Source organism: Pantoea sp. C8B4 (genome assembly GCF_051336905.1).
Classification (GTDB): Bacteria; Pseudomonadota; Gammaproteobacteria; order Enterobacterales; family Enterobacteriaceae; genus Pantoea; species Pantoea rwandensis_B.
Genome location: NZ_JBGMNK010000014.1, coordinates 1 through 56965 on the forward strand (window position 1 = coordinate 1; position 56965 = coordinate 56965).

Annotated in this window: 52 protein-coding genes and 4 pseudogenes (1 of these 56 cut by a window edge); 21 read left to right on the plus strand and 35 right to left on the minus strand. The window is 53.2% G+C overall.

Going from position 1 to position 56965, the window contains the following annotated elements; genetic code table 11:
* The first annotated feature begins 129 nt into the window (after positions 1 to 129).
* On the plus strand, positions 130 to 2352 hold the full coding sequence (locus ACCW76_RS16285; protein WP_436339315.1) for a membrane-bound PQQ-dependent dehydrogenase, glucose/quinate/shikimate family: 2223 nt from the start codon (positions 130 to 132) through the stop codon (positions 2350 to 2352).
* A gap of 65 nt (positions 2353 to 2417) precedes the next feature.
* Here ACCW76_RS16285 and ACCW76_RS16290 read toward each other — a convergent pair whose 3' ends face one another.
* The gene (locus tag ACCW76_RS16290; protein WP_436339201.1) at positions 2418 to 3563 is read right to left on the minus strand and encodes a phytanoyl-CoA dioxygenase family protein; all 1146 of its coding nucleotides are present in this window, start codon (positions 3561 to 3563) and stop codon (positions 2418 to 2420) included.
* 92 nt (positions 3564 to 3655) lie between these two features.
* Between ACCW76_RS16290 and ACCW76_RS16295 the strand changes: the two genes are divergently transcribed.
* Complete coding sequence (locus ACCW76_RS16295; RefSeq protein ID WP_436339203.1) at positions 3656 to 4717, plus strand: LacI family DNA-binding transcriptional regulator; 1062 nt, start codon at positions 3656 to 3658, stop codon at positions 4715 to 4717.
* Positions 4718 to 4926: 209 nt separating this feature from the next.
* Here the strand turns inward: ACCW76_RS16295 and ACCW76_RS16300 are convergent, their stop codons facing one another.
* The 9 genes and pseudogenes from ACCW76_RS16300 to ACCW76_RS16340 form a co-directional block, all read right to left on the minus strand.
* On the minus strand, positions 4927 to 6096 hold the full coding sequence (locus tag ACCW76_RS16300) for a Gfo/Idh/MocA family protein (RefSeq protein ID WP_436339204.1): 1170 nt from the start codon (positions 6094 to 6096) through the stop codon (positions 4927 to 4929).
* Positions 6097 to 6106: 10 nt separating this feature from the next.
* The gene (locus ACCW76_RS16305; RefSeq protein WP_436339205.1) at positions 6107 to 7159 is read right to left on the minus strand and encodes a sugar phosphate isomerase/epimerase family protein; all 1053 of its coding nucleotides are present in this window, start codon (positions 7157 to 7159) and stop codon (positions 6107 to 6109) included.
* Between the two features lie 69 nt (positions 7160 to 7228).
* Complete coding sequence (locus ACCW76_RS16310) at positions 7229 to 8155, minus strand: substrate-binding domain-containing protein (RefSeq protein WP_436339207.1); 927 nt, start codon at positions 8153 to 8155, stop codon at positions 7229 to 7231.
* A 98-nt stretch (positions 8156 to 8253) separates the two neighbouring features.
* Positions 8254 to 8408 (minus strand): annotated as a pseudogene (locus ACCW76_RS16315) (ABC transporter permease); the annotation flags it as partial.
* Positions 8405 to 9580: a Gfo/Idh/MocA family protein gene (locus ACCW76_RS16320; protein ID WP_436339208.1), complete on the minus strand. Its 1176-nt coding sequence runs from the start codon at positions 9578 to 9580 to the stop codon at positions 8405 to 8407. The gene ACCW76_RS16320 and the pseudogene ACCW76_RS16315, both read right to left, overlap by 4 nt.
* A gap of 10 nt (positions 9581 to 9590) precedes the next feature.
* A complete protein-coding gene (iolG, locus tag ACCW76_RS16325) occupies positions 9591 to 10586 on the minus strand; it encodes an inositol 2-dehydrogenase (RefSeq protein ID WP_436339209.1) in 996 nt (331 codons plus the stop codon).
* A gap of 34 nt (positions 10587 to 10620) precedes the next feature.
* Positions 10621 to 11613, minus strand: coding sequence for a hydroxyacid dehydrogenase (locus ACCW76_RS16330; protein WP_436339211.1), 993 nt, complete (start codon positions 11611 to 11613; stop codon positions 10621 to 10623).
* 1 nt (position 11614) lies between these two features.
* On the minus strand, positions 11615 to 12433 hold the full coding sequence (locus ACCW76_RS16335; RefSeq protein ID WP_436339213.1) for an HpcH/HpaI aldolase family protein: 819 nt from the start codon (positions 12431 to 12433) through the stop codon (positions 11615 to 11617).
* A 9-nt stretch (positions 12434 to 12442) separates the two neighbouring features.
* Positions 12443 to 13876 (minus strand): NAD-dependent succinate-semialdehyde dehydrogenase, encoded by a 1434-nt coding sequence (locus tag ACCW76_RS16340; protein WP_436339215.1) that lies wholly within the window; start codon positions 13874 to 13876, stop codon positions 12443 to 12445.
* A gap of 417 nt (positions 13877 to 14293) precedes the next feature.
* Between ACCW76_RS16340 and ACCW76_RS16345 the strand changes: the two genes are divergently transcribed.
* The 5 genes from ACCW76_RS16345 (at position 14294) to ACCW76_RS16365 (ending at position 19391) form a co-directional block, all read left to right on the plus strand.
* Positions 14294 to 15232 (plus strand): MurR/RpiR family transcriptional regulator, encoded by a 939-nt coding sequence (locus ACCW76_RS16345; RefSeq protein WP_436339216.1) that lies wholly within the window; start codon positions 14294 to 14296, stop codon positions 15230 to 15232.
* Between the two features lie 146 nt (positions 15233 to 15378).
* A complete protein-coding gene (iolD, locus tag ACCW76_RS16350) occupies positions 15379 to 17223 on the plus strand; it encodes a 3D-(3,5/4)-trihydroxycyclohexane-1,2-dione acylhydrolase (decyclizing) (protein WP_436339217.1) in 1845 nt (614 codons plus the stop codon).
* 17 nt (positions 17224 to 17240) lie between these two features.
* On the plus strand, positions 17241 to 18149 hold the full coding sequence (iolE, locus tag ACCW76_RS16355; RefSeq protein WP_436339316.1) for a myo-inosose-2 dehydratase: 909 nt from the start codon (positions 17241 to 17243) through the stop codon (positions 18147 to 18149).
* Positions 18149 to 18958 carry an SDR family oxidoreductase gene (locus tag ACCW76_RS16360; RefSeq protein WP_436339219.1) on the plus strand — a complete coding sequence of 270 codons (810 nt, stop codon included), beginning with the start codon at positions 18149 to 18151 and terminating at the stop codon, positions 18956 to 18958. The genes iolE and ACCW76_RS16360 overlap by 1 nt, the downstream gene beginning before the upstream one ends.
* A 76-nt stretch (positions 18959 to 19034) precedes the next feature.
* Positions 19035 to 19391 (plus strand): hypothetical protein, encoded by a 357-nt coding sequence (locus ACCW76_RS16365; RefSeq protein ID WP_436339220.1) that lies wholly within the window; start codon positions 19035 to 19037, stop codon positions 19389 to 19391.
* Positions 19392 to 19860: 469 nt separating this feature from the next.
* On the opposite strand, the gene ACCW76_RS16370 is transcribed toward ACCW76_RS16365, so the two are convergent.
* From ACCW76_RS16370 to gatZ, 8 genes are all read right to left on the minus strand, one after another.
* Complete coding sequence (locus ACCW76_RS16370) at positions 19861 to 20760, minus strand: nucleotidyl transferase AbiEii/AbiGii toxin family protein (protein ID WP_436339221.1); 900 nt, start codon at positions 20758 to 20760, stop codon at positions 19861 to 19863.
* The gene (locus ACCW76_RS16375) at positions 20757 to 21527 is read right to left on the minus strand and encodes a type IV toxin-antitoxin system AbiEi family antitoxin (RefSeq protein WP_436339223.1); all 771 of its coding nucleotides are present in this window, start codon (positions 21525 to 21527) and stop codon (positions 20757 to 20759) included. The genes ACCW76_RS16370 and ACCW76_RS16375 overlap by 4 nt, the downstream gene beginning before the upstream one ends.
* A 169-nt stretch (positions 21528 to 21696) precedes the next feature.
* Positions 21697 to 22554: a tagatose bisphosphate family class II aldolase gene (locus ACCW76_RS16380; RefSeq protein ID WP_436339224.1), complete on the minus strand. Its 858-nt coding sequence runs from the start codon at positions 22552 to 22554 to the stop codon at positions 21697 to 21699.
* A complete protein-coding gene (gene gatD / locus ACCW76_RS16385) occupies positions 22554 to 23618 on the minus strand; it encodes a galactitol-1-phosphate 5-dehydrogenase (RefSeq protein ID WP_436339226.1) in 1065 nt (354 codons plus the stop codon). The genes ACCW76_RS16380 and gatD overlap by 1 nt, the downstream gene beginning before the upstream one ends.
* A gap of 41 nt (positions 23619 to 23659) precedes the next feature.
* The gene (locus tag ACCW76_RS16390) at positions 23660 to 25036 is read right to left on the minus strand and encodes a PTS galactitol transporter subunit IIC (RefSeq protein WP_436339227.1); all 1377 of its coding nucleotides are present in this window, start codon (positions 25034 to 25036) and stop codon (positions 23660 to 23662) included.
* A 4-nt stretch (positions 25037 to 25040) separates the two neighbouring features.
* The gene (gene gatB, locus ACCW76_RS16395) at positions 25041 to 25325 is read right to left on the minus strand and encodes a PTS galactitol transporter subunit IIB (protein WP_167013613.1); all 285 of its coding nucleotides are present in this window, start codon (positions 25323 to 25325) and stop codon (positions 25041 to 25043) included.
* A gap of 34 nt (positions 25326 to 25359) precedes the next feature.
* The gene (gene gatA / locus ACCW76_RS16400; protein ID WP_436339229.1) at positions 25360 to 25818 is read right to left on the minus strand and encodes a PTS galactitol transporter subunit IIA; all 459 of its coding nucleotides are present in this window, start codon (positions 25816 to 25818) and stop codon (positions 25360 to 25362) included.
* Positions 25811 to 27106, minus strand: coding sequence for a tagatose-bisphosphate aldolase subunit GatZ (gene gatZ, locus ACCW76_RS16405; protein ID WP_436339230.1), 1296 nt, complete (start codon positions 27104 to 27106; stop codon positions 25811 to 25813). Before gatZ ends, gatA begins: the two co-directional genes overlap by 8 nt.
* A 296-nt stretch (positions 27107 to 27402) precedes the next feature.
* Between gatZ and ACCW76_RS16410 the strand changes: the two genes are divergently transcribed.
* On the plus strand, positions 27403 to 28182 hold the full coding sequence (locus ACCW76_RS16410; protein WP_436339231.1) for a DeoR/GlpR family DNA-binding transcription regulator: 780 nt from the start codon (positions 27403 to 27405) through the stop codon (positions 28180 to 28182).
* A gap of 19 nt (positions 28183 to 28201) precedes the next feature.
* On the opposite strand, the gene xylB is transcribed toward ACCW76_RS16410, so the two are convergent.
* The 3 genes from xylB to ACCW76_RS16425 form a co-directional block, all read right to left on the minus strand.
* A complete protein-coding gene (xylB, locus tag ACCW76_RS16415) occupies positions 28202 to 29725 on the minus strand; it encodes a xylulokinase (RefSeq protein WP_436339232.1) in 1524 nt (507 codons plus the stop codon).
* Positions 29726 to 29813: 88 nt separating this feature from the next.
* Positions 29814 to 30653 (minus strand): SDR family NAD(P)-dependent oxidoreductase, encoded by an 840-nt coding sequence (locus tag ACCW76_RS16420; RefSeq protein WP_436339234.1) that lies wholly within the window; start codon positions 30651 to 30653, stop codon positions 29814 to 29816.
* Complete coding sequence (locus ACCW76_RS16425; protein WP_436339236.1) at positions 30650 to 31852, minus strand: MFS transporter; 1203 nt, start codon at positions 31850 to 31852, stop codon at positions 30650 to 30652. Before ACCW76_RS16425 ends, ACCW76_RS16420 begins: the two co-directional genes overlap by 4 nt.
* A 130-nt stretch (positions 31853 to 31982) precedes the next feature.
* On the opposite strand from ACCW76_RS16425, the gene ACCW76_RS16430 reads away from it, so the two are divergent.
* The gene (locus ACCW76_RS16430; protein WP_436339237.1) at positions 31983 to 32921 is read left to right on the plus strand and encodes a LysR family transcriptional regulator; all 939 of its coding nucleotides are present in this window, start codon (positions 31983 to 31985) and stop codon (positions 32919 to 32921) included.
* 222 nt (positions 32922 to 33143) lie between these two features.
* Here ACCW76_RS16430 and ACCW76_RS16435 read toward each other — a convergent pair whose 3' ends face one another.
* From ACCW76_RS16435 to ACCW76_RS16450, 4 genes and pseudogenes are all read right to left on the minus strand, one after another.
* The gene (locus ACCW76_RS16435) at positions 33144 to 34418 is read right to left on the minus strand and encodes an OprD family outer membrane porin (protein WP_436339238.1); all 1275 of its coding nucleotides are present in this window, start codon (positions 34416 to 34418) and stop codon (positions 33144 to 33146) included.
* Positions 34419 to 34707: 289 nt separating this feature from the next.
* A pseudogene (locus ACCW76_RS16440) lies at positions 34708 to 35283 on the minus strand (tRNA-dihydrouridine synthase); the annotation flags it as partial.
* A gap of 15 nt (positions 35284 to 35298) precedes the next feature.
* Positions 35299 to 36471: an RNA-guided endonuclease InsQ/TnpB family protein gene (locus ACCW76_RS16445; RefSeq protein WP_436339317.1), complete on the minus strand. Its 1173-nt coding sequence runs from the start codon at positions 36469 to 36471 to the stop codon at positions 35299 to 35301.
* Positions 36440 to 36685, minus strand: a complete 246-nt coding sequence (locus tag ACCW76_RS16450) for a helix-turn-helix domain-containing protein (protein WP_436339240.1) — start codon at positions 36683 to 36685, stop codon at positions 36440 to 36442. The genes ACCW76_RS16445 and ACCW76_RS16450 overlap by 32 nt, the downstream gene beginning before the upstream one ends.
* A 151-nt stretch (positions 36686 to 36836) precedes the next feature.
* On the opposite strand from ACCW76_RS16450, the gene tnpA reads away from it, so the two are divergent.
* A complete protein-coding gene (gene tnpA, locus ACCW76_RS16455) occupies positions 36837 to 37160 on the plus strand; it encodes an IS200/IS605 family transposase (protein WP_436339241.1) in 324 nt (107 codons plus the stop codon).
* A gap of 260 nt (positions 37161 to 37420) precedes the next feature.
* Here tnpA and ACCW76_RS16460 read toward each other — a convergent pair whose 3' ends face one another.
* On the minus strand, positions 37421 to 37684 hold the full coding sequence (locus ACCW76_RS16460) for a DUF2798 domain-containing protein (protein WP_436339243.1): 264 nt from the start codon (positions 37682 to 37684) through the stop codon (positions 37421 to 37423).
* Positions 37685 to 37811: 127 nt separating this feature from the next.
* On the opposite strand from ACCW76_RS16460, the gene ACCW76_RS16465 reads away from it, so the two are divergent.
* The gene (locus ACCW76_RS16465; RefSeq protein WP_436339244.1) at positions 37812 to 38723 is read left to right on the plus strand and encodes a LysR family transcriptional regulator; all 912 of its coding nucleotides are present in this window, start codon (positions 37812 to 37814) and stop codon (positions 38721 to 38723) included.
* Between the two features lies 1 nt (position 38724).
* On the opposite strand, the gene ACCW76_RS16470 is transcribed toward ACCW76_RS16465, so the two are convergent.
* Together ACCW76_RS16470 and ACCW76_RS16475 are read right to left on the minus strand one after the other, a co-directional pair.
* On the minus strand, positions 38725 to 39120 hold the full coding sequence (locus ACCW76_RS16470) for a DUF4440 domain-containing protein (RefSeq protein ID WP_436339245.1): 396 nt from the start codon (positions 39118 to 39120) through the stop codon (positions 38725 to 38727).
* Positions 39117 to 40496 (minus strand): MFS transporter, encoded by a 1380-nt coding sequence (locus tag ACCW76_RS16475; protein WP_436339247.1) that lies wholly within the window; start codon positions 40494 to 40496, stop codon positions 39117 to 39119. The genes ACCW76_RS16470 and ACCW76_RS16475 overlap by 4 nt, the downstream gene beginning before the upstream one ends.
* Positions 40497 to 40623: 127 nt before the next feature.
* On the opposite strand from ACCW76_RS16475, the gene ACCW76_RS16480 reads away from it, so the two are divergent.
* On the plus strand, positions 40624 to 41514 hold the full coding sequence (locus ACCW76_RS16480; RefSeq protein WP_436339318.1) for a LysR family transcriptional regulator: 891 nt from the start codon (positions 40624 to 40626) through the stop codon (positions 41512 to 41514).
* A gap of 90 nt (positions 41515 to 41604) precedes the next feature.
* On the opposite strand, the gene ACCW76_RS16485 is transcribed toward ACCW76_RS16480, so the two are convergent.
* Both ACCW76_RS16485 and ACCW76_RS16490 read right to left on the minus strand, forming a co-directional pair.
* On the minus strand, positions 41605 to 42393 hold the full coding sequence (locus ACCW76_RS16485) for a DeoR/GlpR family DNA-binding transcription regulator (protein ID WP_436339249.1): 789 nt from the start codon (positions 42391 to 42393) through the stop codon (positions 41605 to 41607).
* A 29-nt stretch (positions 42394 to 42422) separates the two neighbouring features.
* Positions 42423 to 43319 (minus strand): sugar kinase, encoded by an 897-nt coding sequence (locus ACCW76_RS16490; RefSeq protein ID WP_436339250.1) that lies wholly within the window; start codon positions 43317 to 43319, stop codon positions 42423 to 42425.
* Between the two features lie 53 nt (positions 43320 to 43372).
* On the opposite strand from ACCW76_RS16490, the gene yihU reads away from it, so the two are divergent.
* From yihU to ACCW76_RS16515, 5 genes are all read left to right on the plus strand, one after another.
* The gene (yihU, locus tag ACCW76_RS16495; RefSeq protein ID WP_436339251.1) at positions 43373 to 44371 is read left to right on the plus strand and encodes a sulfolactaldehyde 3-reductase; all 999 of its coding nucleotides are present in this window, start codon (positions 43373 to 43375) and stop codon (positions 44369 to 44371) included.
* Positions 44372 to 44399: 28 nt separating this feature from the next.
* Positions 44400 to 45284, plus strand: a complete 885-nt coding sequence (locus tag ACCW76_RS16500; RefSeq protein WP_436339253.1) for an aldolase — start codon at positions 44400 to 44402, stop codon at positions 45282 to 45284.
* 27 nt (positions 45285 to 45311) lie between these two features.
* The gene (locus ACCW76_RS16505; protein WP_436339254.1) at positions 45312 to 46319 is read left to right on the plus strand and encodes a zinc-dependent alcohol dehydrogenase; all 1008 of its coding nucleotides are present in this window, start codon (positions 45312 to 45314) and stop codon (positions 46317 to 46319) included.
* Between the two features lie 63 nt (positions 46320 to 46382).
* The gene (locus ACCW76_RS16510; RefSeq protein ID WP_436339255.1) at positions 46383 to 47810 is read left to right on the plus strand and encodes an MFS transporter; all 1428 of its coding nucleotides are present in this window, start codon (positions 46383 to 46385) and stop codon (positions 47808 to 47810) included.
* 95 nt (positions 47811 to 47905) lie between these two features.
* Positions 47906 to 49255: an MFS transporter gene (locus tag ACCW76_RS16515; protein ID WP_436339257.1), complete on the plus strand. Its 1350-nt coding sequence runs from the start codon at positions 47906 to 47908 to the stop codon at positions 49253 to 49255.
* Between the two features lie 50 nt (positions 49256 to 49305).
* Here the strand turns inward: ACCW76_RS16515 and ACCW76_RS16520 are convergent, their stop codons facing one another.
* The 4 genes and pseudogenes from ACCW76_RS16520 to ACCW76_RS16535 form a co-directional block, all read right to left on the minus strand.
* Entirely contained in the window at positions 49306 to 50313 is a 1008-nt protein-coding gene (locus tag ACCW76_RS16520; protein WP_436339259.1) for an alcohol dehydrogenase catalytic domain-containing protein, read from the minus strand.
* A gap of 6 nt (positions 50314 to 50319) precedes the next feature.
* Positions 50320 to 51648: an MFS transporter gene (locus tag ACCW76_RS16525; protein ID WP_436339261.1), complete on the minus strand. Its 1329-nt coding sequence runs from the start codon at positions 51646 to 51648 to the stop codon at positions 50320 to 50322.
* Positions 51649 to 51677: 29 nt separating this feature from the next.
* Positions 51678 to 52013: pseudogene (locus ACCW76_RS16530) on the minus strand (SDR family oxidoreductase); the annotation flags it as partial.
* Between the two features lie 14 nt (positions 52014 to 52027).
* Positions 52028 to 52363: pseudogene (locus ACCW76_RS16535) on the minus strand (histidinol dehydrogenase); the annotation flags it as partial.
* 368 nt (positions 52364 to 52731) lie between these two features.
* Here ACCW76_RS16535 and ACCW76_RS16540 point away from each other — a divergent pair.
* The 4 genes from ACCW76_RS16540 to ACCW76_RS16555 all read left to right on the plus strand — a co-directional run bounded on the left by ACCW76_RS16540 (position 52732) and on the right by ACCW76_RS16555 (position 56604).
* Entirely contained in the window at positions 52732 to 53016 is a 285-nt protein-coding gene (locus tag ACCW76_RS16540; RefSeq protein WP_436339263.1) for a UxaA family hydrolase, read from the plus strand.
* Between the two features lie 2 nt (positions 53017 to 53018).
* The gene (locus ACCW76_RS16545) at positions 53019 to 54188 is read left to right on the plus strand and encodes a UxaA family hydrolase (RefSeq protein ID WP_436339320.1); all 1170 of its coding nucleotides are present in this window, start codon (positions 53019 to 53021) and stop codon (positions 54186 to 54188) included.
* Positions 54189 to 54289: 101 nt separating this feature from the next.
* Positions 54290 to 55612 carry a C4-dicarboxylate transporter DctA gene (gene dctA, locus ACCW76_RS16550; protein WP_436339265.1) on the plus strand — a complete coding sequence of 441 codons (1323 nt, stop codon included), beginning with the start codon at positions 54290 to 54292 and terminating at the stop codon, positions 55610 to 55612.
* Positions 55609 to 56604 carry an Ldh family oxidoreductase gene (locus ACCW76_RS16555; protein WP_436339267.1) on the plus strand — a complete coding sequence of 332 codons (996 nt, stop codon included), beginning with the start codon at positions 55609 to 55611 and terminating at the stop codon, positions 56602 to 56604. Before dctA ends, ACCW76_RS16555 begins: the two co-directional genes overlap by 4 nt.
* On the opposite strand, the gene ACCW76_RS16560 is transcribed toward ACCW76_RS16555, so the two are convergent.
* Positions 56591 to 56965: the 3' portion of a GntR family transcriptional regulator gene (locus tag ACCW76_RS16560; RefSeq protein WP_436339268.1), read on the minus strand. Its footprint extends 372 nt past the window's final position; only the last 375 of its 747 coding nucleotides appear in the window; the start codon falls outside the window, past its right edge; its stop codon occupies positions 56591 to 56593. The two genes, ACCW76_RS16555 and ACCW76_RS16560, sit on opposite strands and share 14 nt — an antisense overlap.

A 56965-nucleotide genomic window follows, 5' to 3' on the forward strand; every position in this document is an offset into this window, starting at 1 on the left:
GGCGAAACGGGAGGCATGAAGAAAAATCAACCGACATTACTAACTGAAGGTTGTATCTAATACTGGGGGCAGGTCAGTGGTGTTGGTTTTTTGCGTACTAAAGCATGGACCCTCTATTTATCATTCATCTTGCTGGCCGTTAGCCTTATCTGGGCTTTCTCTGAGGTTGGTACCGATTTCTGGCAACTAGTTCCGCGTACCGTCGCTTTCCTTGTTGTCTTCATCCTGGCCGCAATCTGTTCGCAAGCTCTCACAAATAACGCTGGCCGCCCTGCTCTGCCTAAAATGGCTTCGGTCATCGTGTCACTGGTGGCCATTGTTTCACTCGTTACCATCTTCGCCAACATGTTCCGCGTGCATCCGGAAGTGGAAGCAGATACTAGCGCTGGCCCTGTGAAAGTCATTGATCAAGCGGCTGAAGATAAGAGTGGTGATGACTGGACGGCGTGGGGCCGCAATACCTTAGGACAGCGCTTCGCTCAATTCCAACAGATCAATACTACCAACGTTAAGGACCTGAAAGTCGCGTGGACCTATCGCACAGGTGACCTTGCCATTGATGGTGCTGAATATCAGACAACGCCGTTAAAAGTGGCTGACACCGTTTATCTGTGTACTCCGCTGAGTAAGGTTATTGCGGTTGACGCCACAACGGGTAAAGAGAAGTGGCGTTTCGATCCACAACCAAAAATCTTTGAAAGCGACAAGACCTGGAAGCGATGCCGTGGGTTGGGCTATGCCGATCTCGACCAGTTGCCGGCTAGCAACCCAACCACGGGCGGCGTTGCCGCCACGACGGTTTCCGCTGCGGCCACCTGTCGCAAACGCATCATTGAAACCACCATTGATGCCCGCATCGTAGCGCTGGATGCCGAAACCGGCAAACTCTGTGAAGACTTTGGCAACGCGGGTTACGTCGATCTGACACTGAACATGCCCGCTGACGCCAAAGGCGGCCAGCAGGGTAGCTATAACGTGACCTCTGCGCCACTGGTAGCCGATGGTGTGATCATGGTGGGTGGACGTCTTAACGATAACCTCACCGTGGGCGAACCTGGCGGCGTGGTCCGTGGATATGATGTGGTCAGCGGTAAGATCCTGTGGGCCTGGGATGCGAAACGCGGTGCCAGCGACAGCAGCCCGCTGCCAGCAGGAGAGACTTACCCGCTTGAAACGCCTAACTTCTGGGGCACAGCCGCTTACGATCCTAAACTGGGTCTGGCTTATTTCCCGACAGGTAACCAGACGCCAGATTTCTGGACCGGCAATCGCCATCCGTACTCGAACGAGTATACCGATGCCATCGTGGCCGTTGATCTGAAAACCGGTAAGGAGCGTTGGCACTTCCGCACCGCCAACATTGACCAGTATGACTATGACGTTTCCTCCCAACCTATTCTCTATGACCTGCCAGGCAAAGAGGGTCAGACAACACCAGTGGTCATTCAGCTGACAAAACGCGGTGAAGTCTTCGTCCTGGATCGCCGCACCGGTAAGCCAGTGATCCCAGTTGAAAATCGTAAAGTGCCGACCGATGTGATGCCAGGTATGCAGGTTTCCGAAACACAACCGTTCTCAGCCATCTCAGTGGGTACAACACCGCTGAAAGAGAGTGACATGTGGGGCGCATCAATTTTCGATCAACTTTACTGTCGTATTCAATTCAAGCAGATGCGCTCGGAAGGTCCATTTACTCCGCTTTCTGACAAACAACGTACGCTGATTTACCCGGGTTACTACGGTGGCTTTAACTGGGGTGGCGGTGCGCTTGATATGTCTACCGGCACATTGATCGTCAACGACATCCGTATGGCGCAATGGGGACAATTCATCAAACGTGAAGATGCTGACCGCAGAGGGCTGAAGGCCACGACTGAAGGTGAATACTCTGAGCAGCTGGGAACCCCTTGGGGCGTAGAACGTGGAATGTTTATGTCGCCATTAGGCGTGCCTTGTTTCAAACCACCATTCGGATCAATGACAGCGATTGACCTTACTACAGGCAAAACTCGCTGGCAGGTCCCGGTTGGTAGCATCAAGGATGCACCGATTCACGGTGTGGCGCCAGGCGTCAACATCCCGCTGGGTATGCCAACGATGGGCGGTCCACTGGTCACCAAAGGTGGACTGACCTTCTTCCATGGTTCACTCGACTACTACGTGCGCGCTTTTGACAACAATACCGGTAAAGAGCTGTGGCGTGGACGTCTGCCAGTCGGTGGTCAGGGTGCGCCAATGACCTATATGGGCAAAGACGGTAAACAATATATCGTTGTGGTGGCTGGCGGTGCGACACGCACCGGTACCAATGACAACCGCGGTGACTACGTTATTGCTTATGCACTCCCTTAACTGCCAGCTGATGCTTAGCAGAAAATAAAAAAACGGGCGCTGTTAACAGCGCCCGTTTTTCATCCTCAAGCTTTTCGCTTTAACGTCTGTGCATCCAGTTCCGAATGAAATCTTTCAACACTCCACTGCTCATCCAATGCCTCCACAACCAGCTGCTGCTGCGTTTTAGGCACCATTCCTCCCACTGGCGGGTCGGTATCTAGATTGGTCGGGAATGAGTAGCCGCGGGCTGCCACCTCGATCAACGCCTTGGTTTGATCGGCTGGTTTACGGCTTTTCAACAAAATCGGGTACACCAGTTTAAGCAAGTTTTCATGATTCACTTCTTCCATCGGAACGCCAAACGCCGATGAGATCTGCAACAGATTGGCCGTCCTGACGTGACTTTCGGTAGTGTTGTTACCGGCAGCATGGAAAAGAGCAGGATTGAAAAATAATCCATCCCCTTTTTTCAGCGGTAACTGCACAAAATTCTCTGCGAAATATTGGGCAAATTCAGGCCGTCTGTAAGCGATATATCCCAACTCATATTGATGTGACCAAGGCAGTAGCTGCGTCGGCCCAGAGGCCAGCGGCATGTCAGAGTGGGCAACTGCACCCTGCAAAGTCAGATACTGCGTCAGGATTTGTACCGGTATGGGAAATTCAGTAGCAAATGAACTTTGCTGAAAACCGAGGTGATAGTCACGGTGGGGTTGCTGCGCTTCACCGCCTGGACGAACCTGATTGACCTGTGAAGTCATTCGCCAAGCGGGACCTAACCAGGCTGTACAAATTAGGTTGAGCATAGGGTTAGCGTAGTACTCGGCAAAGATTTCAGGACTGGTTTCGCCAAGCTTTTGCAGCGCGTTCCAGATCCTTCCATTGTTGCCTGCTTTTGAGAAATGGTCCGCCTGAACTTTCGAAGCGGCCTCTGCACGCATGATTTTCTCAAATGCTTCTGAAGCTCTATCGATGACGGATAAATCAGCAAAAAGATTTTTAACAACAAAAACGCCAGGCCCGTAGGAAAGCGCTTTGTGAAGTTCACTCAGTACTGCCCGTTTGTCCGTGGCGGCTGCATCTTCCAACGTTGAACGATCATAGATAATCACCTCGGATTGCACTGCAGCGGATAAAGGGTAATCAGCAGCATTCATGCGCTGATTGCAGAAGGTTTTGAAATCATCTACAGAAACCTGACCCTCAGTTGCGAAATATTCTGGAGACATAACGACCTCATTTTATTTTAATCATTGCAGGGTTTGCTTAACGCATCTTCAGCCCAACGACTGGCTTGCTACACCACAAGCTAGCAGTTACATTGAGTTTACAAAACATCAAAAACCCCTCAAAAAAACCTCATAATATGAAGCAGTTTACGCTTAAGCAGATATCGGCACAGTCAGGCCTCAGTCTGGCAACGGTTGATCGGGCTCTCCACCAGCGGGGCAATGTCCACCCGCAAACCGAGCACCGGATACGTCAGGCAATAGCCGATCTCGAATTACAGCAGAAAGCCAGCCTGGCAAAAGGGCGAACCATTTATATTGACGTCATTCTCCATACTCCCGAACGATTTAGTGAGTTAGTGCGTGAAGCCTTCGTCAGCCAGATATCCAGCTTCGTTTCATTCCGCATTCAACTCCGTTTTCACTGCTATGAAGACCTGAGCTTCTCCGAGATTAAAACGCTGATAAAGAAGTGTGCCGTGGACAGTCATGGCATTGTGCTCAAGCTTCAGCATTCGCCAGAAATGATCCCGGTCATCGAGGGACTGATACGTCAACGTGTACCTGTTGTGACGATCGTGACCGATATTCCCGGCAGCGCCCGACTGCGCTATATCGGTATGGACAATTACAGCGCGGGAAAAGCGGCCGCGTTGATCATGTCGAAATGGCTATCACCCGAGAATGGCACTATCGCGACGATTGTGGGGAGTGAGGACTTCACCGGAGAGATGGAGAGGTGTGAAGGTTTTACCAAAGCCATTACTCAGTTCAAGCCAGATTGCAGAATCGTACAATTAGCCGGCGGTTATGGCATTGACCACCAGATGTACGATTACGTCAACAAGGCACTGGAAACGGAAAAGGAGATCATAGCGGTCTACACCGTCGGGGGCGGAAATGCCGGGATCCTCAGGGCATTAGATGAACATGGCATCACTATCCGTGCGTTTATTGGACACGATCTCGATCGTGAAAACAGAGCCTTAATGCAAGCTGGTAAAATTGATGTATTAATTGAACATAATTTACAGCTTGATGCCCAGAATGCGCTAAAAACGCTTTTGGAATTTCATAACTTTTTACCTGTGAACGAAGTGCAACCGCTTTATTCAAAAGTAAATATCATCACCCGATATAACATGCACTCATGAATTCGCGAAACGGGTCATCAACCTTCAAACAATCGCGCCCAGCAGATCACCGCCATATACCGGCCTAAACTTAGGCCCCCGGATGATGAGCAAAAAATCCCCTGATGCATTGCCGCCCGCCGGAATCGTTTTTCAATTCTCTTAAGAGAATCAACGTCGATAGGGACCACGGCGGTTCTCTGCACAGGGGAAGACTCTTTTTTAAGGCGTTATCGATATTTAGGTGTGATCCAAACGTTACCCTGCTCGTGGCTGTCCACCACGGCATCGACAAAAGCCACGCCTTTCAGGCCGTCATAAATCTGCGGAACGGCAGCGGCGATACCGTTGATTTCACGCTGCAGATCGCGCGCGCGCAGAGCCGAGGCAAAACCGCTATAGAGGTTGGTGAAGGCTTCGATATACCCTTCCGGGTGACCAGGGGGTGTACGCGTACGCGCTTTAGTCAGATCGTAGAGATCATCCCGGCCGCGCTTGATCGTTTGGGTGTAGCCTTCAAGGGGGGTATAGACCAGTTCATTAGGCTGTTCCTGGAACCAGGACAGACTCCCGGTTTCACCAAACACCCGCAGGCGCAGGGAATTTGAGCAGCCGATGGCGACCTGAGAAGACCACAGCATGCCGCGCGCGCCGCCTTCATAGCGGATCATGACGTGTGCGTTATCATCAAGCGCACGACCTTCGACAAACGTCGCCAGATCGGCAATCACACTTTCCGCTTTTAACCCGGTGACGTAACCCGCCAGATGATAGGCATGCGTCCCGATATCGCCAATCGAACCGCCGCGACCGTTTTTCTTCGGATCTACGCGCCAGGCTGCCTGCTGGTTGTTTAATTCAACCCCTGTCGCCATCCATTCCAGTGGATATTCAACCTGCAGAGTACGCACTTTCCCTATCAACCCTTCAGCGATTCGATTACGTGCCTCCATGATCATGGGGTAACCGGAATAGGTGTACGTCACACCAAGAAAGCGCCCTGTGCTGCGTACCACTTCATTCAGCGCTTCGGCGTCATCCAGTGTCGTGGTGAGCGGCTTTTCACAGATAACATCGATACCTGCTTCCAGAAATGCACGGGCAATCGGGAAGTGAGTGAAGTTTGGGGTACAGATTGCCACCACGTCGACGCCATCTTCGCGTGCCGTTTCTGCCGCAACCATTGCAGTGTAATCGTTATACGATCGGTCTGCTGCAATGTAGTTCTTTGCGGCAAACGCGTGGCCCCTCTCGGCGTTGACATCGAACGCGCCCGCCACCAGCTCATATTCATTATCAAGACGCGCAGCAAAGCGGTGAATGCCGCCAATGTAGGCGCCTTCTCCACCGCCGATCATACCTAAACGAATACGACGCCCCTGCAGGGATGACTTGCTCATAATGCTCTCCTTAAATGCCCAGAATTTTCTTGTTCAGCGACTGATCGGCGTAAGACTTGCAGAAATCATCAAATGATTTTCCGGTTACACGGATGATGTGATCATCGATAAACTGCGCACCTTCACGTGCACCATCTTCAGAGTTTTTGAAGCAGCACTCCCACTCCAGAACGGCCCAGCCGTCAAAGTCATAACCGGTGAGCTTGGAGAAAATGGCGCCGAAATCTGTCTGACCATCGCCTGGTGAACGGAAACGGCCCGCGCGGCTGGCCCAGGGCTGGTAACCCCCATAGGCGCCGGTTTTACCGTTTGGGCGAAACTCTGCATCTTTGACGTGGAAGGCCTTGATGCGCTCGTGGTAGTGATCGATATAGCTGAGATAGTCGATCCCCTGCAGGACCAGATGGCTCGGGTCATACATGATATTGCAGCGCGCGTGGTTGCCTGTTTTCTCGAGGAAACGTTCAAAGGTGAGTCCGTCGTGCAGATCTTCCGTGGGGTGAATCTCATAGCAGAGGTCAACCCCCTGTTCGTCATAGGCGTTCAGGATAGGCGTCCAGCGGCGCGCTAATTCGCTGAATCCCTCTTCAATCAATCCTTCTGGCCATTGCGGATAGGGATAAAGGTATGGCCATAGCAGCGTGCCTGAGAAAGTCACGTGTTTAGTCAGTCCGAAACGTCGCGATGCTTTTGCTGCCAGATAAAGTTGTTCTGTCGCCCACTCCTGACGTGCCTGAGGATTATTTCGCACTTCCGCAGGGGCAAAACTGTCTGCTGGCAAATCGAAGGAGGGGTGTAAGGCAACTAACTGCCCCTGAAGATGACTGGCCAAATCGGTTAAGGTCAGGTCATGCTCATGCAGTATGCCCAGAATCTCATCCACGTAAGTCTGGCTTTCCGCCGCTTTACGCAGATCGATCAAACGCGTATCCCAACTTGGGATCTCCACCCCTTTAAATCCTTTTTCTGCTGCCCAGCCCGCCATACCTGCCAGCGTGTTAAAAGGCGCACTGTCTCCGGCAAACTGTGCCAGAAAAACGCCAGGACCTTTAATCGTCTTCATAACTACTCCCGATTTAAAAAAGTGCACCTGCAACTTCACAGGTGCGAAGGACACAGATAGGAATCGTATTTAGTTGGTCATAAATTTCTGATAGTTCTGCGGCGTGACGAGCTGGAAAGGAATGAAGTTAATATCCTGCAGCTTTTCACCTTTTGCGGCTTTATCTGCCATATCAACGGCACCAAATGCCTGGGATTTCGCATCCTGGAACACGGTCACTGTCAGCATGCCGGTTTTAATCGCCTGCAGACCGTTTGGACCCCCATCTGTACCGCCAACAAGAATGTCTTTACCGATGTTGAGTCCGTTACTCTTAATGGCCATCGCAGCACCAATCGCCATCTCGTCGGCATTTGCAGACAGGATGTCAATTTTCTGCCCGGTGAGGATCCAGTTATTCATCAGGTTCATCCCATCCTCACGCATCCATTTCGCGGTATCTTCCAGCACCACGTGCATATTGGGATGCTTGGCAATCACTTCCTTCGCACCCTGGGTTCTGAAGCGTGTCGCATCATTACTCAGCAGCCCTTTCATAATGGCGACGTTGACACTTTTACGGTCTTTCACCATATCGGCGAGATAACCCATTTGCAGTCGGCCGGCTTCAACTTCATCGCTGCCGATATAACTCACGCCATCACCCATTTTTGAATCAGCGGGCATACGGTTGAGATAAATAATGGGAATGTGTGCTTTACGTGCTGCTTCAGACATATTTTTAGTGCCCTGCGTATCTACAGGGTTAACAATAATGACGTCGACTTTAGCGCTGATAAAACTTTGCACCTGGCTTAATTGCTTATCAACAGCACCCTGTCCATCCTCAAATTGTATTTTCATATCAGGATACTGCTTAGCATGCTCGATAATATATCCTCTCAGACGAGAGAGAAATACATCATCCATTTGTGCGATACTGACACCCACCTGTATAGCAAACACTGACGGGCTGATTGAGAGTAAAGCAAGACAGAGTAAGATGATCTTTTTCATATAATCCTTCCACAATAGTCGTTAACGTCAGCGGGAAGCTGATACGATGATGTTATTATTTACTGCTATTACGTAGGGTTGAGTTCGACTGCTGATTATCAGCGTGTTTTTCTGTTGCGATATATATCAACAGAAACAGCACTAACAATAATGATTCCTTTCATAATATCCACGACGCAGGCATCCATACCTACAAAAGTAAATCCGCTTTTATAAGTCCCAATATACAGGCACCCATTTGTGTGCCTGTTATTTAATAAGTGAGGCTTCCAGCCTCGCCTGAGCATCCTGCCTTCTCACCTCTACGTGATTAAATCGGACCCAGCTACGTTCGCGTGATGACACCAGAGAGGCGTCCACCAGCTTCTGAATCTCATAAGCTTCTTTGAAATCAGGACCGACTACTTTTCCGCTGGCGATAGACTGGATGAACTCCAGCATCTCAATGGTTTTCAGATCGTTGAAGCCAATCTGATGACCTGCCGCAGGGCAGAACAGGTTGTAAGGTGCATGTTCAGGGCCGGCTACGATGGTGCGAAAACCGTTACGTCCGTCGTTCTGCCCGAACTGATAAAACTGCAGTTCGTTAAAGCGCTCCTGATTGAAGATCAGCGAACCGCGCGTGCCCGTGATTTCAAAACCCAGTTGCATCTTATGGCCGGAGGCGACCCAGTTAGCCTCAATGTGCCCGCCACAGCCGCGTGCGAATTTCACGGTAAGGCGGGCGATATCATCAACTTCAACCGCCTTAAGTATCGTGGAGCCGGCACTTTCAGGTCGAGATTTCACTACCGTATCCAGATCGGCAAAAAGTTCGTTGATGGGCCCAAGCAGAAAACGCGCCATACCGAGAATGTGACTTCCCAAATCGGCAACCGCTCCGGCTCCACCGGTTGGGTCCAGACGCCACGACCAGGGAACTTGAGGGCTGGTCATAAAGTCTTCAGCGTGAATCCCGCGAAAACCGGTGATGTCACCGAGTTCTCCTTCTGCAATCATCTGCTTCGCCAGCTTAAGCATCGGGTTCTTGATGTAGTTAAACCCCACCTGGGTCATCACCCCTGCTTTTTCCGCCGCCTGATACATCTGCTCGGCAATCAGGCTGTCCGGTGCCAGCGGCTTTTCGCAGTGCACATTTTTTCCTGCTGCAATAGCCGCCAGGGATTGCTCAGCATGGAATCGGTTGGGCGATGTAATAGAAATCACATCAATCTCAGGGTCATCAATCAGATCCTGCCAGGTTGTGGTCCATCGCTTGAATCCAAACTGGTTCGCCGCATTTTCGGCAGCTTCACCGTTGATATCCGCCACACTGACTAAGATCGGCTGGATGTCACCCGAAAATGATCCCGCAGCACGCCACGCCATCGCGTGGGATTTGCCCATAAAACCTGTGCCAATAAGTCCGATTCCAAGCTTACGCATCCTGCTCTCCTTAATTGAGTTTCACGACAGCATGGGTATCTGCTGACAGTTGCGCCGCATCCGCCAGACGTAAGGCCTGACAGCCATCAAATACCGTGGTCGGCAGTGCCACACCTTCTTTAATGGCAGCGATAAAGGCTTCCATTTCCAGGCGATAGGCGTCGGTATAGCGTTGCATAAAGAAGTTCAGCAGCGGGCCACGGGTTTCCGTTTCCTGCGCGCTGTAGTGACGCACCGTGGTCTCACGCAGGTTGTCGTTCAGCAACATCCCTGCCGATCCGAAGACCTCCATACGTTGGTCATACCCATACACGGCTTGCCGACTGCAGTTGATCTGGCACTGTTTTCCTGATGCCGTGCGCATCTGCACCATAACCGTGTCGTAGTCGCCGAGCTTTTCCAGCGCAGGTTCAAACAGGCGACTGCCCACGGCAAACACCTCCGTCGGCTCTTCACCAAGGATCCAGCGCGCAAGGTCAAAATCGTGGATCACCATGTCGCGGAAGATGCCACCAGAGGTTTCCAGATAGCCCATCGGTGCCAGCCCCGGATCGCGACTGGTGATGATCACCTGATGCAGATCACCGATATCACCACGCTGGATACGCTGTTTGATCTCTGCAAAGCCTGGGTCGAAACGACGATTAAAGCCGAGCATCACTTTTTTGCGCTGATCGCCAAGCGCCTTGTCGGCTTCGATAGCTTTACGAATATCCAAATCTACCGGCTTTTCGCACAGCACTGCTTTACCTGCCTTAGCGGCTGCCAGCATCAGTTCGACGTGGGTATGAGTCGGTGTACCAATCACCACCGCGTCCACATCCGGATTGTTAATCGCCTCCAGCGGGTCGGCGATGGCCGCGCCGCCCCAGGTGGCTGCTAAAGCCTGCGCGTTGCTGATAAAGGGATCCGCGATGGCAACAAGCGTGGCATCTTTGTGACGCGCAACGTTTGCGGCGTGCACGTGACCGATACGACCGGCACCAAGAATGGCGACTCTGATCATGACTCTCTCCAGGTAACAGGGGTTTTAATTGTTTTTAGGGCAGTTGGCTCATCAGGTTCTGGAGTGCCAGCACCTGCTTATTCACCACCAGCTTGTCGTCAAGCTGGCCATTGAAGTAATCGACAATATTTGTCGCCGCCGAGACGGACATGCGCATTGCCGCCTCTTCGGTTAATCCCGCCGTGTGCGGGCTGAGAATTAACCGGTCACTCTGCTGCAACAGTGCATCACTGAGGCTGGCGGGCTCTGCCTTGAGCACGTCAAGGCCTGCGCCGCCGAGATGGTTGTCAGCCAGGGCTTGCGCTAACGCATCTTCATCAACAATGCCGCCACGCGCGGTGTTGATAAGGAACGCGCCGGGTTTCATTAAAGCTAACTCTGCCTGTCCAATCAGCGGCTTATCACCGCTCAGCGGCAGATGAACGCTGACCGCATCAGCGTGCTTCAGCCCCTCATTGATGTCGGTGATACGCTCGACTTTCTGCTGTTGAAATACCTCGTCCGGCAAATAAGGGTCATAGGCCGCAACCTGCATACGAAAACTTTGCGCCAGTCGCGCCACTTCGCGTCCGATCCGGCCAAAGCCGAGAATAAACAGCTGACGATGAGCGATCTCAACGGCGGAAAAGGTGTTGCGACGGTTCCATTCGTTGGCCCGGATGCCACGGTCAAACCAGGTAATGCGTTTTGCCAGCGTAAGCAGCAGGGTCAGCGTGTGTTCTGCCACTGAGAGTGAATTGACATCACCCACAATGGTCAGGGGAATATGGCGTTCACTCAGCGCCTCGACGTCCACGGAGTCGTAGCCCACGCCATGTCGTGACACCATTTTGAGCTGGGTGGCGCTGGCAATCTCTTTTGCCGTCATTGGCTGCGTGCGGATGAGTAAGGCGTCCGCCTGCGGCAAGTGAGGTGCATAGCTTTCAACACTCACTTCCGGCACCAGCGTGACAGTGAAGCCCGGCGCGTTGCGGAGGATTTCCATCCCCGCTTCATGAATCTTTCCGGCGACCAATACGTTTGGCATCTCAGTATCCTCCCGCCTGTGCAGAACCTTTATCCTGGGATTTCCCCTCATTCAGCTCGCGGAATTGCTGCACGCTGGCCGCCGCTGAGGAGCGCAGCAATTGAACGTCATTGGATACGGTGACCAAATCAAACCCCCACTCCGCCGCCTTAGCTGCATAGGTCGCCGTGCCGTTATGTAGCCCGGCTTTTTTACCAGCGCGGTGTGCTACCTCCACGATGTGTTTAATGGCATCGACAATCTCGGGTTCGTCACGATCAAAGCCCGTGCGGTATTTGCGTCCCGTCAGGCCCAGTGTCAGATCGGCTGGGCCGATATACACACCGTCCAGGCCCGGCGTGGCGACAATCGCCTCCAGATTGTTGAAGGCTTCGGCGGTTTCAATCATGGCGAAGCACACCACATGATCATCGGCGTGCTGGCCATAATCGGCCCCTTCCGAAATCGATACGCGCGTTGGGCCAAAACTGCGGCTGCCATTTGGCGGATAGCGGACAAAAGAGACCAGCTGCTGCGCCTGTTCGGCCGTGTTGACCATTGGACAGATAACGCCCCATGCGCCGGCATCGAGCGCCTTCATAATGATGCCGGGTTCAAGCCAGGGAACGCGCACCATTGGCGCCACACCGCTGGCACGCATCGCCTGCAACATGACTTTTGCTTCGTCATAGCCCACAAATCCGTGTTGTAAATCGATGGTCAGCGAGTCGTAACCCTGCTGCGCCATGATTTCGGCGCTGAAGGAATTCGCAATACTGAGCCAGCCATTCAGGACCGTTTTGCCGTCATTCCAGCGTGTTTTGATGTTATTAAGTTTCATCCCTGCTCCTTACACCACAATTTGGGCCAGTTTGACGTTCATATAATCGTGAATACCTTCGCTACCGCCTTCACGTCCCATGCCACTGGCTTTGATGCCACCGAAGGGCACTTCCGCCGCCGCCAGCGCGTAGCTGTTGATGCCGACCATGCCGGCTTCGAGTTTCTTCACGGTTTCACGGATACGAGCCGGATCGCGCGTAAAGGCATAGGCCGACAGCGCAAACGCGGAGCTATTGACGCGTGACCAGAGATCTTCACTGTTGGAAAATGAGGTGATCGCCGCAATCGGGCCAAAGTTCTCCTCGGCAATGGCCAGCGCGTCGTCCGGCACATCGGCTAACACGGTCGGTGCAAAGAAATACCCGCCATTGAGGTCGATACGGTGACCACCGCTTACCACTTTCGCGCCCTTTTCGCGTGCATCGGCGACGATGGCTTCAATGGCTTTCAGTCGACGAGGATTAATCAGTGGGCCCATCGCCGTGCCCTCGTCCTGACCGTAACCCACTTTTAGCTGGCTGGCGCGACGCGCAAATCCTTCCACAAACGCGTCATATAACGACTCATGAACATAGAAGCGATCGCAGGTCACACAGACCTGCCCACAGTTGGCAAATTTAGTCGCAACCGAGAGATCGAGCGCTTTTTCCAGATCCGCGTCATCAAACACGATCACCGGTGCGTTACCCCCCAATTCCATACTGAGACGTTTAATGGTGTCAGCGGAATCGCGGATCATCTGCTGCCCCAGTTGGGTGGAGCCTGTCAGGGAGACTTTTTTCACCACCGGTGATGCAATCAGCGGCTCGTAAGTATCTGCAGTAGGACCGACTACCAGATTAGCCACCCCTGCCGGAATACCAGCTTTGCGCAGGCATTCAAACACCATCATTGCTGAGCCGGGCACTTCGCTGGAAGGACGCAGCACAACGGTGCAGCCCGCTGCCAGTGCCGGTGCCAGCTTACGCGCCACCAGCACCACCGGGAAATTCCAGGCGGTAAAAGCAGCCACCACACCCACCGCCTCATGCGATACCTCACAACGTCCACCTGGCACGCGGCTTTCAACCACGCGGCCATAAATACGGCGGGCCTCTTCGGCGTACCAGACGAACTGATCAACAGAGAGTTCCCATTCACGTTTGGCCTGAGCCAGCGGTTTACCACTCTCTTTTGAAATCACCATTGCAGCTTCAGCGGTGGTGGCTGCCATCTCACGCGCCACGGCCTGTAATAAATCAGCGCGTGTCCAGGCTTGCGTATTCTTCCAGCCGTCAAATGCCTTCTCCGCTGCAGACAGTGCAGCAAGCGTGTCTTCAGCGGAAGCTGATGGGATAGATCCCAGCAATGTGCCATTTCCCGGATCGCTGACGCCAATTGGCTCCTTACCCTTACCGCGGCACCACTTGCCATCAATAAACTGCCCAAAATTGTCGTACATGATTCATCACTCCTTCGCTATCAGGTCTGGCTGTTATGCCCTGCGACCTGAATGACATGGCAACTGCTCAGGAACCCCCTCAACGTGAGTGAAGAGTCCTCGTGCAGCACTGATATTTGCAATAATAGGATCACAGCAATTAAAATTGCAATGCGGGTGACAATCTCTCAAATCCAACAAAGATGAGAATTTAATTAATTATTTATCAATGTATTAAATCGAAACCTTGATTTCTGGCTTCGACAGGAAGGAAAAATTAAAATGATTTTTTCCGAGTGAAATCACAAAATTCATGAAGAAATTTTCCACTGCTGTGCTGAATGCGTTAGAACTAATTGCATTACAGTGTTCACTGCAATTTTTATTGCGAAAGAAAATGAAATTTGATGAAGGCGATGCTTTAGAGGTAAGTCAAGAATGACGAAAGTGAGCAAAATCAAAACAACCGAGAAACCATTGCCGCATGAGACGTATGAGCAGGTTGTTAACGACATCACTAAGCACTACCCAAAATTGTCTGAGCGTCACAAACAAGCTGCAAGGTACATGACCCAAAACCCCAACACCGTGGCGCTGGAGTCAATCAACGCCGTGGCGGCAAAATGTGGTTTGCATCCCTCTGTGCTGGTGCGCTTTGCGCAAGTGTTTGGGTACAGCGGTTTTAAGCAGATGCAGAGCGTATTCCAGTCTCGCCTGGCAACTGCCGCGCCGGGCTATAACGAACGTATCAATGCGCTTGAAGCCGACTTGCAGAAAAACGAAGAGAAAGGCAGCGCAGGCTTTTTACAAAGCCTGGTGATTCGCGATATCGCCACGCTGCAGGAGTTACTGCAAAACGTCAGCGGCGCCGAACTGGACGCCGCAGCCAGCATTCTGAAAGAGGCTGATACCATCTATATCATTGGTCAGCTGCGTTCAGAGCCGATTGCCATGCTGCTGCGTTACCTCTTTACCATGTTGAATCGCCGGGTTGTGCTGCTTGACTCGGCGGGTGGCCTGGCACCGCAGATGGCTAAAAATATGCGCGATAACGATGTGCTGTTCGCCATCGCGTTCCGGCACTACGCCAAAGAAGTGATTGCCATTTCCGATGAGGTTCATGCCAGAGGGCTGCCGATCGTTGCCATCACTGACAGCAACTTGTCGCCGTTAGCCAAAAATGCGCGCGTGCTGTTTACCGTGCCAGAAGAAGAGTACAGCTTCTCACGTTCGCTTGCGGCACCGGTGTGTCTGGCACAAAGTATTGCAATGGCCTTAGCCGCTGCGCTGCAGCCGGAAAAAGAGCAACCGCGTATTGAAACGATTACGGAGCGGGAACAGCGCGCGGATACCACGCGCAAACGCACTCGCGCCTGATTGAAGGTGGTTATTTTTCCCCTAACGGGGAGGGATAACTACACGCAAAATTTGCAAATTTTATTGCCATTGTATTCAACAGGCAAATAACGTTGTTGAGTGAAACCCAGATGCTGTTTAAGCGTCCCATAACAGTGAGTGACATTATGGCTACGATTCGTTGCACAACAGCTCAGGCAATTGTTCGCTACCTGAGCAATCAGTTTACGGAAATTGACGGGAAGCGTGTTCCGCTGTTTCCCGGGGTCTATGGAATTTTTGGCCACGGCAACGTGACCTGTCTGGGTGAGGCGCTGGAAGCCGCACAGGATACCTTACCCACCTGGCGCGGTCAGAATGAGCAATCGATGGCGTTTGCTGCGGTGGGTTTCGCTAAAGCCATGGTCAGGCGTCAAATCATGGTGGTTACAGCCTCAATTGGTCCGGGCACCACCAATCTGCTGACCGCAGCGGGTGTCGCACACACCAGTCGCCTGCCGGTACTCATGATTTGTGGCGATAGCTTTGCCCGTCGCGTGCCAGACCCGGTGATGCAGCAGGTGGAACACTTCAACGACCCCACGCAAACCGTGAATGACGCCTTTAAATCGGTGACCCGCTACTGGGATCGCATCACCTGGCCTGAACAGATCCTCTCTTCATTGCCGCAGGCGGTGGCGACCATGCTGGATCCGGGCGACTGCGGACCCGCCTTTATAGGCGTCTGTCAGGACGTGCAGGAGATGGCTTACGACTACCCGGAAGCCTTTTTCCAGCCGCGTGTGCATTCCATGCCTCGCCCTCGCCCTGATACGCAACTTTTAGATCGTGCAAAAGTGTGCCTGCTTCGCGCGAAACGTCCACTGATTATTTCAGGTGGTGGCGTTCGCTATTCCCAGGCAGAAGCCGCGCTTGAACAATTCGCCCAGGCGCACGGCATACCGGTGGTGGAAACCATTGCCGGGAAAGGCGCTTTAACGCATGACCATCCTCTGCACATGGGGCCGATTGGTATTTTGGGATCCACCTCCGCGAATGAACTGGCGGGCAACGCCGACGTCATTATCGCAGTGGGTACCCGCCTGATGGATTTCGTCACGGGTTCCTGGACCGTTTTCAGTGATAAAGCACAGTTTATTGCGCTGAATGCTGCGCGCTTCGATGCGCACAAACACCGTGCTTTTCCACTGGTGTGCGATGCGCGGGAAGGCCTGAGCGAACTGAGTACTGCCCTCGGCAGTTGGAAGGCAGACAGTGCCTGGCTGGAGCGTGGCCGAAAAGCGTTTGCGGGTTGGAACGAGCTGATTGCCGCGCGTCAGGAAAGAACCCAGACCAGCGACGACCCGACTTACGCACAAGTGATTGGCGTAGTGAATGCCCAAGCTGCACCAGAAGACTACATCATCAGCGCAGCCGGTGGTTTACCGGGTGAACTGGTCAAAGGCTGGAAGGTTAAAAATCCTGGCACCTTTGACTGCGAATTTGGCTTCTCCTGCATGGGTTATGAGCTGTCGGCGGGCTGGGGGGTGGCGATGGCGGAACAGGATCGTGATGTGTTCGTGATGATCGGTGACGGCACCTACATGATGATGAACTCTGACATCTACTCCAGCGTCCTTTCCGGACACAAGTTTATCCTGCTGGTGTGCGATAACGGCGGCTATGCGGTCATCAACCGACTGCAGAATGCCAAAGGCGGTGCATCCTTTAACAACCTGCTAAAAGACTGTCGCGTTAAGGAACCCTTCCACGTCGATTTCGTGGCAAATGCGCAATCAATGGGTGCACTGGCACGGAAAGTCGCCTCACTCGATGAACTTCAGGAAGCGATTGTCTGGGCCAAGGGTAACGACCGTACCACGGTGATTTGCATTGATACCCATCCCTTTGACTGGACGCCGGGTGATGCCTGGTGGGATGTCGGCGTACCCGAAATCAGTGCCCGCGATAGCGTTAATCAGGCTCGCGCGGAACATGTCGCCGGACGTCAAAACCAGCGTGTGGGTATTTAACAGGAGTCATAACGATGCTGAAAGCAAAACTGGGTATTGCACCTATCGCCTGGTCTAACGACGACCTGCCTCAACTGGGTGGAGAAACACCGCTGGCGACCTGCCTGGCTGAGAGCCGTCTGGCGGGATTCCAGGGCGTAGAGACCGGCGGGAAATTTCCCAGGACCAGCGATGTGCTAAAACCGCTGTTGCGGGAGTTCCAGCTGGATTTGGTTTCCGGCTGGTATTCGGGCACCTTGCTTGATAACTCCGTCGAGGACGAGATTAAGAAATCGTTGCCGCAAATGCAGTTATTCCGGGAGTGTGGTGCCGTCTGTCTTGTTTATGGCGAGACCGCTGGCACGATCCAGAACAGGCAAGACGTACCGCTGGCTCAACGCCGCCGTTTAACCGATGAACAAATCAGTGAGTACGGTGAAAAGCTGTCGCGCTTTGCCGAATTCTGTACCGACTATGGCGTCCCTCTCGCCTTCCATCATCATATGGGGACGGCAATTGAAGACGAGCATGATATTGACCGTTTAATGGCCGCAACCACTAAGGATGTTGGCTTACTCTTTGATTCTGGTCATTTAGTGTTTGCAGGCGTAGACCCGTTACAGATCCTGAAAAAACACGGTGCACGAATTAATCACGTGCACACGAAAGATGTGCGGAAAGAGGTGCTCTCCTCACTCGACTGGAATAAAGACAGCTTCCTGAATGCGGTACTCAAGGGGGTTTATACCGTACCCGGTGACGGCATGATCGATTTTGATGAACTGACCCGAACACTGGCCAACTTAGGTTATCAGGGCTGGTTTGTGGTGGAAGCTGAGCAGGACCCGGCTAAAGCCCCTCCGCTTGAATATGCACGTATTGGTCATGGCACGCTGCAAAAAGCACTTCACGCAGCGGGATATACACTTGTCGAAGGAAAAATGTAATGAACCAGTTAGCAGGTAAAGTTGCCGTTGTCACCGGAGGTACACAAGGACTGGGCGCCGCTATTGCGCACCACTTTGCGCAGAATGGCGCAGCGGGCGTTGTCATCTGCGGCCGAAATGAGACGAAAGGTAAAGCGGTTGCCGCAAAACTTAACGCCTCAGGAAAAGCGCGTGTTGAATTTGTTCAGGCCGATCTTTCTTCTGTCGAAGACTGCCGTAAAGTCATTGCCACGACTGATGAGATCTTCAATCGCGTCGATATCCTGGTGAATGCTGGTGGGATGACCGATCGTGGTTCCATTCTCGATACCGATCCCGAACTGTTCGACAAAATGTTTGCCACCAATGTGCGCGGCCCCTTCTTCCTGATGCAGGAAACCATCAAGGTGATGCGTCGCGAGAAGATTGAGGGCAGCATTGTGAATATCTGCTCAATGTCCGCTCTGGCAGGGCAGCCATTTATTGCCGCTTATTGCTCATCCAAAGGTGCACTTGCCACGCTGACGCGTAACACCGCCTATGCCTTATTACGCAACCGCATCCGTGTAAATGGCCTGAATATTGGCTGGATGGCTTCAGAAGGTGAAGACCGCATCATGCGTACCTATCACGGCGCGGAAGAAAACTGGCTTGAAAAAGCCGCTGCGGAGCAGCCATTTGGCCGGTTGATTTCGCCAGAAGAAGTGGCGCGCGCCGTGGCGTTTCTCGCCAGCGAAGAGTCAGGTTTGATGACCGGCTCCATGGTCAATTATGACCAGACCATTTGGGGCGCATACGACCAGGCGGACACGCCAGATGCACCACTTTAATTTAATCTAAAAATTATCAGCCTGCGCTGCAGGCTGATAGCCGTATTTTTTAATAAATTGAATTGATGAGGCGGTCATGAATATCAAACAACTCAGTGACATTCATAATTTCTATACGCACTTCCTGGCTAAAATCACCTTTATTCAAACCACCAGGCGTGCCCTGAGCGATAATGAACAGGACAAAAAGTCAGAGTTGGCAGAATGGTTAAATCAACACAAAGCCGATAAAACATTTGGCGAAAATGTACGCCATGAAATATTTCATATGCTGGAGCTTATTGAAGATACGCCAGTCAATTTACTGGAAAACAAAGTCGCCACATTAGAGCGAAACTGCGAGATCATTTGCAATAAAATGAAAGAAGAAAACTTTATCAACAAAATCTCAATCAGATCGCAAACGAGACCTAATGTGATGTTGCAACTTTAAAAATACTAAAACGATGCCTGTAATACTGTACACCTTAATTAAAAGACGTTACACAACGTGTAGATAGTTAATGCTGTATAAGCAGCAAACAATTTGGGGGCAACATAACACCTTTTCAGTGCTTTTTTACTAAGAATCCCATGCGAAAATGTCACCTTTCAGATGCAGTTAGTATGTTCGACTAATGACGTGCCGATACCCTAATGCTGCCGGTTATTTACCAGACTCACTGAACATGTTGAGATTTAGATATTTCTCTCATGAGGAGGCAATGCTGACCGACCGCTTCGAGCAACCTGATATGACGACTTCTGGTGTGGAGTTTTTCACGATATAGGTTAAATCTCTAGGAGGGTCTGATAACTGGCGTTATTAATCGGCCATCTCAGGTTTGCCTTCTCAAACCCATTTTGATTTTTACTCGGGCCGTTGTGTACCGGGACATCGTTTGCGTCCATAGGCAAGCCGGCTATCGAATGAGCAGAGCTTCTAATTTGTCGAGCTGATAGGACCACTTCTCCGGTTGTTCTTTCTGTAATTTTTCGAGGTTGAGCAGTTTCCATTTCACAGAGGGATGATCGCGAAATTCATATTGGGACCAGTCGGGATCGAGGCGATTTAAGCTCAAAAGAAACGCTTTGTCTTCGGCTGTCAGACTTTCCCGTATTATACCAATAAGCTGTTGCCTCGTTTTCTCATAATCCTCATAGCTGAACGCGACATCACTCATGCCCAAGAACTGATTTTCATAGGCGCTGCGCTGATCTTGCAAATTGGGAGCAAGCATTTCATGTATCGGCCTCGTGCTGCTGGCCAGCCCATACATGAGCCCCCGCTTGATATCGTCCGTGAACCCTTCTTCCTCAAGCATTAATTTAACGTCGAACAGATCACGGGGATGCTGTCGGTCCAGTGCTGCGCACAACTTACCGCCGTAAAGCTGAGACAAAGGGACTACAGGTATAGAGCAGAACGCGTCAAACATCTCCTGTGCTGTGTCACAAAGCGGCATCCTTACCGGTTCAGCGATCAGACCTCTGCCAACGGGATTCACTTCAAGTTTGATCAGCACATCGTTTTCCGTCACCTGAAGTTTGCATACGGCTGCACGGTGCTCGACCTGTATGCTGCCCCTCAGGGCCTGGATATTTTTCTGCACACGCTGTAAAGCCTGGTTGATCCCCTCCAGACTCTCATTGCGTTCAGCAATAGGAACATATGTAAGATCGATGTCTACTGACAGCCGAGGCATATCACGGTAGAACAGATTGATTGCTGTGCCGCCGTGCATAGCAAAACATTCTTCTTTTGCCACTTCGGGGAGCACATCCAGTAGCAGTTGAACCTGCTTTTTATAACTTACATTCATTTTGTCGACTCCAGTTCCCTTGGGATCATTATCTGATATTTTGCGTTTAAACTCCCACCAGAGGTGATGACTCTTTTACCGCTGCCCAGATCGATTTTTTCGAGTTTAAGAAAATTGAACCAGTCGTGTCCGGCTTTCTCTGCCATATACAGGAAGAGTCGCTTTACCTTTACCGAGGTGCAGCTCTCAAGCAATTTCTGAACGGCTAGCGGTCGCAGGTTATTCAGCCCTTCCATCAGTTCGTACACTTCCAGCAGAGGCTGATGCTGAGGAGCAAGGTACAGGCACTCCATAATGGCACGTGCCGGACTGGATACACTGATTTTGAAAGACTTATGCTCAAGTTCGACCAGACCCAAGTCTCGCGGTAGAAAATCTGAAGACTTCGCGTTGATCTCAACACCCCAGTCATAACACTCATACCATTTGGGCAGCTTCTCACCCAGCGGGCCAAACAGCGTCGCGCGCTGTTCATTAAAACCAAGGTAATGCGCGCGGCCCTGAAGGGCGAGTGCCGTTTTGGCTCCTGGATGTATGGCCATGCCAAGCTGCGCCTGCAGGGCATAGATCCCCCCCAGATAGTCAATTTTATCGCCTTCACGTATCAGTGCACCTGTTCCAATCGTTCTGTACCACTGGCTTTTACGGTATTGCTTCTGCAAAGACTGGCTGTAGCCTTGCTTATTTAGCCATGACGACGTCAGCACCACCCCGGCAGGGGAGGTACTCAGCAGATGGTTTAATTTTGATATCTTTTCGGCATTCATACTAACTTTATATCTTTTTTTTTAAACCAACACAATCAAGGAGGTTTAATTAATTATGCATAAGGTTATTATAAATACCCTTAAAAGGAAAAATATAAACCTAAGGAAATAGCCCTTTACAGCAAAGGCGCTGTGGCTTCAGACACTGCGCCCCCCTTATTACATACAGCTACCTGAGCTTGCCTTCACTGCCGCACATACGAATCTTCTCCTGCACGATGCGCTTCATTGCCCGCTTACCCGGCTCCATATACTCACGTGGATCATTGGCGTGCGGGTGCTCTCCAAAGAAGGCTTTCACTGCATCGGAGAAGGCGATTTTCAGTTCGGTCGCCACATTCACTTTACAGATACCCAGCTCAATGGACTGCCGCAGCATCGTTTCTGGGATGCCCGATGCGCCATGCAGCACCAGCGGAATATCCACACGCTCGCGAATTTGTGCCAGGCGTGCAAAATCCAGTTTCGGTTCGCCCTGATACATGCCGTGCGCCGAGCCGATGGCGACGGCGAGAGAATCAATGCCGGTGCGCTGCACGTATTCTGCTGCTTTGAGGGGGTCGGTAAAGAAGCTGTCCTTTTCATCCACCACGATGTCGTCTTCCTGACCGCCGAGACGTCCCAGCTCAGCTTCAACGCTGGCATCATAGCGATGGCAGAGGCGCACGGCCTGCACGACTTTCTCAACATTCTGCTCAAAGGCGAAGTGCGAGGCATCAATCATCACCGAGCGAACGCCCGCCTTCACTTTAGCCTCGATATCCGACAGATCTTCATGATGATCGAGATGCAGCGCGATGGGTAAATCGTACTTCTGTGCGGCCTGTTCACAGATCGCCACCAGATAGCCCAGCCCGGCATATTTATAGGTGCCCGTGGTGCCCGCCATAATCACCGGCGATCCCAGTTCCGCTGCGGTTTCCGCAATCACCTGCACGGTTTCGAGGTTATGTACGTTAAACGCAGGCACGGCATAACCGCCCTGCTGCGCCTTGATTAACATGGCGCGATTAGAGACGAGGTACATTAGACTTGTCCTCCCAGATGGCTTGAGAAGTCGAGCATGATTTTGCCGCTCATGGGTTTACCGTTCAGATCGGTGACGGCACGGGCATAAACATCGGCATCACCCTGTACGGCGATGAGTGCGGAAAGATCGATCTTTCCTGCTTCAAACAGCTGAGTCGCCTGTGCCCACTCCACACCAGGCCACGCCCCGGAGTAGTTCATCCAGCTGCCCAGCACCTTCAGCTCTTTACGCAGGATCTGACCAAAGGTGGCGCTGCTCAGGTTGAGGTCTCTGTGCAGGGTGCCAATCAGTCCCACCTGCGCCTGCGGCCCGGCAATCTGGATACTGACCTCAACGGTTTGAGGCGATCCGGCGGTTTCCAGGATCAGCTGATCAAAGCGGCGATTGCTCATTTCACTCTGGATGTCGCTTGCGCTCATTTCGGCGCTGTTAAAGACGTAATCCGCGCCCAGACGCTGAGACAGCGCCAGTCGTTCAGGGTTGATATCAATGGCGGTCACCGAGCGGGCGCCCAGCGCTTTGGCACACTGCATCGCCAGCAGGCCAATGGTGCCCGCACCAACAATAATCACCTCTTTATCGCGGCAGCCCCCTGCCAGCTCAATGGTGTGCAGGCTGACCGTCATCGGCTCAAAGAAGGCGCCTTCAACGGGCGAGGTGTTGGCCGGTAGAAGAAATAAGTTCTGACGCGGCACCACGATGTACTCCCGGTTACCGCCATCGCTGCGTGATCCAATAAAGCGGTAATTCCGGCACTGTGACCAGAGCTGGCGGCGGCACTCTTCGCAGTCAAAGCAGGGTTGCAGTGGCACGCAGGAAACCAGGTCTCCTGCCTTTAAGTCACTCACGCCAGCGCCGGTTTCAGTCACGCGGCCACAGAACTCGTGTCCAAGCGTAATCGGGTAGAAATGGGCTCCTGCGTGAAAGATGCGCGGAATATCTGAACCGCAGAGTCCGGAGCAGAGGACCTGCACCAGCACGTCATCTCTGCTTTCAATCTGAGGCAACGGCTGTTGTTCAACCGTAACGCTGCCTCCGGCGTGTATCACGACAGATTTCATGGGGTAAACTCCGGGAAGTACGGGGGACTCGCCCCCGTCGGTTATTTCGCTAAAGAATTACTCTGAGAAAGGGTGTTATCCGGTTCTGGCTGCATTGCCTGGCGCGCTCTGCGCCATGTCAGCACGACGCCCAGCAGATAAACCGTACCAATCACCACCAGCGCGGTGACGTTCTGCCAGGTCAGGAACTGGATCAGGAGATAGGTCACCGGTGAACCGCCCTGGTCCAGCGATGCCACCTGGCTTCCGGCCTTAAGTGCGCCAGCGTTGGCAGCAAGCTGGGTATGCAGCCCGATAGTCTGGGTGGCAATCCACAGCGTCATGCCCATGATGATGATGCCGGAGATCAGGGTGCGGAACAGGTTGCCCTGGTGAACGGCAACGGCCATGGCCACGAAGAAGCCGATGGTAGCTAGGTCGCCGAACGGCAGCACACGGTTGCCCGGCACGAACACGGCAATCAGGATGGTCAGTGGAATAAAGATGAGGCTGGCAGAGACCACCGAGGTGTGCCCCAGCAGCAGCGCCGGATCGAGGCCAATCAGGAATTCCTGACCACCGAATTTTGCCTGCAGGCGTTTACGGGCCTGTTTAGCAATAGGGTTGAGGCCATCCATAATGGGTTTGATCACGCGCGGCATCAGCAACATCACTGCACCGGTTTTCACCGCCAGCTGCAGCACGCCTTTGGCGTCGTAGCCTGCAAGCAGACCGATCACGATACCCATGATGAAGCCGACAGTCACCGGCTCACCAAAGGCACCGAAGCGCTTCTGTACGTCATCGGCACTGAAGTGAATACGCTTCAGGCCCGGAATTTTATCAATGATAACGTCCACCAGCACCGCCACCGGCCCCATATAGGCGGAAGAACCGTGCGGCACGGCGATGCCGTCGAGATCGAAGTAGTTTTTGGTATCGCGCGCAAACCAGTCGCCCAGTTTGTAGGCAAAGGCCGCATGCAGCACCACGCCCAGAATGCCCAGCCAGTATGAACCTGTCGCCAGATGCAGCATCGCGCCGGTGAATGTCATGTGCCAGATGTTCCAGATATCCACGTTCACCACGCGCGTCATGCGGGTGACCAGCATCAGGATGTTCACTACAATCGCAATCGGAATGGCGACCAGCGCAATCTGTGACGCCCAGGTCATTGGCGACGATCCCGGCCAGCCGACATCGACCACATCGAGGCCAATCTCAAAATTGGCCGCCATGGCTTTGGCGGCAGGTCCGATAGAGTCGAGCATCAGACCAATCACCAGCCCAATGCCGACAAAGCCGATGCCGATAAACAGGCCGGACTTAAAGGCATCGCCCACTTTCATCCCGAGGCAGACGGAGAAAATGATGATCACGATCGGCAGCATCACTGTCGGACCGAGATCGAGGATGTAACGCATGATTTCAGTAAACATAAGCTTACCCCTGAAGAACGGTCAGGATTTTGTTGCGCAACGCATCAATACCCACGCCTGAGATGAACGGCATGCCGTGCACCACCGGGATATCACCAAACTGACGGTCAACGCGGGCCGTGGTACAGATCAGGTCCACGCCGTCCATGTAGGTTTCGATCTCGTTAACGCGGCACTGCACGATTTCGACGGTAATGCTGTTCTCTTCACAGAGATCTTTGATTTCCTCTGCCGCCATGGTTGAGGTGGCAACGGCGCCGCCACAGGCGACAATCACTTTACGTTTCATTGTTTTTCTCCGGGTGCAGGGTCAGGTGTTGTTATCAGGCCGCCGGTGCGAGCAGGCGGTGGGTAAAACAGTCGGCCAGTTCGCTCTCAGGCGCGCTTAGCAGACTTTCAATAAATTCAGGCTGCTGCAGCTGGCCGAACAGCGCCTTGAGCAGGTTCAGCTGCTGTTCAGGGTGCGTGACGACCAGCGCAATAATCAGCTCGGCGCCGATCGTGCCGTCATCGTCCGCCTGCTGAAACTGCACGGGCGAGGCGGGACGGATCAGATAAATCGCCGGCTCCACAGCGTGTGACGCATCGCAGTGCGGGATGGCAACGGCGTGACCGTCCAGCGCGATGCCGGTTGGGTACGCGGCTTCACGTTCAAGCAGCGCGGCCGGGTAGCTGTCGCGACAGATGCCGTCGCGCACCATTTTCTGGCCAATGTGATTCAGCGCCTCTTCGGCATCCACAAAGCTCAGGCCGGAAGAGACGAGAAGGCGGTAGTTATGCATGGCTTACCTCTTTTTGCAGGTTCAGTTCAGGTTCACATCCGAACGCGTAGTCACGCAGGACGTCCTGAATCTTGTCGATGATGAGGGTGTGGGGATCCGCGCTGATGCTGCCGTTCAGCACGCGGTCGAACTGTTTAGGCAGGTACTGGCTCAGCAGACCGAGCGGCAGTTCAACGCCGTTAAGGTTGGCAATCAGCGTATCAAAGGCACTGACAATGCGCGCATTCGGCCAGTAGTAGCGGATGCGGTCTGAGAGGCTGTAGTGAATGTCCACCAGCGAGTCGGAGAACGCCGGGCGATAATACTTTTTCCAGTAGCCCGGTTCGTTCAGCATCACCTGATCGATGACCGCGAGGATCTGGCTCTGCTTTTCGGGCGCAATCAGGGTTTTCTCGATTTCGGCTAACGCAAAGATGGCTTCGCGCAGCGCAAAGGTCAGCGCCGGACCGACTTTCAGAATGGCGAAGTGATCTTTTACCAGCGCGCGATAGGCCGTGCGGGTCTGATAGTCGGTCGAGTGGGCTTCATACACCACCGGCGTTGACTCAATAAATGTGCTGAGTTCGCGCGCTTCGGCCGGGGCGTAGTGGATCACGCTGCTGTGATCGAACTCCACACCCGGCTGCACCACCAGCCCGATAATGCGGCCAATCGCGTCATCTAAGCCGGCGGCACGGAACGCTTTATGATGTACATCCAGCGTGTATGCCGCATCTTCTGGACGCGTAACCTTTACCTCGTTAATGGCGTGCGCTTCGCCGCCCGGTACCGGCACTTCGGTGCCGATGATGTAGGTCAGCGCGGCCTTCTGTTCTGCTGTCGCCGTTTCTTCCGCCACGCGGCACAGTTCCGCGGCGCGCTGTGCGACCACGTCCGGCGACAGTGGAACCGGGTCATCCGCACAGGACATCGAAGCATCGAGATGGATCTTACTGAATCCCGCTTTCACATACGCCGCGATCAATACGCGGGACTTCTCCATCGCCTGCTCTGCATTCTCGCCCTGCCAGACGTTAGGACCGAGGTGATCGCCGCCGAGAATCAGGCGTTCAGCCGGGAAGCCAACCCGCGCAGCGATATCCAGCACGTAATCACGAAAATCCTCCGGCTTCATACCGGTGTAGCCACCAAACTGATTGACCTGGTTTGATGTGGCTTCGATCAGGACCTGTCGCTGAGTGTGCAGATCGAGACGCAGTGCCGCTTCAATAACAAGTGGATGTGCGGAACAGACTGAGCAGATACCGCAATCAAGACCGTCTTTGTGCTGCTGGATGATTTTCTTCATTTTGTCCTCCGAAAGTATGCCTATAACCATCACAATCTTTCGTTTTTAGCACAATTGCTTTCTTTTATTTGTGTGACGGAGATCTTAATATTTTCGAATTTACACTTTATCTTTCGATATCTTTCTAAAGCAAGTCAATACCACCAAACCACCAGATTTAAATAATTCCATTTATTAACAGTGAGTTATATAACGAAATCATTTTCTTAATCATAAAAACCTCAAAGTTTGTGCTTTGTCGTTTTACTTTCTTATCCTTTCGTTTTAGGATTGGTTTTCATCTAAGGGGATCGTTTATGAACGCGTTTGAACGCAGAAACAGGATTGTTGATATGGTCAACAGCACCGGCAGCCGGCTGGTGACTGACATCTCTGCCGAATTAGGCGTGACGGAAGTCACGGTGCGGGCCGATATTCGTCTGCTGGAAGAGCGGGGACTGGTCACCCGATTTCACGGCGGTGCGGCCAGTATTGAGGCTTCGGCTAACGACGCCAACGCATCTCATACTGAAGTAAGTCTCAATGAACGTTACCAGCTGGCCGCTGATCCCAAACAGCGTATCGCCATCGAGGCCGCCAGGCTGGTGAAAGAAGGGGATACCGTGATTCTCGACAGCGGCAGCACCACTAAGCTGTTAGCCGAAGCTCTGGCCGAGCGGCAAAATATCACGGTGATCACCAACAGCCTGCCCGCCGCCACCATCCTGTCTGACAACAAAGACATCATCCTGGTGGTGTGCGGTGGCACCGTGCGCCATAAAACCGCCTCATTGCACGGCAGTATTGCCGAATTGGCATTACGCGACGTGTCGGCCAATCTGATGTTCGTGGGGGCGGATGGATTAGACGTCGAAAACGGGATCACGACCTTCAATGAAGGGTTTGCCATCAGCGCGGTGATGGCGGCCGCCTCCAGACAGGTGATTGTCCTGACAGACTCCTCCAAGTTCGGCCATAAAGGATTTAATCAGGTTCTTGCGCTCGACAAAATTCATACGGTGATCACCGATGAAGATGCGCCTGCTGAGGCGCTGGCAGAACTGAGGAAAAAAGGTAAAACGGTGATTGTGGCATGAGTGTGCCGCTAACCCCGGCCTACTCTGAGGGGCTTTCATCCAGATAGCGGGCTTTGCGTTTATCCACCTCAGCGTGATAATGCTGATAGATCTGCCGGTATTGCTTGCTGATAACTGGATCAGGCGCGATCGTCTCACTCTGTTCAGCGGTCAGCCATTCTGGGAGTAACTGTGACAGGGGAATCGTTTCGGCATGAGACGTACTATTGCGATAACACCAGTGCGCCTGAATGGCGGCACCCAATGCCGCCGCGTCAGGTACGGCTGGTCGGGTTACGGTGAGCCCGGTAATATCGGCAATCATCCCACACCAGGCTCTGCTGTTTGCGCCGCCGCCAATAATACTGACGCCGTCGAACACCAGCCCTCTGGCTTTGAAAATCTCAATGCCCTTGCAGAGATTGAAGGTCACCCCTTCGACCACCGAGCGTAACAGGTGCGGTTTGGTAAAGTTCGCCATCGTCATCCCCGAGATTTCTCCACGCGCACCCGGCAGATTGGGCAATCGCGCACCGTTCAGCCACGGAAACGAAAACAGCCCTTCTGAGCCGGGTTTACTCGCACTCAGGTAATTGTCGAAATCTTTAATGTCGATATCCATCAGCTGTCTGTAGCTATTGATGGCGTTGGTCACGTTCATCGTGCTGATAAGCGGCAGCCAGGCTCCGGTCGAGGAACAGAAGGTATTGATGTCCTCAAAGCCGCTGCAATCGATCTGTTCGGGCTGGCAGGTGGATAGGGTTCCTGATGTGCCCAGGCTCATCGTCACCTGCCCGGCAGCGATATTGCCTGTGCCTATAGCAGACATCATGTTATCGCCGCCGCCACTGGACACCACAATGCCGGTTGAAAGCCCCAGATACGCAGCAGCCTCAGCGCGGAGAAAACCGTGGGCCTGATGGGAAGCCATGATTTCGGGTAGCTTATTACTTAGGCCGGGGTCTATCAGTTTGAGGACCGTGGTACACCAGGTTTTTTGTCGGGTATCGAAATAGCCGGTTCCGGAGGCATCACCCGGCTCGGTACGAAAATGGCCGGTGAGGAAATAATTGAGGTAGTCATGTGGCAGCATCACTTTGTCGATGCGGTCGAAATGGGCGGATTCATGCTGCTTAACCCACAACAACTTACCCAGCGTAAACGCCACCGGGACCGGGATACCAATGTCAGCACTCAGGCTTTGGCCATAAACGGACTGATATGCCTGCAGAAAATGCGTCAGCTCGGAAGCACTTTCCGTATCGCACCAGAGTTTCGCCGGACGGATCACGGCGTCATGCTGGTCGAGAATCACCAGTCCATGTTGCTGCCCTGAAACACCCATCCCGATAATTTTATCGTGACCAATGCCCGTTTTTTTTATCACATCCCGCACCCCTGCTCGCATGGCATTGAGCCAGTCAGCGGGATGCTGCTCTTTCTGTCCGGGTCTTTCGTTCAGCAGAGAGTGGGCATGAAAACTGGTTGCCAGCACGTGCTGATTTTCTGCATCCCACAACAGCACCTTGGTGCCCTGCGTCCCACAATCAATTCCCAGAAACATGGCTACTCCGGCCGCGATTATTTCAATCAGGTTGAGGATCAGACTCAGGACCGGGTAGCACGTGCGGGTTAAAGCTTTTCAGTTTGAATCAACAGTTAACCCACTGATTAAAAGCGTCCTGATAATCCGGATGCCAGCGTGACAGCGCTGGGCGATTCTCAATGATATCCTGCAATGCCCAGGTGATGCGCTTTTTATCTAACTCAGCAGATACGGCGTTATCCGGACAAATGATATAGAAGTCCCCCGCCCTGAAATGCGCCACGAAATAATCAATGACCTGGCTGGCGGTCCAGGCTTCATCGGGCTTAGCATCCATTTTCTCATCGAGGCCGGGCGAGTTCATGTCTGTCCAGGTATATCCGGGCACCAGCAGATGTGCCGTTACACGCCCTGATGTAGCCTTCATTAGCTCGTGAGCTAATTGTTCGGTCAAAACCTTCATGGCCGCTTTGCCTGCACTGTATGCCGCATTGCCCGGTGGCGTCGTGATCCCTTCTTTGGACCCCAGATTAACAATCGCCCCCTTTACTGCTGCTTCCAGCATCACGGGGACAAAAAGGTGCTGAACCGACACTGCGGACAGCAAATTGATCTCAAGATTTTGCCGCCATTTTTCCGGGGCATCCCAGGGGCCCGCGCCGGCTTTTACGCCAGCATTATTGACGACCAGGGCAACCTCACCAAAGTGCTCAAGCGTCTTATCACGGAGTTGAGTCAGGTCCTCAATACAGGAGACATCTCCGGTCACGACACAGCATTCAGTCTTGAGGCTGGCAGCAAGTGCAGACAGGGAAGCTTCATCACGATCAAACAGGCTCAGTAACATCCCTTCATTGCTGAGGTGGCGTGCTAAAGCTGCACCAATCCCCTTTGCAGTGCCAGTGATAACCGCGACACGTCCGGGGACAATAATTGAATCTGTCATTGCTGACTCCATTTGTTGATGTGAACGGAAAAATACATCAGTGATAGCGCTATTACGGAGAACACCACACCTACCCAACCGGTAGAAATCCACGAGCCACCGGCAGAAATTGCCCACCCGCCAAAAGCGGCCCCCAGTGCATTAGAAATATTGAATGCACTGTGCGTGAGTGATGAGGCTAGCGTCTGAGCATCACCCGCAATATTCATCATGTGGGCCTGGAGTGCCGGGACCAGCGCGAAACCATTGCCAAGCAGAAAAACAGCAAACAGTACCGGAAGTTTCCATGAGCCAACCAGCGAGAACAAAGCCAGCATGACCAGGTTCCAGACGATTAAGCCAAAGATGGAGGGGATGAGCGCTTTGTCAGCCAGCCGGCCGCCGATGATGTTCCCTGTGACCATGCCAATCCCCCACAGCACCAGAATCCAGGGTACCGAATGCAGTTTGAAACCGCTGATCTCGGTCAGGGCGGGCGTAATGAAACTGTAGACGGCAAACATGCCAGCGAAGCTGACGGATGCCACACCAAAGGTCATGATAATTTGCGGGCTGCGGAGCGCACTCAGCTCTTTAACGGGTGAGGCATTCGCATCCGGTTTCTTTGCAGGCACAAAGAGCATAACCATGAGCGCTGTCATCGCCATGCCTGCCGCAACCATAGCGAATGACACTCGCCATCCCAGTGCTTGCCCACCCCAGGTCACGAGCGGTACACCCGCGACATTGGCCACCGCGAGACCCAGCATCACATAAGCAATATAGCGAGCTTTCTGATTGGCCGGGACCATCGACGCCGCAACCAGCGCGGAAACGCCATACCATGCGCCATGTGGAAGGCCTGAGATGAATCGTGCTGTGAGCAATGAGCCGTAACTCCAGGCTGTCGCGCTTAAGCCGTATCCCACAAGTGCGATGGACAATAACAGCAGCAATAACATTTTTCGGGGCCATCGCGCGCCAATGATGGCAAATGCCGGCGCCCCTATGACCACACCCGCAGCGTAGGCACTGATATAACTCCCCGCAGTGGGGATAGACACCCCAGTCCCTTTCGCCAGGTCAGGTAACAGACTCATTGGAGAAAATTCGCCTGTGCCAATAAATAATCCCCCTGCCCCTAGTGCCAGCATGGCCAAAAAGAGGCTAGAGGGAGGATGAACAATTTCTCTTTGTGAACCGCAAGTCTGTTCAGACATAACGCTTGAATCTCTCTGTTGAAAAGTTGCTATAGTTGAGATGTATTGCACCTTAATCGACAAAGGTGTGATTACCGTTGAGTTTTTCCGCATTGTTTATTGAATTAAAATCAACCTTGAGTGGGTAGTCATGCCTGTAAGACCCCTGTCCAGACTTTCACGCAGTGATTTAGCCGATCTCAACGCCTTTAAGGCTGTAGAGAGAACACGCAGTTTTACTAAAGCGGCCATAGAGCTGGGCATTACCACCTCGGCCTTGAGCCATTCGGTGCGCAACCTTGAAGAACGATTGGGGGTCCGCCTGCTTAACCGAACCAGCAGGACGGTTGCCCCGACTGAGGCAGGGGCTAATCTGGCATTGCGTCTTGAGGTGGGATTTAAAGAAATCAGTGAAGCGCTGGACGATATCAATCGCCTGCGCGATCGCCCAGTGGGCCGACTACGGCTCAATGTTCTCAGCGACGGTGCCCGACTGATCATTGCCAAACATCTCCCCAAATTTGTCAGCTTGTATCCCGATGTTGAAGTTGAGATAACCGTAGATGACAGAATGGTAGACATCGTCTCGGAGGGCTTCGATGCGGGTTTACGCTTTGGTAATACCGTTCCGGAGGATTTTGTCGCAATCCGACTTGGTAGCGAACTCAAATGGGTCGCCGTCGCCTCACCGCGCTATCTATATCTGCGAACCCCGCCACAAATGCCTGAAGATCTACGCTCTCATTCCTGTCTTCAGATGCGCACAGGACAGGGGACCATCTATAAGTGGGAGTTTAGGCGTGGGGAGGATTACCGCGTAATCGATGCGCCGGGTCAGATTTGCGTCAGTGAAACAGCATTAGCAATAGAATTAGCCCTCGCCGGCGCGGGTATCGCTTATTGTCTGGAACAACGCGTCAATACCTACCTTCGTGATGGCAGTTTGCGGGTCGTTTTATCCGATTGGTCCCCTACCGAGCCCGCGATTTATCTCTATTATCCTGGGCATCGTCGTGTTCCCCAGGGGTTAAGGGAATTGATTGACGTATTGAGAGAGGGCATTGAGCTGGAACAACGGATCAATCCTTGAGCAATCCACATGTCGGTTGCTATGCCTCAGAGAACCCAACTTTAGGTTCTCTGAGACCCGGTTTATTTATTCGGCTTTAAACGAAATAGATCCCGCCATCGACAACAATCGACTGCCCCGTTACTGCATAATTTTAAATCCCCTTATTTACTGACGACAGTGGGGAAACGACAGATTAAATGGGCAAACCAGGTCTGGTTAAAAATCCTATCGCTTGCTGTTTCACAACAGCCCAAACTTCCAGTTTACGACCAGCATATTCTGATCCTGGCTACGCGTGCCGGTAATATTGGTACGGTAGGTCACGTTCTTCCAGGCCAGCGTAACACCTTTAGCCACGCTCTCGGGCAGTTGATAATTCAAGCCCAGTGTGCGGACCCATTCATTCTGATTGCCACTGGTGTTGGAGGCGCGTGCATGGCTGCCGGAAACATAGCTGCTATTAAAGCTGAGCCCCGGCAGACCCAGCGCATCCAGTTTTGCACTGTAACGCAGGACCAGCGCACGCTCATGTGCCGTCTTAAATTTAGACAACGGCGACTCGCTCACCAGCCCAGTTGAGCCGCCGGATGTATCAGTGGATACGCCATCAACCGTCTGACCCGGATCAAGGTAGGGGAAACCACTCGACCCCGTTAGCTGCTGATAACCCAGACCAAAAGTGCTGCCCCACGCTGACCAGGATACAATCCCGCCGTAAGCGTTGTTATCGACACTTCCACCATACTCGTTGCCATTGCCCCGGCTGTTGAAATAGCGCAAATCCGCTTTCAGTTTTCCCGGTCCTAACGACAACGTCTTGGTCAAACCGACATAGTTTTGCTGGTAGAAATCATTGAGCTGCGCAAAGTAATAGCTGAGTTCCAGTTGTTTTACTGGCGTGTAGCGGCCACCGGCATAACTGAAGCCGGAGCTGAATCCGCTCGCTTTGCCCGTGGCTTTCAATGGCTGATAATGACTTTGATTGCGTCCCTGAACACGATCGATAAAACCAGCATCCAGTACCAGATTATCTACGTCGCGAGAATTAAGCGTATACCCGCGATAGAGCGAAGGAACTAGCCTGCCATCATTGGTTTTAATCACGGGCAAGTTTAACGATTGAAAACCGGCTTTCGCCTCGGTTTCGCTCAGCTTCGCCTTAAAGGCAAAGCGGGCGGATGCGAAACTGCGTGGGGCGCTGTTGTCATCATGCTGCGGAAACAGCCCTGTTGCGGTGTTGTATCCCTCTCGGCCTGACAGCTTTAGACCCAGCATACCCATCATATCGGCGCCAAAACCAATGGGCCCATCGGTATAACCCGAACGGCCATTAAGAATGAATCCCTGCCCCAGCTGTTCGCCGGTAGGCTGATTTTTTACCGCGCCACGGGTGTCGTTGTTGTAGTACAGCGTGCGAGCAGTGAGATCGAGATGGCTGTCATCAACCAGATTAGCTGACGCTAAAGAGGGCACAAGTGCGCTACTAAGCAGCGCACATCGAATGAACTTGTCCATGTTTTTGAAATCCAGATAACCAGCAATTAAACACTAAAAAGAATGATAATTATTAGCATTACTGTTAAACCATTACTCAATGGTGACCGATAAACAGGTTTTTTCGACAACATGTGTTCGTTTAATGGGCTACAACCATTATCAATAGGGATGCCTGCGCCGATGCAGGAGATTAACGGAAGAGAATGTGAGGTAGAAATAGAACCGGACATTTGGATGCAGACCGGAAGTTCTCTTTTGCAACCTTCCCCAGTGCCTGGACCGAGGAAGGTTTACCTTTAGAACGACATCAAACCAGCGTACCCTTCACGCCATGCGGTTCAGAACGCAAATACTGTGATGGCGCCTTGACCTGTGCATTGAGCGCAGCGGCCGCTTGCCACGGCCAGTGTGGGTTATAGAGCACCGCGCGGCCCAATGCCACCAGATCGGCATCGCCTTGCTCCAGTACCGCTTCCGCTTGCTGTGGGTCAGTGATTAAACCGACGCCCATCACTGGAATATTCACCTGCTGGCGAATGGCGCGCGCAAAAGGCAACTGATAACCAGGTCCTACAGCGATGTTTTGCAAGGGTGACAACCCACCGCTCGAAACATGCACATAATCACAGCCCAGCGCTTCCAGCTGCTGGCTAAACACAATGGATTGCGCTTCATCCCAACCGCCATCGACCCAGTCGGTGGCAGAAAAACGCACGCCAACCGGAATTGAAGCCGGCACGGCGGCGCGCACAGCGGAAAATACCTCCAGTGGGAAACGTAAACGGTTATCCAGCGAGCCACCATATTGGTCCTGACGCTGATTGCTCAGCGGCGAGAGGAACTGGTGCAGCAGATAACCGTGTGCCGCATGGATCTCAATCAGGTGAACTACCCGCCCTTAAAGGGACAGGGCTTCCAAAGGTAGCGTAGTGCTGCCTTTTTCTTTTTTGACGTTTCGCTGACCATTGCGGGCAGGGCTTTTGGCCTTGCTCGTCTTACGTTGATCTCCACGTCCAGTAACCAATTCGTTATCGTTGATTAACCCCGTTCCAGGGTGAAGTATTAACTCTATTGCCCGTTTTTTGATGATATGCGCCGCGTTGCGGTCTGCGTTGTCAGAATGTCCACACGACACACACACGAACGCATCTTGCGTCCTGCGGTTGTCGGGGTGAGTGTAGCCGCACGCGGCACACTCCTGGCTTGTATACGGGGCAGGAACGCGAAAACAGGCTTTACCCTCTGCTTTCGCTTTGTATTTCGTGAATAACTCTATGCGATGCCAGCCAATGTTGAGAATCGCCGCATTGAGGCCGCTTTTGGCCTTGCGCTGGTTCGGCAGGTAACGCCCGGATTCGTCCTGTACTGGCTTCGCCCTGCGCGTCATGCGCTGGGATTTCAGGGCTTCGAATACGATGACTCGCGCACCGTTTACCAGCGTCCGGCTGGTCTGGTGTGCAAAATCAGTGCGGATATTGGCTCGCCGGGCGTGGTAGCCGGATAACCGCTGTCTGGTACGATTGCGGCGATTGCTGCCCTTCTGCTGGCGTGCCAGGCGGCGCTGTAGGCGCTTTATATAGCGCCCGGCACGGGCGGTATGGTTTTTCTGGGATGACAGGTAGTCCAGCGCCAGATCACCCGCCTGGACAGGCACGGCAACACCACGGTCTACGCCGACGGTATTTTCTTCCAGCCAGGCGCGCTCAGCACCCGCCAGCATTGCCAGATCATCGGCATAGCTCGCCGCTTCTGGCTTACCATCTTCATAGCTAAAAGACACAAAATACTGGCCTCGCTCTTTCCTGATATACAGGGAGTCAGGCAGGTTATAGGCCGCGTGATTCTTGATCGACAGATAGCCAATATTGTTCGTCTTCGTACCGATAAACAGCCGTGTAACGCCATCGGCGCAACGGTCAAACCGAAAAAGCTCGCGCGTCAGATAGATGCTGGCGCGGTCTGTTTTGGGGTGGCGCTTCGGTCTGCCGCAAACACCTTTGAGGAATTTCCGGTACGTGTTGTACCAGTTAACGGCGGTGTTACGGATGATTTGGCTGGGGCATTCCGACAGCCACGGGGGTTAACTCCGCGTCCTTAAAATGCGCTGCCGTCTGGTCTACCGGCGCATACGTACCGACAGGGTAATACTTGCGGGCAAACGTCCGGTAATACCGTTCCTCGTCTACTTTTGCATTCCAGATAACGCGGGCGCAGCCCATCCAGCGCGATAGTTTCTCACGCTGGGAGGCCGTTGGATTCGCTCGCAGTTTTATTCCGGTCAGCATCGCTGATTACCCTTATTTATGTGTGGTTATATTATTACCATCGGGCTTTGTTATTGTCTAATGCGAGGCTTTATGTATGAGTGGAGAATCGGTAAAAGCTGCGTTTATAAGAATCATCTAGATCTAGTGTTTTCTATGAAATACTGCCGAAATGCTGGAGTGCGTAAAAGGCGTTATGGACGAAACCTGTAAACAGATGGATTGTGAGTTGCTGGAGTTTGGTGGGGAGGACGACCATGTACATTTGATGGTCGCCGTTCACTCCAACGTGGTGGTGAGTAACCTGGTCAGTAAGCTGAAAGGGAAATCATCCTGTGTGCTGCGCCGTGAATTCCGGGAAAGCGTGCGCCATAAGCTATGGGGAAACCATTTCTGGAGTCCGTCTTATTACGTGGTCAGTTGCGACGGGGCATCGCTTGATGTAGTGAAATCATATATCGAACAGCAGCAAGCCCCACCGCCGAAAAGCCTGTAAAGCAGTAGCTGGCCTTGCGTAAGGTCAACTAAAACATGTTACGCAGCTAGCACCCGCTTGACCCCCGCCTAAAGACGGGGGATTGCAGGGGCATTATGTTCAACTGCCCCTGCGCCGCAAGATTCACAAGTGGTAGCAGGGTAGGCATGACCTGAATAAAATGGTAATAAGAAATTCGCTTAACGATTGCTGCATAGAGCATTACGCTTGACCAAGATGCTGCCCTAATCCGCAGTGACTATAACTTCCGCCCTCTCCTCTCAATGCCCATGCACCGTCAGACCCACCAGCCTGACCACTATCGGGCGCACCACCAGTATGCAGACAAAGGCGGCAGGCATGGCGACCTGGTAGGCATTCATCACATTTGTCATGTAATACGGTCCCACACCAAATTCGGCAAAGGTAATGACCACACTCATCAGAAAGGCCATGATGGTCGCCATATATAGCGCGAAAATGTAAGGTGAAGTGTGCTTCGGAAAGCGAACTCTGGCGATTTTCTTGGTGGTTGCATCCGTCATAGCGTTATCCTGTTCAATATGGGTTAGCAAGGCAGCCGCTAAGCTACCAAGCTGACTAAAGCAGCGGTAGAACGGTTCTGCTTTAAACATTATTAAGCAAACATGACGAATTGAGCGCTGAGGTCTTATGGATTTGCTAGGGTTGATCGGTAGCTTTATCCGGGTAGTGGAAAACGGCAGCATCGCAGCGGCAGCGCGCGCGAAAGGGATGAGCCCTGCGGCGGTCAGTCAGAGCCTTGCCCGGCTGGAATCTCATCTAGGGGTGCGCCTTCTGTCACGCACAACCCGGAGTATGACCCTGACCGAAAGCGGTAAACGCTATTTCGAGAAAGTGCGTCATATTCCTTATGACGTGGATATCGCTTCGCAGGCTGCGGCATTGGAAATCAAGCCGCAGGGGGCACTTTGCATTGCCACGACCGCAGCATTTGGCCGCTACGTGCTCGCCCCACTGATGCCGGCATTCAAAGAGGTGTACCCCGACATTGATATTGAGCTGATTAGCACCGATCGCAATGTTGATCACCGGCGGGAGGGTGTCGACGTCAGTATTCGCATCGAAGCACAGCTGAACGATCAACTGATTGCCCGCAAAATTGCATCGTTACCTTTTATTTTCTGCGCAGCACCTGCTTATCTGCAGCGTGCGGGCATGCCGGAAAGTCCCGACGACCTTAGCCAGCACGCCTGCCTGGTTTTCCGCTATCCCACCGATGGACGCTTTTTGCCCTGGACGTTTCGGGTTGATGGCCAGGAGATGGCGGCGAAAATCAACCCGGAATTTATCAGTGACGATATTGATATCATTGCCAATATCGCGGTCAATGGCGGTGGTATTGCCCGGCTGGCGAGTTTTATTGCACAACCCTTAATCGACAGTGGGCAACTCATCGCTTTATTCCCTTCCGACCAGAACAATGAAAGTCGTGTTGCCTCTTCACCCATGAACATTTTCGCCTGCGTCAACGAACGTTCAGCGCTCAACGCAAAGGTCAGAGCCTTTATTACTTTTATAGAGCAGGCGATGCAGTCAACTTGACTCACTCCAGCGGCAGCGCTGTCTCCTGCAGGTGACGCCAGAGCACATTTCCCTGCGGGTCTAACGTGAAAACAACTGTCGAGAAACGCAACGTCTTATTTTGTCCGGGAACATGCTGCTGTTCTTTGTAGCATACCGTTGCCCCCTCCTCGCTTTCAGCCACCATCTGCATATCCAGGATGTCCAGGGTAAGCCCTTTACGCGCACCACGCTGTGTGCGGAAGAAAAGGCTCAAAGCCTCAAAATTCAGTACGACACCCGTCGTACTCACCATCGTGAATTCTGGACTGAAACGGGCTAGCAAGTTATCGCAGACACCCTCTTGCGCTTCTGCCTCACCCAACCAGCAACGAATGAATTCGTGTGCATCTAAAACTTCCTGAAAATAGCGGTTCATGACTTCTCCTGATTTAGGGTAAATAGTACGTTTCGGTTCGCGATGCGCAGGCAACATAAAATCGGCACGACACTGCTACAGGCCGCAATGACAAAGCAAAGTTGATAGGCACGATCATCAGATATGCCGCTGTTAGCCAAGAGGTTAAACAGCAGGCTAACAAGCGTGACACCCAGACAGAAACTGAGCTGACGATTGATATTCCAAATCGCACTGGCATCCGCCAAGTGCCCATCAGGTATGTACAGGAAGGCCGAACTTTGCGCCGTACTGCTGCACAAACTGCCACCCAATCCCATCAGGCAGAATGCGATCACACAGACCGTCGCTGAAGCGGAATGGCCGGTTGTGGCCAGTAGCCCGATCCCCAACGCCTGCACGGCGCACCCGAGAATAAACAGTGGACGCGGTCCCCACGAATTGAATCGCTTACCCGTAAAGCTAATCGCGATAAAAGAAGCGATCGACCAGGGCAGCATCAAAGCACCGACAAAGGCGGCATGCATGCCAAGTTCATTCTGCAGGTACAGCATGGTGATCATACTGACCCCGGTAAAAACACCCGGAACAAACTGGTAAATAAGCATGGCCGTCTTGAACAGAGGATCTTTTATCAGATGCAGATTAATCAGAGGCTGACTTTTGCCCAATGCATTCCATACGTATCCGCTAAAGACAATGATCCCACTGATGAGCATCAACACGCCCTGGTGAACAGACTGGGATTCGCCCAGTGACGTCAGTCCTAATAGGATCAAGGTCAAGGCCGCACAACCACTGACTAATCCCACCAGATCTAAACGGCCTGCTGCCTTAGTAGGTTTATCCGCGTTCAGCCAGAACCCCGCCAATACCAGTGTCACGACAGCCAGCGGTAGGCTTGCCAGAAACACCCAACGCCAGTTAAGGCTCTCAATCAATAGCCCCCCGGCGGCTGGCGACAGCGCCGGAGCCAGCAAAGCCACCAGCATCACGACAGAGGAGAGCTTTGCGCGTTCATGACTGCGATACAGCGCGTAAGTCATGGTTTGCCCGATGGGAATGAGTAATCCACCGCCTACGCCCTGCAAAAAACGCCAGCCGATAAGCTGTAAAATCGAAAGGGAAGCGGCTACGCCAACGCTACCGAGCATGAAAATGATCAGGGAGAGGATAAAAAGACGTTTTACACCAATGCGCTTCGCCAACCAGCCACTAAGCGGTATCACCAGAGTCAGGCCTAAAATATAGGCATTACTCACCCATGCCAGTTGACTGACAGGAGCATGAAAATGCCGTCCGATCTCCGGATAGGCAACATTGGCGATAAACATGTTCACCAGATCGATAAAGAATCCCAGCAAATACACAGTGGCAACGCGCACGCGATAACTCATGATTTTCTCAGTCAAAACAGTGGTCTTGCGCGCAGTATAAGGATCGGGATAAATGCGATAAATCCACGCTCAATGGTTATACTGTCAAAATAATTTTGACAATAATCCTTCATCAGCGGAGTCGATGATGATCAATATGCAGCGACTGGAAATGTTTGTTGCAGTGGTTGAGGCAGGAAGTTTTACCGGTGCCGCTCAGACGCTGGGGCTCACAAAAGCGGTGGTGAGCTTTAATATAAAACAGCTGGAACAGGAACTTGGCGTCTCTTTGCTGACAAGAAGCACACGTCGCGTTGCCGCGACGGACACCGGCGAGACGTTTTATCATCGCTGTCAGCACCTTCTGCAGGATGCAGAACGTGTGTTAGATGATGTTCGCAGCGATCACCTCGGACTCAGCGGATTGCTGCGTATCACCACCACGCCCGAATATGGCGCGCGCGTCGTCGTCCCCGCGCTGGCGGCATTTGCGGGTAAGCACCCGCAGTTGCGCATTCAGCATGTTTCCTCATCAAAAAATGATGATCTGATTGCCGGCCGTTTTGATGTGGCAATCCGCCTCGGTCAGTTGGCGGATTCTAATCACCACGCCCGCCTCATCGATCGGTTCGCGATTCTGCCCGTCGTGGCTCCCGAGTATCTCAACACTCAATCGATTGAGAATCTGGATCAACTCGCCGAAGCGAAATGGATTGGACACAGCCGCTTATCCACCCCCCTGAGCTGGCAGGTCACCACACCCGCGGGAGAATCGGTGCTTTTTAGCGCGCGCCACCCCGCAATGATCATGGCCGACAGTGCAGCATCGTTGCTGGCGTTTACACTAGCGGGAGCAGGCGTCGCGATATTACCCGCCTGGCTGGTGCAGGATGAATTGGCTCGGGGAGAGTTAATACAATTGCTGCCAGATCATCATTTTCCTCAACAGGGGATCTACGCGCTGTATCCGCATACCCGCCATCTGCCGGAGAAAGTGCGCGCATTTATTGATTTCCTGCACGCGTTTTCGAATAGCTGAGCCTCTGAAATTGCTGGAGCGGACGGCGAGAACGGCGCCTTAGCGCCGATTTCATACATCGGAAATGAGGCAGATCGCGCTGAAAAGTATTCAGTTTTGCGCTGAGTCTACCCTGAAGGTTTCAATTCGCTCTTCACGCAACAGCTGTTCGAAAGCCTCAGGCGGTGCAGCATCGGTGAAGAAGGCGTTTACAGAGCGGGCATGATTTACTGCAACAGCAGCCGACGCGGCAAACTTCGTGTGATCGGCAATCAATAAGGTCTGGCGGGCGTGTGACATCATAGTGCGCGCCACCGTCGCTTCATTGACATCAAACTCCAGTAGCGTGCCATCGCTATCAATAGCACCAATACTGGTGATCAGGTAATCGGCGCGAAAACCCTCGATAAAACTCACCGTATTAGGGCCGACAATGCCGCCGTTGTGCGGTCGCAGCGTCCCTCCCGGCACCATCACCTCAAGATCGGGATTCTTATACAGGATGTCGGCAACACGCAGGCTGTTAGTAATAATGCGCAGATCGCTCCGATAAACTAACGCTCTCGCCACCGCCTCAACGGTGGTACCAATGGTGATAAACACCGTACAGCGCTCGGGCAGGAAATCGGCGACGGCCTCAGCCATCAGTTGTTTTTCTCGAGTGAACGACTGCTCGCGCTGCTCAAACGCCACATTCATCACGCTGGAAACGCGACCAGCACCGCCGTGATGGCGCGTAATTAAGCCCTGCTCGCTCAGTTTACGAATATCCCGGCGTACCGTTTGAGTGGAGACATCCAGCAACTGCGCCAGCTCTTCAATATTCATATAGCCGCGTTCAGCAATCAGGCCGATTAGCTGGTCGTGGCGAGGATTACCCGTCATCTCTACTGCGCTCATTGTCCCTCCGATCGCCTTAATGGACAGTATTACTCATAGCGTGACAAAAACGCTGCGGTTTGCGCGCGGTCTGGAATGCCGTCGCGTCCGCCGGGTTGTGTGCACTTCAGTGCAGCTACGGCGCTGGCAAAACGGATGGCTTCACGCGTAGCCTGCCCTTCCGCTATAGCTAAAGCCAGCGCACCGTGGAACACGTCACCTGCACCTGTCGTGTCCACTACGTCAGTCTTAAAGGCAGAAATATGACATAAATGATCATCCTCACGCCACTTTATCCCATCACTACCCTGTGTCACATAAACCTGACCATCAGTGATGCGGGCAGCCATCGCTAACCCGGCATCAGCGTCGTGTGTTGCGGAGAAACGCGCCAGACCTGGCGAAGAAAATACGGCATGATCGCTCAACGCCACCAGCGAGGTAATATCCTGCGGCGTCACATCGCCATCCAGCAGTGTCGTGACACCTGCACGCTTCGCCAGCTCAAAAGCATAACGAGCCCCCTGCTGCCAACGCACATCTGCCAGCACCAAATCGTACTGCGAGAAGTCCACGGCCGTGAGCCAATCTGCATCGACGGGCAGGTCTTTGCTGGGATAATTGACGATCAGCCGCTCGCCATGAGCGTCGACCAGGATGGTGGAGTGGGTTGACTGTGCGTGTTCCACTTTGCGACATAGTGCGGTATTCACTCCCCAATGCGCGAGTTCCGCCAGCAGTGTTTCTCCAGCAGCATCATCACCAACACGTCCGATGAAGTCTACCTGTGCACCAAGTCGCGCAATGGTGACTGCCGCCGTTGCCGCGGGTCCACCACCACACTCCTGATAGCGTTGCGCTTCATATTTACCGCCTTCTTTTGGCAGATCCGGCAAGAAATAAAGACGATCCAGAACTGCAATGCCAACACAGGCTATTTTGAGCATTTATGTCACTCCATGGTTGATGTTGTCGCTTTATGGACATTCTAATCTCATAAATGATCAAAAAAGTGATCGCAGTCCCGTTTTGTCGCCTAAATTACAAATATGATCAAAAACAGACAGAAGATGTCATTTTATCATTCATGCCACACCAGGAGAATGTTATGTCCACCATCGGTTTCATTGGTCTGGGTCAGATGGGATATCCCATGGCCAGTAATCTGGTTAAGCACGGTCATACAGTGCGCGTTTTTGATCACTCTGAGAAGTCTATCCAGCAGTTGGCTGCGCTGGGTGCTGTAGCAGCAAGTAGCCCTGCTGATGCCGCCCGGGATGCAGAATTCGTGATTACCATGTTGCCCAATGGGGATGTGGTTCGCGAGGTCCTGCTGGGACAAAACGGCGTATGTGAACAACTATCCCGTGATGCGCTGGCGATCGATATGTCCACGATTCATCCGCTGCAATGTGATGCACTGATTGCCGAACTGGCACAACGCGGCTTCAGCATGATGGATGCGCCGGTTGGCCGCACCTCCGACAACGCAAAAGATGGCACCTTGCTGATTCTGGCCGGAGGCAGTAGCGACCAGGTGGCCAAAGCACGGGCAGTGCTGATGTGTATGGGCAATGAGTTGATTGAAGCAGGCGGTCCAGGCATGGGCATTCGCGTAAAACTGATCAACAACTATATGAGCATTGCACTCAACGCGCTTTCTGCAGAAGCGGCAGTGCTGTGTGAGTCGCTCGGTCTGAATCTTGATGTCGCCATAAAAGTGATGAGCGGAACCGCTGCCGGTAAAGGCCATTTCACGACGACCTGGCCTAACAAGGTACTGAAGGGCGATCTCTCGCCTGCCTTCATGGTGGATTTGGCGCTCAAAGATTTGCGCATTGCATTAGATGTCGCCCAGCAAACTCAGGTGCCACTTGAAATGGGTGCCAAAGCTGAAACCTATTACCGTGCAGCCAGTGAACAAGGCCGTGGTCGTCAGGACTGGAGTGCCCTGCTTTCACAACTTCGTCAGCTCGCTCATCGTCCCGATTCCCTTTAATCACTGACTATTTTGACAGGAGAGATCTATGTCCACCCCCACTGCGTTTACTTTAAAAGATATTGCTCGTCCTGGCGGCGGCTTCGCCATGCTGGCTGTTGATCAGCGTGAAGCCATGCGCCTGATGTTTGCTGCTGCAGGTCAGCCTGCTCCCATCGCCGATAGCGTGCTGACTGAATTCAAAGTCGCGGCGGCGCGTACCCTAACGCCCTATGCGTCTGCGGTATTAGTCGATAAGCAATTTTGCCTTGATGAAATCGTTAAACAACAGGCAGTGGCCAGCAACTGTGGTTTGATTGTCGCTGCTGATAACTTCCTGCCGGGTAATGGCATCCCGGTAGACAGCGTGGAGATCGATCGCAACATTGATCCACACCAGGTCCGTGCTTTGGGCGGACGTGCGCTGAAACTGCTGGTGCTATGGCGCGAAGATGAACCCGCAGAACAGCGGCTGGAAATGGTTTCAGAATTCAATCAGATCTGCCGAAGCGCCGGATTAGTCAGCATCATCGAACCCGTGGTTCGTCCACCACGCCGTGGCTGGCACTTTGACCGTGAAGCCGCCATTGTTCAGGCTGCTGCTGAGCTGGGCGACAGTGGCTCAGACCTGTACAAAGTCGAAATGCCGCTCGGCGGAAAAGGTGACAAGCAAGCGCTGCTGAGCGCCTGTCAGCGCCTTAACGATCAGATGAACATGCCTTGGGTCATCCTCTCCTCGGGCGTAGACGCCAACATCTTTGGACGCGCAGTGAGCGTGGCAATGCAAGCGGGTGCCTCCGGTTTTCTTGCCGGGCGCGCAGTGTGGGCTTCAGTGATCGGAGCGCAGGACGCCAACACCATGCTGCGTGATGTCTCCGTTCCGCGCCTGCAGCGCCTGGCTGAAATTGTTGATGAAGGTATCGCCCAACGCTGAAATACGCCCAGAAAAATGGAGAACAAGATGCAGATTACTCAGGTTCTTTTTTCCGACATCAACCAGGTGAAGACCGAAACGGTTGATCAAGCCTGGCGTGCGTTAGACCCAACCGAAGTGCGCATCGCCCCCGCATTCTTTGGTATTTGTGGTTCTGACCTGCACGTTTTACACGGCCATCATCCGTTTGCCAGACCGCCGTTGGTGCCGGGCCATGAAATTGCCGCACGCGTGCTGGAAGTGGGCAGCGCGGTCACCGGTATCCGTGCTGGTGACCATGTGGTAGTGGATCCGATTATGGCCTGCATGGCCTGCCGCGCCTGCAAAGCGGGTCAGTTTAACCATTGCGAACCGCCGCAGGTTGCTGGTTTTCGTGCACCAGGTTTTGCCCGTTCCCAGCATATTGTTCCCGCTCGCAACTGCCACGTCGCCCCAGCGTCAATACCACTGAAAGTGCTGGCCTTCGCTGAACCTGCTGCCTGCGCACGTCACTGTGTCAGCCGCATGCCCGCACGTTCACTTGAAGACGTGCTGGTTATTGGGGCAGGTACCATCGGGCTCTCAATCGTGCAGGCTTTACGCATCATGGGTGCGGGTGACGTCACCGTCGTCGAGCCCGATGCCGCCAAGCGTGCGTTAGCGGTAAGGCTAGGTGCAGCACGCGCTTTTGCGCCCGGCGAATTGCCGGAAAGCCTGCGTTTTAGTGGCGTCATTGATGTGGTTGCCGCTCAGCCCACGCTGAACGAAGCCTTCCAGCGCGTCTATGCCGGTGGCACCGTGATGTGCATGGGTGTTCCCGGTGGAGCACGTGAGATCCCGCTGCCCATGATGCAACGGTTCGAACGCGATCTGCTCAGCTCAGGAATGTATATTCCGGAAGATTTTGACGAAGTTATCGCCTGGTTGGCGGATGGTCGCTTCGATACTCGTGAGTTGATTAGCGACCTTTTCACGGTGAGCGAAGCGGATAAAGCTTTTGTCAGGGCGCAACAAAACGACTCCATCAAAGTCCTGCTGCAGTTTGCAGATGCCTGAATAAATGAATATCCACGGGGCACATGTGCCCCTTATTGATAACAATGAAAAAAGGATAGCGTGATGGCGCAGATAATTTCTCCTACCCCCTACACAATTAGTCGGCCTCAGGATGTCATCGACATCGTAAATGAAAATTCGGCCGTTCGTGCCAGCACCGGGATCATCTTTATTGCTCTGGGCGGTATCCTGATTGATGCCTATCAGGCTGCAATGGTGGGCTTTGGCAACAAATACATTGCGATGCAGTTTGGTATCTCCCCTGGACTGGCCGCGACCGTCAACGCTTCGGTGCTGCTTGCTGCGCTCATTGGCGGATTACTGGCGAATCGAGTCATTAACCGCTTTGGTCAGCGTAAAGCCTTTCTTATCGGGATGGCACTCTGCACACTGGGCGCCGCCTGCGTGGCCATCGCCCCTAACATCTGGTGGGTTCTGGTGTGTCGTATTGTCATGGGCTTTGGCCTTGGCATTGATTTTCCCCTCGCCACCAATGCGGTGGCAGAACTGCGCGGGTCGAAATCGAAGAAAACTGGCTCATCGGTAAACCTGTGGCAAATGGCATGGTATGTCTCGACGACGGTGGTCTATCTGGTGTTGCTGCCACTCCTGTTCTCGGGCGTGGACGAGGCGCAGCTTTGGCGCTATGGCATCTTTATTGGCGCGCTGTTTGCTGTGCTGATCATGGTGCTGCGTTATGTTTACATCGGTGAGTCAGCGATGTGGGCGGCTCGCGCCGGACGATACGACCAGGCCTGCAACATTCTCCTCAGTCGCTACAATGTGCACGCAAGCGTAGCGCCAACAACGCCTGTCCGCCCGGACGATGCACCTGACGTGAAAGTACAGGCCGGATATGGCGTGTTGTTCAATGCCCGTTATCGTCGCCGCACCCTTTTAGGTTGCATCGTTGCCACGATGCAGGCGTGGCAATATAACGCCGTAGGCGTTTACCTGCCGCTGACGCTGGCGGGGATTCTCAGCGGTGGCCTGAGTGGGGCATTAACCGGATCCGCGATTGTGAACGCAGCCTGCGGTGTAACCGGTGGATTAATTGGATCGCTGCTGCTGCAACGCTTTGGCACACGTCGACAGTCGATGTATGGCTTTGCCGCCGTTGCGCTGGCATTGCTGGCCCTCGGCGCACTGGCGACCACCAATCCATGGCTGTCACTCGGCCTGCTCGGCACTATTATTTTCTTCCACTCCGCCGGTCCTGGTGGGCTCGGGATGACTATCGCCACCCTCTCTTATCCTCCCAGCATTCGTCCGTCCGGTGTTGGCTTCGCCCGCGCCATTATGCGCACCGGCGCGATTGCTGGCCTGATATTCTGGCCAATGCTGTGGGGTGCATTGAAAACAGATGCGTTTTACTGGATGGCGCTGGTGCCCTTTATCGGCTTCCTCACCTGCCTGCTGATTAAATGGGAACCTCTGGGCGCCAACGTTGATGCCGAAGATGCTGATGTGTTGAACAGCGTCAAAAAATAATAATGACAGTGAGCGCCGGCTATACCGGCGCCTCGTTCTTGTACCCTGCTGTGGGTTTATCCCGCAGCTTGCTCACCATCTGGAGAGGAAGCGAAATGTCTGACTCTGCATCTCAAATCCAGCAAGGCCTGCACGGCAAGTCCATGCGCCGCGTGGTACTCGGCAGTTTCGCCGGCGCACTGCTTGAATGGTATGACTTCTTTATTTTTGGTACGGCTGCCGGGCTTATCTTTGCCCCTTTATTTTTCCCGGAAAGCTCACCCAGCGCAGGCATCATTGCGGCGTTCGCGACCTTCGGTGTGGGATTTTTCGCCCGCCCCTTAGGAGGACTGGTGTTTGGTCATTTCGGTGACAAAATTGGCCGTAAGGTGACGTTGATTTGGACGTTGGCGATTGTCGGTACCTCAACGTTCCTGATTGGATGTGTACCCGACTGGCACAGTATCGGCATTTGGGCCCCTATCCTGTTGATGGCACTGCGTCTGATTCAGGGCTTTGGGCTGGGCGGCGAATATGGCGGCGCGGCATTGATGACGATTGAGTCTGCCCCAAAGGCCAGACGGGGATTCTTTGGGTCACTGCCACAGGCAGCCGCCTCGGTCGGTCTGATGCTGGCGACCGGTGTGTTTGCACTTTGCACCCATTTGCTGACTCAGGAACAGTTCATGACCTGGGGCTGGCGTATCCCTTTCTGGCTGTCAGCTGTAATGTTAATCGTGGGTCTGTTTATACGCCTGCATACCGATGAGACCCTCGACTTCCAACGCCAGCAGTCAACTTCTCGCACAGAAAAAACACCCCTGCCGATCGTGACGCTGTTTCGGGAGCACCCACGAACTATTTGGCTGGCGTTCGGCGCTCGTCTGGCGGAAAGTGTCTCATCCAATGTCATAAACGCGTTCGGCATCGTGTATGTCTCAACACAGTTGCTGCTGTCGCGGGATGTGCCACTCACTGGCATGCTGTTCGCTTCCGCGCTCGGCATCCTGTTTTGTCCTCTTATGGGCTGGTTGTCGGATCGTATTGGGCAGCGGCGGGTGTACTTATTGGGTGCAGGTTTTTGCGTGCTTTACGCTTTCCCCTTCTTCATGCTTTTAAATACTCAGCATGCACTTATCATCACCATCAGCATGGTTCTGGGTTACAACCTTGGACCAACGACGATGTTTGCGGTTCAGCCAACGTTGTTTGCCAGCCTGTTCGGCACGCGCGTGCGCTACACCGGCTTATCCTTCGCCTATCAATTTTCATCAATTTTGGGGGGTATGAGCCCTTTTATAGCCGCAACCCTACTTTTAATGGGCGGGGGCAAACCCTGGCTGGTGGGGATCTTTATGATGGCGATTTCGCTGATTTCGTTCATTTGCGTCTGGAAGATTAAAGAAGCGGTGGCTTCTCAGGTAAGGCAGACAATCTGCGATCAAACCACCTCCGCGTTAAGGTAGCTGTCGATTGCGGCTGTGCATGCTTCGCGCAGCCGCAACCATAACCGCCGTCAAGGGATCAACAAAATCTTCGCCGCCGAAACCTGCTGCGACTCAAGGTCGGAGAAAGCCTGGGCGCCTTCACTGAGCGGTCGGACATCCACCCAATCCAGTTCCCCCAACGCGCCCTGCTCCAGCATTGTCAGAGTGAGACAAAAATCATCCATGGTGTAGGTATAGGTACCCAGCAACGTGATTTCACCCAGCGTAATTTTGCGCATATCGATCTCGCTGTCCCACGCTTGCAGGCCAATGTGCATCACTACTCCGCCAGGTTTCACCGCCTGAATCGCCATCTGGCGTGTTGCCGCCGCCCCTACAGCATCCACCACCAGCTGATAGCTCGATTCAACGATGCGGGTTTCCTTCGGATTGATACTGACGCAGCCGGTGTAGCGCTCAGCCGCCTCGGCGCGCAGCGCATTGGTTTCAGCCAAGGTGATGTGACGACAACCCCATGCTCGCAGCACTAATGCCGTCAACATACCTATCGCACCACCACCCATCACCAGCGCTCGCGTTTCTGCCAGCGGTTGCGTTAACGCCCGCTGGGTTAAACGCATGGCATGAACCACCGTGGCCGCCGGCTCAGTCAGCGCTGCATGCTGGATTGAAATACCGGCCGGTAACGGCACCACTGAACGGGCCGGGATCACCATATACTCAGCAAACGCGCCGGGCCAGTCCATGCCGACCATATGGCGGTCGCTGCACAAGTTGTCACGTCCCTGGCGGCAATATTCACATTCACCACAGGTAATCAGCGGATTAGCCGTCACGCGATCGCCCGGCTGAAAGCGCGGTGACTGGCTCTCGACAATTTCTCCCGCCAGCTCATGACCAAGCACCAATCCCGGTTGGCGGCGCGGGTCCTGGCCGTGAAAGGCATGCATATCGGAACCACAAATGCCCGCCGCGCCAATGCGGATCACCACCTGCTCTTGCCCTGCTGCCAGTTGCGGATAGGGGCGCTCTTCAATGGCCATCTGATAAGGACGGCTGTAGATCAACGTTTTCATAAGCCCTCACTTAATCAATACAGAATTTGTCACCGTCACCCGACCGGCACCGTGGGTTTGTCGCCACAGATAGAGCGCACAGGCCGCACTGGTCAGGCCGATAACCAAAACATACGCGCAGATGAGCCACGGACGACCACCGAGCATGTTAGAGAAGATCGTAGCCAGCACAGGTGTCAGACCACCGGCAAACACGCCGGAAATTTGATAGGCAAATGAGATACCGGTATAGCGCACCGAAGCATCAAAGCACTCTGAATAAACCGATGACAGTGTGCCAAACACGGCGGCATGGAAAATGCCAAACGGGATGACGATGGCGGCCCATACCAGCCAGATGTTATCGGGATGGTTATGCATCAACGCGAACGAAGGAAACGCCGACAGCGCGGAAAGCGTTGCCCCCATCGCAAAGATGCGCGCTCGTCCCCAGCGATCGGCCATGTAGCCCCAGAACGGAATAAAGAAGCTCATGACAAAGGCGCTGGCAAGTATCGCGACAATGGCCTGATCGCGCGGGATATTCAGGTTTTGCGTTAGATACGTCAGGGAAAACACGCCAAAAATGTTAAAGAACACCCCATCAATCAGTCGCATCCCCATACAGGTAAACACCAGTTTGGTGTTGTTGCGAAACAGCTCCACCAGCGGAAATCGTTTCGGTGCATGCTTACGTGCTTCCTGGGCTTTAAGGAAATCCTGGGTTTCTGCAACGTTTTTACGGATGTAGGTACCGATAATGACAAAGACGCCGCTCAGTAAAAACGGCACGCGCCAGCCCCAGGACATAAAGGCCTCATCGGGCAGCAAAAACGACGCCAGACCAATCGCACCGGACGCCAGCAGCAATCCCAGTGACATCCCAATCTGGGGAATGCTGGCAAAGAAAGCGCGATGTTTTTCCGGTGCCGATTCAAATGTCATCAGCACCGCGCCACCCCACTCGCCGCCTAATCCAATACCCTGAATTAATCGACAGAGAATGAGTAAGCACGGCGCCCACAGACCAATCTGGTGATAGCTGGGAATCAGCCCAATCACCACCGTCGCGCCCCCCATGATCACCAACGTCAGGATCAGCATCTTTTTTCGTCCCAGCGTATCGCCGAAATGTCCAAAAATGATGGCGCCCAATGGCCGGGTTAAAAAGCCAATGGCAAAGACACCATATGAGAGCAGCGTGGTAATAAAGGGATCGCCTTCGGGGAAGTAGAGTTTATTGAACACCATTCCCGCGACGGTGCCGTAAAGGAAAAAGTCATACCATTCAATCGTCGAACCAAACAGGCTCGACAGCGTGACGCGTCGGAGATTACCAGCAGCAGGTGTTTGCATGATGTATTCCTCTGCACATAAGTGTTGATTCAGATAGCGCTATAACCGCCATCCACCATCAATGTTTGCCCGGTGATATAGGCGCTGGCGTCACTGGCAAGCAGCAGCGTCGCGCCCTGTAAATCCTTCAAGTCGCCGTTACGCCCCAGACAGGTGCGCGCGGCATGCCGTTCACGAAGGGCGGGATCGGCAAAAACGGGACCCGTCAGTGCGGTGGGAAAGAAACCCGGACCGATGGCGTTACACGTGATGCCGTCACGGCCCCACCGCTGTGCGATCGCGCGGGTAAGCTGAACAATGCCCCCTTTGCCTGCGCCGTAGGGTGCGCTGTTATCGAAAGCGCGATGTGATTGCAGTGACGCGAGGTAGTGACTGGCAGCACCTTTTGTCCGGCCACAAGGCCTGATGGCAATGTCACCTCAAAATCCTGGAGGGATTCACGCTGTGCGCAGGCAAAGGTGTAAACCTGTTCAATGGCGTAATCGATATCCTTTCTGACTTCTGTCGGCACTTCGCGGATCTGCACGGCTATCTGCTCCGGTGTCAGGATGATGTCGCCTGTCCAGTTATCCAGTTTCTGAGCATATTTCCGCACGGCATCTTCGCCTTGAGCCTTAATGGTGGCGAGCATCTCCTCTACCACCTGTCGCGCTTCAGCCGTGTTCGATTCCGGCGATTTAGTGGCTTTCTTTAACCAGGTCACTGACATATGCATCTCCAGAGATAAATGATGAGGTAAATTCCTGTGTCATATACATGACTACGTTTATCTATAGTGAGCAGGTAAAAATAGTGCAAAAACGAAATGAACAAAAAGTGATCGCGATCGGCATCAATACACAGAACTCATAAGGCGATCACATTTTAACCACCCTCTTTTAAGCCTTATAAATTAAACCATTATCAATCATCACTTTAACTAATTAAGCCCTGAATGCCTTCCTACTCTTCTGCTTCCATCCCTGCATTCGTGAAGCTGCTCGCAAAAAATGTGTCAAAACAGAAATAAATTTTGCCATCTCAATTCATCTATCATATGTCATATATATGAGTTCATTTGTTGTGCAATAACCGGAGGCTGTGATGAGTATTGATTTCGTGGTTCACGATGATGGCGACTCGGTAGGAGTCGTAGTGGTGGAAGGGGTCGAAGCCGGTCAAACCTTGACTGGCTGGATAATGGACCAAAACAAAACCATTGAGTTTGCAGTAAAAGACGCCATTCCAATCGGCCATAAGCTGGCGATTCGCGATCTGGCGGTGAATGACACGGTGATCAAATACGGTGAAGACATTGGCCGTGTCGTGGCGGCAATCCAGCAGGGTGAACATCTGCACGTACACAACGTTAAAACCAAAAGGTGGTAATGATGGAAATCAAAGGACGTCAGTTTGCAGGCTATCGTCGTGAGAATGGCCGAGTGGGTATTCGTAATCACGTGATTGTGCTGCCGGTAGATGATATCTCCAACGCAGCAGCAGAAGCGGTGGCAAACAACATTAAAGGGACCATCGCGCTGCCCCATCCTTATGGTCGCTTGCAGTTTGGTGAAGATCTTGAACTGCACTTCCGCACCCTGATTGGTACCGGCTGTAACCCGAATGTGGCAGCGGTGATTGTGATTGGCATTGAGCCAGGCTGGACACAGCGCGTGGTTGACGGCATCAAAGCCACGGGTAAACCGGTAGCCGGTTTCTGGATTGAGCAGAATGGCGATCACAACACCATTTGCGCCGCTTCACGCAAAGCGCGTGAGTTTTCGCAATATGCGTCTGAACTGCAGCGAGAAACCTGCGATATCAGCGAGCTTTGGGTATCGACCAAATGCGGCGAGTCGGACACCACATCAGGATGTGGTGCTAATCCTTCGGTGGGCAACCTGTTTGACCGTCTGTACGAGAACGGCAATACCCTGGTATTTGGCGAAACGTCAGAGCTGACCGGCGGTGAACATCTTGTGGCTGCACGCTGCGCGAATGATGATGTGCGCCAGAAGTTCCAGTTCATGTTTGATCGCTATAGCGCGATGATTGACCGCTGGAAAACCAGCGATCTTTCGGAATCGCAGCCCACCAAAGGCAACATTGAGGGCGGGCTGACGACCATCGAAGAGAAAGCTTTGGGCAATATTCAGAAGATTGGCAAGAAGTGTCGGGTTGATGGTGTGCTTGATAAAGCGGAAACCCCAACGGGTCCCGGCTTGTGGTTCATGGACTCCTCGTCTGCTGCGGCTGAAATGGTTACGTTGTGCGCAGCGGCCGGTTATGTCGCCCACTTCTTCCCGACCGGCCAGGGCAACGTCATTGGTAACCCGATTTTGCCGGTCATTAAAGTGTGTGCGAATCCACGCACGGTGCGCACCATGTCAGAGCATATAGATGTGGATGTCTCTGCTGTACTGCGCCGCGAGATGAATATGGAGGGGGCCGGGGACGCGCTGCTCGAGTCGCTGTTGCGTACCGCCAACGGACGACTCACCGCCGCCGAGGCATTGGGCCATCGTGAGTTTGTCCTGACCCGTATCTTTGAGAGTGCGTAACATACCTGCCCGCCGCTTTGGGCGGGCGTCATCTCTTTACTCGCCTGCGGCGGCTTCCTGAGCGCCGGTTCGCAGCCGTCAGGCTTCGCGAGGACAACCCAATGCGAATGCTCAAGCACCTTTACGTCCAGGTTCTTATCGGCCTGGTCGCCGGAGTTGCTGTGGGGTACGCTTTCCCTGATTTTGCCGTTCAGATGAAACCCCTCGGCGATACCTTTATCCGTCTGATAAAGATGATCGTGACCTTAGTGATTTTCTGTACCGTGGCGATTGGTATTGCAAGGATGGAGAGCCTGAAGCAAGTTGGCAAAGTCGGCGGCAAGACGCTGATCTACTTTGAAGTGGTCACCACCCTGGCGCTGATTATTGGCATGGTGGTGGCGGATGTGATGAAACCCGGCGCGGGCATGAACGTTGATGCCAGCAAACTGGACGGCAGCGCCGTCAATCATTACGTCAACGTCAGTGAGCACAGCAAAGGCTTCCTTGAGCAGATCATTCCGGACTCGGTGATTGGCGCCTTTGCCCAGGGCAACTTATTACAGGTGCTGTTATTTTCCGTACTGTTCGGGGTTGCGCTTTCGCTGGTTTCGCAGCGCAGTGCCTTTATCACCAAAACCATAGAACAGTGTGGCGAAGTCCTGATGCGGATTGTCGAGCTCATCATGCGCCTGGCACCGCTGGGGGCCTTTGGTGCCATTGCCTTTACCGTGGGCAAATATGGCCTCACCTCCCTGCAACACCTTGGCATGCTGATTGTATGTCTCTATATCACCAGTTTTCTGTTTATTGGCGGCGTACTGGGTCTGATTTGCAAGCTGGTCGGCGTCAACCTGTGGCGGCTCATCCTCTATTTCCGTGAAGAGTTGTTAATTGTGTTAGGAACATCGACAACTGAATCGGTGCTGCCGCGCCTGATGGTGAAAATGGAGAAGCTGGGTTGCGATCGTGCGATTGTCGGGCTGGTGTTACCGACGGGTTACTCATTTAACCTTGACGGTGCTGCGATTTACCTCACTATGACCTCTCTGTTTATTGCTCAGGCCACCAATACCGACCTGACGCTATGGCAACAAATTGGCTTGCTGTTGATTTTGCTGCTCACCTCAAAAGGTGGTGCAGGCGTCGCAGGCGCGGCACTGATTGCCTTAACCGCCACACTGGCAACGCATAACATTATTCCACTGGCCGGTATCACGCTGGTGCTGGGCATTGATCGCATTCTCAATGAGATGCGCGCCGTCACCAATATGATCGGTAACGTGGTGGCGACACTGGTCATTGCCCGTTGGGAAAAGAAACTCGATCTGGCACAGTTGCATGAACAACTCCGTCAGGGCCCCGGTGTCATCACCCTGCCAGAGCAGCAAAACCCTGACACGCCGCTGACAGTCACACAGGAAGAGAGGAGTCCATCACAATGAGCCACATGACGCTGGCGGTAGAAGAACTCAACATTATTGCTCAACAGGCATTGCGTAAATCCGGTGTTAGCGTCGCATCAGCGGCAGATACCTGTGCCGCCTTGATGGCCGCAGAACAAGCAGGTATTGCCTCGCACGGTTTCGCCAGGCTGCCGTTTTATCTCGACCAGTTGGATAGCGGCAAACTCAAGCCAGGGGCACAACCTGAGGTGGCTGCGCATGGCAATGTCGTGAACGTAGATGCCGATTCCGGTCTGGCGTTTCCTGCGGTACAGCGAGGTCTGGATCGCGGGATCGCCTTAGCGCAGCAAAGCGGCATTGTGGCGGTGGCGATCAGCCGCTCACACCACTTCGGCATGGCAGGCTATTACGCTGAACAGGCTGCACGTCAGGGCTTAGTTTGTCTCGCGCTCAGCAACGGACCGGCTGCGATGGCACCCTGGGGCGGCAATATCCCCCTGTTTGGCACCAACCCTATCGCTTTTGCTTCACCCCGTGAGAACCAGCCTCCGCTGGTGATTGACCTATCACTCTCTGAAGTCGCACGCGGTAAGATTATGCTGGCAAGCCAGAAGCAAGAGGCGATCCCGTTGGGCTGGGCGCTGGACAGGGATGGGAACTCGACTCAGGATGCCGACGCCGCGCTAGCAGGTAGCATGGCACCCGCGGGCGGAGCAAAAGGAGCAGCACTGGCATTAATGGTGGAGCTGCTGACGGCTGGACTGACGGGCAGCAATTATGGTTTTCAGGCCAGTTCGTTTTTCAATACCGAAGGAGGACCGCCACATATTGCACAGTTGCTGCTATTGCTGAATCCCGCGTTTTTCTCTCCCGGATATGTTCAGCACAGCGAGCAGTTATTCGCGGCTATGCTGCAGCAACCCGGTGTGCGCTTGCCTGGAGAACGCCGTCAGGCGGTGACGCAGCAAAACAGCAAGCAGATTTCATTGCCTGCGGCCTTGCTGGAACAGTTACGGATCAGAGCTGGTTAAAATAGGCGTGATGGCGCGTCATCACCGTGGATACCCGATATTCTACTGCTTTATCCTGGAAATCCCGTGCAATGCGGTAAATGCGCAGCAGCGCTTCCCCCTCTTCCGCCTCCAGATGCAGGACTTCATCCGGTCCTGCATTTACCGCTTTGATTTGCTCATGCGCATTGGCAACGGTACAGGCGTATTTCTGCTGGTACAGTTGATAAAGCGTATTCGGCAGGATGTCAGGCTCACGATCCATCCCGGAAAAACGTGCTGCATCAATATAGACGTGTTCGAGTATGGCGGGAGCGCCATCCAGATCACGCACGCGCCAGATGTGGATGACCTTGCTGCCTGGCACAATATCCAGCGCCAG

What these genes read in the sequence shown, in the direction of transcription:
- ACCW76_RS16290 (WP_436339201.1), bottom strand. Translation starts at nt 3,563, where the DNA reads ATGTCTCCAGAATATTTCGCAACTGAGGGTCAGGTTTCTGTAGATGAT.
- ACCW76_RS16300 (WP_436339204.1), bottom strand. Translation starts at nt 6,096, where the DNA reads ATGAGCAAGTCATCCCTGCAGGGGCGTCGTATTCGTTTAGGTATGATC.
- ACCW76_RS16305 (WP_436339205.1), bottom strand. Translation starts at nt 7,159, where the DNA reads ATGAAGACGATTAAAGGTCCTGGCGTTTTTCTGGCACAGTTTGCCGGA.
- ACCW76_RS16310 (WP_436339207.1), bottom strand. Translation starts at nt 8,155, where the DNA reads ATGAAAAAGATCATCTTACTCTGTCTTGCTTTACTCTCAATCAGCCCG.
- ACCW76_RS16320 (WP_436339208.1), bottom strand. Translation starts at nt 9,580, where the DNA reads ATGCGTAAGCTTGGAATCGGACTTATTGGCACAGGTTTTATGGGCAAA.
- iolG (WP_436339209.1), bottom strand. Translation starts at nt 10,586, where the DNA reads ATGATCAGAGTCGCCATTCTTGGTGCCGGTCGTATCGGTCACGTGCAC.
- ACCW76_RS16330 (WP_436339211.1), bottom strand. Translation starts at nt 11,613, where the DNA reads ATGCCAAACGTATTGGTCGCCGGAAAGATTCATGAAGCGGGGATGGAA.
- ACCW76_RS16335 (WP_436339213.1), bottom strand. Translation starts at nt 12,433, where the DNA reads ATGAAACTTAATAACATCAAAACACGCTGGAATGACGGCAAAACGGTC.
- ACCW76_RS16340 (WP_436339215.1), bottom strand. Translation starts at nt 13,876, where the DNA reads ATGTACGACAATTTTGGGCAGTTTATTGATGGCAAGTGGTGCCGCGGT.
- ACCW76_RS16345 (WP_436339216.1), top strand. Translation starts at nt 14,294, where the DNA reads ATGACGAAAGTGAGCAAAATCAAAACAACCGAGAAACCATTGCCGCAT.
- iolD (WP_436339217.1), top strand. Translation starts at nt 15,379, where the DNA reads ATGGCTACGATTCGTTGCACAACAGCTCAGGCAATTGTTCGCTACCTG.
- ACCW76_RS16360 (WP_436339219.1), top strand. Translation starts at nt 18,149, where the DNA reads ATGAACCAGTTAGCAGGTAAAGTTGCCGTTGTCACCGGAGGTACACAA.
- ACCW76_RS16365 (WP_436339220.1), top strand. Translation starts at nt 19,035, where the DNA reads ATGAATATCAAACAACTCAGTGACATTCATAATTTCTATACGCACTTC.
- ACCW76_RS16370 (WP_436339221.1), bottom strand. Translation starts at nt 20,760, where the DNA reads ATGAATGTAAGTTATAAAAAGCAGGTTCAACTGCTACTGGATGTGCTC.
- ACCW76_RS16375 (WP_436339223.1), bottom strand. Translation starts at nt 21,527, where the DNA reads ATGAATGCCGAAAAGATATCAAAATTAAACCATCTGCTGAGTACCTCC.
- ACCW76_RS16380 (WP_436339224.1), bottom strand. Translation starts at nt 22,554, where the DNA reads ATGTACCTCGTCTCTAATCGCGCCATGTTAATCAAGGCGCAGCAGGGC.
- gatD (WP_436339226.1), bottom strand. Translation starts at nt 23,618, where the DNA reads ATGAAATCTGTCGTGATACACGCCGGAGGCAGCGTTACGGTTGAACAA.
- ACCW76_RS16390 (WP_436339227.1), bottom strand. Translation starts at nt 25,036, where the DNA reads ATGTTTACTGAAATCATGCGTTACATCCTCGATCTCGGTCCGACAGTG.
- gatB (WP_167013613.1), bottom strand. Translation starts at nt 25,325, where the DNA reads ATGAAACGTAAAGTGATTGTCGCCTGTGGCGGCGCCGTTGCCACCTCA.
- gatA (WP_436339229.1), bottom strand. Translation starts at nt 25,818, where the DNA reads ATGCATAACTACCGCCTTCTCGTCTCTTCCGGCCTGAGCTTTGTGGAT.
- gatZ (WP_436339230.1), bottom strand. Translation starts at nt 27,106, where the DNA reads ATGAAGAAAATCATCCAGCAGCACAAAGACGGTCTTGATTGCGGTATC.
- ACCW76_RS16410 (WP_436339231.1), top strand. Translation starts at nt 27,403, where the DNA reads ATGAACGCGTTTGAACGCAGAAACAGGATTGTTGATATGGTCAACAGC.
- xylB (WP_436339232.1), bottom strand. Translation starts at nt 29,725, where the DNA reads ATGTTTCTGGGAATTGATTGTGGGACGCAGGGCACCAAGGTGCTGTTG.
- ACCW76_RS16420 (WP_436339234.1), bottom strand. Translation starts at nt 30,653, where the DNA reads ATGACAGATTCAATTATTGTCCCCGGACGTGTCGCGGTTATCACTGGC.
- ACCW76_RS16425 (WP_436339236.1), bottom strand. Translation starts at nt 31,852, where the DNA reads ATGTCTGAACAGACTTGCGGTTCACAAAGAGAAATTGTTCATCCTCCC.
- ACCW76_RS16430 (WP_436339237.1), top strand. Translation starts at nt 31,983, where the DNA reads ATGCCTGTAAGACCCCTGTCCAGACTTTCACGCAGTGATTTAGCCGAT.
- ACCW76_RS16435 (WP_436339238.1), bottom strand. Translation starts at nt 34,418, where the DNA reads ATGGACAAGTTCATTCGATGTGCGCTGCTTAGTAGCGCACTTGTGCCC.
- ACCW76_RS16450 (WP_436339240.1), bottom strand. Translation starts at nt 36,685, where the DNA reads ATGCTGACCGGAATAAAACTGCGAGCGAATCCAACGGCCTCCCAGCGT.
- tnpA (WP_436339241.1), top strand. Translation starts at nt 36,837, where the DNA reads ATGCTGGAGTGCGTAAAAGGCGTTATGGACGAAACCTGTAAACAGATG.
- ACCW76_RS16460 (WP_436339243.1), bottom strand. Translation starts at nt 37,684, where the DNA reads ATGACGGATGCAACCACCAAGAAAATCGCCAGAGTTCGCTTTCCGAAG.
- ACCW76_RS16465 (WP_436339244.1), top strand. Translation starts at nt 37,812, where the DNA reads ATGGATTTGCTAGGGTTGATCGGTAGCTTTATCCGGGTAGTGGAAAAC.
- ACCW76_RS16470 (WP_436339245.1), bottom strand. Translation starts at nt 39,120, where the DNA reads ATGAACCGCTATTTTCAGGAAGTTTTAGATGCACACGAATTCATTCGT.
- ACCW76_RS16475 (WP_436339247.1), bottom strand. Translation starts at nt 40,496, where the DNA reads ATGAGTTATCGCGTGCGCGTTGCCACTGTGTATTTGCTGGGATTCTTT.
- ACCW76_RS16480 (WP_436339318.1), top strand. Translation starts at nt 40,624, where the DNA reads ATGATCAATATGCAGCGACTGGAAATGTTTGTTGCAGTGGTTGAGGCA.
- ACCW76_RS16485 (WP_436339249.1), bottom strand. Translation starts at nt 42,393, where the DNA reads ATGAGCGCAGTAGAGATGACGGGTAATCCTCGCCACGACCAGCTAATC.
- ACCW76_RS16490 (WP_436339250.1), bottom strand. Translation starts at nt 43,319, where the DNA reads ATGCTCAAAATAGCCTGTGTTGGCATTGCAGTTCTGGATCGTCTTTAT.
- yihU (WP_436339251.1), top strand. Translation starts at nt 43,373, where the DNA reads ATGATCAAAAAAGTGATCGCAGTCCCGTTTTGTCGCCTAAATTACAAA.
- ACCW76_RS16500 (WP_436339253.1), top strand. Translation starts at nt 44,400, where the DNA reads ATGTCCACCCCCACTGCGTTTACTTTAAAAGATATTGCTCGTCCTGGC.
- ACCW76_RS16505 (WP_436339254.1), top strand. Translation starts at nt 45,312, where the DNA reads ATGCAGATTACTCAGGTTCTTTTTTCCGACATCAACCAGGTGAAGACC.
- ACCW76_RS16510 (WP_436339255.1), top strand. Translation starts at nt 46,383, where the DNA reads ATGGCGCAGATAATTTCTCCTACCCCCTACACAATTAGTCGGCCTCAG.
- ACCW76_RS16515 (WP_436339257.1), top strand. Translation starts at nt 47,906, where the DNA reads ATGTCTGACTCTGCATCTCAAATCCAGCAAGGCCTGCACGGCAAGTCC.
- ACCW76_RS16520 (WP_436339259.1), bottom strand. Translation starts at nt 50,313, where the DNA reads ATGAAAACGTTGATCTACAGCCGTCCTTATCAGATGGCCATTGAAGAG.
- ACCW76_RS16525 (WP_436339261.1), bottom strand. Translation starts at nt 51,648, where the DNA reads ATGCAAACACCTGCTGCTGGTAATCTCCGACGCGTCACGCTGTCGAGC.
- ACCW76_RS16540 (WP_436339263.1), top strand. Translation starts at nt 52,732, where the DNA reads ATGAGTATTGATTTCGTGGTTCACGATGATGGCGACTCGGTAGGAGTC.
- ACCW76_RS16545 (WP_436339320.1), top strand. Translation starts at nt 53,019, where the DNA reads ATGGAAATCAAAGGACGTCAGTTTGCAGGCTATCGTCGTGAGAATGGC.
- dctA (WP_436339265.1), top strand. Translation starts at nt 54,290, where the DNA reads ATGCGAATGCTCAAGCACCTTTACGTCCAGGTTCTTATCGGCCTGGTC.
- ACCW76_RS16555 (WP_436339267.1), top strand. Translation starts at nt 55,609, where the DNA reads ATGAGCCACATGACGCTGGCGGTAGAAGAACTCAACATTATTGCTCAA.